The sequence below is a fragment of the Xenorhabdus bakwenae genome (assembly GCF_030272115.1).
Classification (GTDB): Bacteria; Pseudomonadota; Gammaproteobacteria; order Enterobacterales; family Enterobacteriaceae; genus Xenorhabdus; species Xenorhabdus bakwenae.
Genome location: NZ_CP119194.1, coordinates 1729154 through 1786824 on the forward strand (window position 1 = coordinate 1729154; position 57671 = coordinate 1786824).

The 57671-nt window shown below is 45.1% G+C and carries 39 protein-coding genes, 6 tRNA genes and 3 pseudogenes (2 of these 48 running past the window's edge); 36 read left to right on the plus strand and 12 right to left on the minus strand.

The window, feature by feature from the left end:
- From PXH59_RS08955 to rtxH, 4 genes and pseudogenes are all read right to left on the minus strand, one after another.
- Positions 1-1283 carry the beginning of an alpha/beta fold hydrolase gene (locus PXH59_RS08955; RefSeq protein WP_434223354.1) on the minus strand. Its footprint begins 5056 nt before the window's first position, so the window shows 1283 of its 6339 coding nt (coding positions 1-1283); its start codon is at positions 1281-1283; its stop codon lies beyond the left edge, outside the window.
- A 280-nt stretch (positions 1284-1563) separates the two neighbouring features.
- Positions 1564-9045 (minus strand): annotated as a pseudogene (rtxA, locus tag PXH59_RS08965) (MARTX multifunctional-autoprocessing repeats-in-toxin holotoxin RtxA); the annotation flags it as partial.
- Positions 9046-9198: 153 nt separating this feature from the next.
- Entirely contained in the window at positions 9199-9534 is a 336-nt protein-coding gene (locus PXH59_RS08970; protein WP_285811378.1) for a toxin-activating lysine-acyltransferase, read from the minus strand.
- Positions 9535-9565: 31 nt separating this feature from the next.
- On the minus strand, positions 9566-9931 hold the full coding sequence (rtxH, locus tag PXH59_RS08975; protein ID WP_285811379.1) for a protein RtxH: 366 nt from the start codon (positions 9929-9931) through the stop codon (positions 9566-9568).
- A 509-nt stretch (positions 9932-10440) separates the two neighbouring features.
- Here rtxH and PXH59_RS08980 point away from each other — a divergent pair.
- The 6 genes from PXH59_RS08980 to fur all read left to right on the plus strand — a co-directional run bounded on the left by PXH59_RS08980 (position 10441) and on the right by fur (position 17997).
- Entirely contained in the window at positions 10441-12558 is a 2118-nt protein-coding gene (locus PXH59_RS08980; protein ID WP_434223355.1) for a peptidase domain-containing ABC transporter, read from the plus strand.
- The gene (locus PXH59_RS08985) at positions 12551-13906 is read left to right on the plus strand and encodes an HlyD family type I secretion periplasmic adaptor subunit (RefSeq protein WP_285811381.1); all 1356 of its coding nucleotides are present in this window, start codon (positions 12551-12553) and stop codon (positions 13904-13906) included. Before PXH59_RS08980 ends, PXH59_RS08985 begins: the two co-directional genes overlap by 8 nt.
- Positions 13907-13908: 2 nt before the next feature.
- A complete protein-coding gene (locus tag PXH59_RS08990) occupies positions 13909-16104 on the plus strand; it encodes a type I secretion system permease/ATPase (RefSeq protein ID WP_285811382.1) in 2196 nt (731 codons plus the stop codon).
- A 258-nt stretch (positions 16105-16362) separates the two neighbouring features.
- On the plus strand, positions 16363-16653 hold the full coding sequence (ybfE, locus tag PXH59_RS08995) for a LexA regulated protein (RefSeq protein ID WP_047770781.1): 291 nt from the start codon (positions 16363-16365) through the stop codon (positions 16651-16653).
- Between the two features lie 174 nt (positions 16654-16827).
- Entirely contained in the window at positions 16828-17361 is a 534-nt protein-coding gene (gene fldA / locus PXH59_RS09000; protein ID WP_047770782.1) for a flavodoxin FldA, read from the plus strand.
- Positions 17362-17547: 186 nt separating this feature from the next.
- Positions 17548-17997 carry a ferric iron uptake transcriptional regulator gene (gene fur / locus PXH59_RS09005; RefSeq protein WP_285811383.1) on the plus strand — a complete coding sequence of 150 codons (450 nt, stop codon included), beginning with the start codon at positions 17548-17550 and terminating at the stop codon, positions 17995-17997.
- A 148-nt stretch (positions 17998-18145) separates the two neighbouring features.
- Here the strand turns inward: fur and PXH59_RS09010 are convergent, their stop codons facing one another.
- From PXH59_RS09010 to nagE, 6 genes are all read right to left on the minus strand, one after another.
- Positions 18146-20851, minus strand: a complete 2706-nt coding sequence (locus PXH59_RS09010) for a beta-N-acetylhexosaminidase (RefSeq protein ID WP_285811384.1) — start codon at positions 20849-20851, stop codon at positions 18146-18148.
- Positions 20852-21057: 206 nt separating this feature from the next.
- Positions 21058-22725, minus strand: coding sequence for a glutamine--tRNA ligase (gene glnS, locus PXH59_RS09015; protein WP_285811385.1), 1668 nt, complete (start codon positions 22723-22725; stop codon positions 21058-21060).
- 151 nt (positions 22726-22876) lie between these two features.
- Positions 22877-24106, minus strand: a complete 1230-nt coding sequence (locus PXH59_RS09020; RefSeq protein WP_047770786.1) for a DegT/DnrJ/EryC1/StrS family aminotransferase — start codon at positions 24104-24106, stop codon at positions 22877-22879.
- A 273-nt stretch (positions 24107-24379) separates the two neighbouring features.
- On the minus strand, positions 24380-25126 hold the full coding sequence (locus tag PXH59_RS09025) for a glycosyltransferase (RefSeq protein ID WP_047770787.1): 747 nt from the start codon (positions 25124-25126) through the stop codon (positions 24380-24382).
- 36 nt (positions 25127-25162) lie between these two features.
- Complete coding sequence (locus PXH59_RS09030) at positions 25163-26014, minus strand: phytanoyl-CoA dioxygenase family protein (protein WP_285811386.1); 852 nt, start codon at positions 26012-26014, stop codon at positions 25163-25165.
- A 432-nt stretch (positions 26015-26446) separates the two neighbouring features.
- Positions 26447-28459, minus strand: a complete 2013-nt coding sequence (gene nagE, locus PXH59_RS09035; protein ID WP_285811387.1) for an N-acetylglucosamine-specific PTS transporter subunit IIBC — start codon at positions 28457-28459, stop codon at positions 26447-26449.
- Positions 28460-28831: 372 nt separating this feature from the next.
- On the opposite strand from nagE, the gene nagB reads away from it, so the two are divergent.
- The 9 genes and pseudogenes from nagB (at position 28832) to PXH59_RS09080 (ending at position 32889) form a co-directional block, all read left to right on the plus strand.
- Complete coding sequence (nagB, locus tag PXH59_RS09040; RefSeq protein ID WP_285811388.1) at positions 28832-29638, plus strand: glucosamine-6-phosphate deaminase; 807 nt, start codon at positions 28832-28834, stop codon at positions 29636-29638.
- 24 nt (positions 29639-29662) lie between these two features.
- Positions 29663-30821 (plus strand): annotated as a pseudogene (nagA, locus tag PXH59_RS09045) (N-acetylglucosamine-6-phosphate deacetylase).
- A 12-nt stretch (positions 30822-30833) separates the two neighbouring features.
- Positions 30834-32057, plus strand: coding sequence for a DNA-binding transcriptional regulator NagC (nagC, locus tag PXH59_RS09050; RefSeq protein ID WP_047770792.1), 1224 nt, complete (start codon positions 30834-30836; stop codon positions 32055-32057).
- 156 nt (positions 32058-32213) lie between these two features.
- Positions 32214-32290, plus strand: a tRNA-Met gene (locus PXH59_RS09055).
- Positions 32291-32295: 5 nt separating this feature from the next.
- Positions 32296-32380, plus strand: a tRNA-Leu gene (locus PXH59_RS09060).
- A gap of 69 nt (positions 32381-32449) precedes the next feature.
- Positions 32450-32524: transfer RNA gene (locus PXH59_RS09065), tRNA-Gln, on the plus strand.
- An 83-nt stretch (positions 32525-32607) separates the two neighbouring features.
- Positions 32608-32682: transfer RNA gene (locus PXH59_RS09070), tRNA-Gln, on the plus strand.
- A gap of 41 nt (positions 32683-32723) precedes the next feature.
- Positions 32724-32800 (plus strand) — tRNA-Met (locus PXH59_RS09075).
- 14 nt (positions 32801-32814) lie between these two features.
- A tRNA-Gln gene (locus PXH59_RS09080) sits at positions 32815-32889 on the plus strand.
- Positions 32890-33260: 371 nt separating this feature from the next.
- Here PXH59_RS09080 and ubiF read toward each other — a convergent pair.
- On the minus strand, positions 33261-34448 hold the full coding sequence (gene ubiF / locus PXH59_RS09085; RefSeq protein ID WP_285811389.1) for a 3-demethoxyubiquinol 3-hydroxylase: 1188 nt from the start codon (positions 34446-34448) through the stop codon (positions 33261-33263).
- 203 nt (positions 34449-34651) lie between these two features.
- Between ubiF and miaB the strand changes: the two genes are divergently transcribed.
- The 20 genes and pseudogenes from miaB (at position 34652) to ybeD (ending at position 55508) form a co-directional block, all read left to right on the plus strand.
- A complete protein-coding gene (gene miaB / locus PXH59_RS09090) occupies positions 34652-36082 on the plus strand; it encodes a tRNA (N6-isopentenyl adenosine(37)-C2)-methylthiotransferase MiaB (RefSeq protein WP_285811391.1) in 1431 nt (476 codons plus the stop codon).
- A gap of 93 nt (positions 36083-36175) precedes the next feature.
- Positions 36176-37153, plus strand: a complete 978-nt coding sequence (locus tag PXH59_RS09095; protein ID WP_369813298.1) for a PhoH family protein — start codon at positions 36176-36178, stop codon at positions 37151-37153.
- The gene (ybeY, locus tag PXH59_RS09100; protein ID WP_285811393.1) at positions 37150-37617 is read left to right on the plus strand and encodes an rRNA maturation RNase YbeY; all 468 of its coding nucleotides are present in this window, start codon (positions 37150-37152) and stop codon (positions 37615-37617) included. Before PXH59_RS09095 ends, ybeY begins: the two co-directional genes overlap by 4 nt.
- A gap of 70 nt (positions 37618-37687) precedes the next feature.
- Positions 37688-38566 carry a CNNM family magnesium/cobalt transport protein CorC gene (gene corC, locus PXH59_RS09105; protein ID WP_285811394.1) on the plus strand — a complete coding sequence of 293 codons (879 nt, stop codon included), beginning with the start codon at positions 37688-37690 and terminating at the stop codon, positions 38564-38566.
- 11 nt (positions 38567-38577) lie between these two features.
- The gene (lnt, locus tag PXH59_RS09110) at positions 38578-40107 is read left to right on the plus strand and encodes an apolipoprotein N-acyltransferase (protein WP_285811395.1); all 1530 of its coding nucleotides are present in this window, start codon (positions 38578-38580) and stop codon (positions 40105-40107) included.
- Between the two features lie 417 nt (positions 40108-40524).
- A complete protein-coding gene (locus PXH59_RS09115) occupies positions 40525-41412 on the plus strand; it encodes a glutamate/aspartate ABC transporter substrate-binding protein (RefSeq protein WP_434223356.1) in 888 nt (295 codons plus the stop codon).
- A 119-nt stretch (positions 41413-41531) separates the two neighbouring features.
- Positions 41532-42272 (plus strand): amino acid ABC transporter permease, encoded by a 741-nt coding sequence (locus PXH59_RS09120; RefSeq protein WP_285811396.1) that lies wholly within the window; start codon positions 41532-41534, stop codon positions 42270-42272.
- On the plus strand, positions 42273-42947 hold the full coding sequence (gene gltK, locus PXH59_RS09125; RefSeq protein ID WP_047769178.1) for a glutamate/aspartate ABC transporter permease GltK: 675 nt from the start codon (positions 42273-42275) through the stop codon (positions 42945-42947).
- Entirely contained in the window at positions 42947-43672 is a 726-nt protein-coding gene (locus PXH59_RS09130; RefSeq protein ID WP_047769175.1) for an amino acid ABC transporter ATP-binding protein, read from the plus strand. The genes gltK and PXH59_RS09130 overlap by 1 nt, the downstream gene beginning before the upstream one ends.
- A gap of 200 nt (positions 43673-43872) precedes the next feature.
- The gene (leuS, locus tag PXH59_RS09135) at positions 43873-46455 is read left to right on the plus strand and encodes a leucine--tRNA ligase (protein ID WP_285811397.1); all 2583 of its coding nucleotides are present in this window, start codon (positions 43873-43875) and stop codon (positions 46453-46455) included.
- An 18-nt stretch (positions 46456-46473) separates the two neighbouring features.
- Entirely contained in the window at positions 46474-47034 is a 561-nt protein-coding gene (gene lptE, locus PXH59_RS09140) for an LPS assembly lipoprotein LptE (protein ID WP_047769171.1), read from the plus strand.
- Complete coding sequence (gene holA / locus PXH59_RS09145; protein ID WP_285811399.1) at positions 47031-48062, plus strand: DNA polymerase III subunit delta; 1032 nt, start codon at positions 47031-47033, stop codon at positions 48060-48062. Before lptE ends, holA begins: the two co-directional genes overlap by 4 nt.
- A gap of 79 nt (positions 48063-48141) precedes the next feature.
- Positions 48142-48811, plus strand: a pseudogene (gene nadD / locus PXH59_RS09150) (nicotinate-nucleotide adenylyltransferase).
- 95 nt (positions 48812-48906) lie between these two features.
- On the plus strand, positions 48907-49233 hold the full coding sequence (gene rsfS / locus PXH59_RS09155; protein ID WP_072161183.1) for a ribosome silencing factor: 327 nt from the start codon (positions 48907-48909) through the stop codon (positions 49231-49233).
- Between the two features lie 2 nt (positions 49234-49235).
- Positions 49236-49706, plus strand: a complete 471-nt coding sequence (gene rlmH, locus PXH59_RS09160) for a 23S rRNA (pseudouridine(1915)-N(3))-methyltransferase RlmH (RefSeq protein WP_047769160.1) — start codon at positions 49236-49238, stop codon at positions 49704-49706.
- A 36-nt stretch (positions 49707-49742) separates the two neighbouring features.
- Positions 49743-51665, plus strand: coding sequence for a peptidoglycan DD-transpeptidase MrdA (mrdA, locus tag PXH59_RS09165; RefSeq protein WP_285811403.1), 1923 nt, complete (start codon positions 49743-49745; stop codon positions 51663-51665).
- Between the two features lie 12 nt (positions 51666-51677).
- The gene (gene mrdB / locus PXH59_RS09170; RefSeq protein ID WP_285811405.1) at positions 51678-52790 is read left to right on the plus strand and encodes a peptidoglycan glycosyltransferase MrdB; all 1113 of its coding nucleotides are present in this window, start codon (positions 51678-51680) and stop codon (positions 52788-52790) included.
- A gap of 12 nt (positions 52791-52802) precedes the next feature.
- Positions 52803-53750 carry an endolytic peptidoglycan transglycosylase RlpA gene (gene rlpA / locus PXH59_RS09175; RefSeq protein WP_285811407.1) on the plus strand — a complete coding sequence of 316 codons (948 nt, stop codon included), beginning with the start codon at positions 52803-52805 and terminating at the stop codon, positions 53748-53750.
- Between the two features lie 176 nt (positions 53751-53926).
- Positions 53927-55135, plus strand: a complete 1209-nt coding sequence (gene dacA / locus PXH59_RS09180) for a D-alanyl-D-alanine carboxypeptidase DacA (RefSeq protein WP_285811409.1) — start codon at positions 53927-53929, stop codon at positions 55133-55135.
- 109 nt (positions 55136-55244) lie between these two features.
- Positions 55245-55508, plus strand: coding sequence for a DUF493 family protein YbeD (gene ybeD, locus PXH59_RS09185; RefSeq protein ID WP_047769148.1), 264 nt, complete (start codon positions 55245-55247; stop codon positions 55506-55508).
- 198 nt (positions 55509-55706) lie between these two features.
- Here the strand turns inward: ybeD and PXH59_RS09190 are convergent, their stop codons facing one another.
- Positions 55707-57167 (minus strand): TrkH family potassium uptake protein, encoded by a 1461-nt coding sequence (locus PXH59_RS09190; protein ID WP_285811410.1) that lies wholly within the window; start codon positions 57165-57167, stop codon positions 55707-55709.
- Between the two features lie 171 nt (positions 57168-57338).
- Between PXH59_RS09190 and lipB the strand changes: the two genes are divergently transcribed.
- Positions 57339-57671, plus strand: the 5' portion of a protein-coding gene (lipB, locus tag PXH59_RS09195; RefSeq protein WP_369813305.1) for a lipoyl(octanoyl) transferase LipB. Its footprint extends 315 nt past the window's final position; the window shows 333 of its 648 coding nt (coding positions 1-333); the start codon lies at positions 57339-57341; its stop codon lies off the right edge, out of view.

The window sequence follows — 57671 nt, forward strand, 5'->3', positions numbered from 1 at the left end:
TTATGGACAACAACGGCCATTGCGTGATCTTCAGACATAAAGGACATATAGGTCGTCTTATCCACATTACGCAACTGTTCCATAACAGACTCATAGCCAGCAACGTCATTGCTCATTGAACGGTCAATGCGATCTCCCGTCAGTCCATTGGCTTTTAGTTTGCCGCCATAAGCTTGGTTGGCTTTCTCGCGGTCTACCAAATTGGACAGATTTTGCGTCTGGCTATACTGCATTGATAGCAGATCCTGAATTGCCGGACCGATATGTTGGCGGCGATACTGATTAAGCAAAGAGGCTTCAATCGAATTGATATCACTCTTTTTATTCACCGTATTCTCATTGTAGGCGTTGACCGCATCGGTCAGCCACGACAAATACGCTTTACCACCACCCAGTCCATGAACCCGTTCTTCTATCAGGTAACGGCCAGACAAGGCAAAACAGATGCCTTCAAGAAATTCTTTTGACTCAACGTGATCCCCATTAGTCAGGAGGACATTGCCAATTTCGGGTACAAGTTTCTGAAGATTACTGAGCAGAGATGCACTCTGGAAGAAATGGAGTGAGTGTTCATCCAACTCTTTTCCACCTGATTTGCTATCAAACACGATACGAGATAATTTTTCCAGCAAGCCGGCCTTCACGCGACCCTGTTCACGCTGAGGTGCAGAAAGTGTCGAGACAATCAGATCAGCATATTGGCTCATCAGCCCACTGTCTTCATGACCATAGAAGGTTTGTTCACCCGATACCTGATAACCCGCCACAGCCAGTTTAGCCCGCAGTTTTTCCCCTTCCTTGCCCAATCCTTCATTATCGGTCAATAGCATGATTGGCGTCTGTTTCGAGATGCCTTGCAGATTTTTCTCCAACGAGAACTGACCATTAACAAATTTAGCCAGCCCCGCCGTGATCCCCGCAGGGTTCGGCACTTCATGGGCGGTAATCGCTTTGGTCATACTTGGCATTGGCCTGTCAAGCAGCAAACCAGAGACGGCTTGTCCATTGCGCTCGGCATAACGGGCAAGATCCGCCGCAACAGCGCCCCCCATAGAATAGCCATGAATAATGATATTTTCAGGCTTGATGCCACGGTCATTAACCAAATAGCTGAACATGGTACGGGCATCCTGATAAAGCCCTTTTTCACTTGGATGACCATCACTGGAGCCATAACCCCGCATGTTCACCGCCAGCATATCCACACCCTGTTTCTGGTATTGATTTTGGATAATGCTGGCTTGCTCTTCCGCAGATGAGCCGGAACCGTGGATGAAAAGCACGACTTTTTTTCGCCGGACTCTGTTCTTCCTGATCTTTTTGAGTACCGTTGTGGTAATAACCCGTTAGACGCCCAGCGTCACCCTGGAGCGTGATCTTATCCGCTGTACCCTGAGTGACTGCCGCATCCAATATTATTTGGGTGTGATTATCAATGTTACGGCGATCTTCTCTGGAGCCATAAAGCGCATCATTCAGGAAGCGAGTCACTGGATTGAATGGTTCTCTGTCACGCGGTGGCGTACCGTCGTTATTAATGGCAACTTTTTCACCACTTCTGGGTGTAATATCTGCCAATACCAGCGATTCCTCCAGACGTACACTCACTTGTGATAACAAATTTTGGAGCGCAGGAACACGTTCTGAATCTGGATGCCCCTGCAAATAGCTTTCAATCTGATGAAGCAGGTCGGTTAATTTATCCACTGCCTCAAAATCATAATCTTTGCTGGTTTGCAAGGTATTTTGGTAATTGCTGAGGGCATCTAATACATTGCGATAACTATCACCCAGGATCTTGCCTTTAACATAAGCCGCTTCCTGTAACTCTGCCGCAGACATCAAATCGGTTTTTGGTTTATAGCTCCAGCTACCGTCTGCTTTTTCAGCGATAATGCGGGTACGCCCGTGATCAAAGGAAACAATGCGATCTTTCACCAGATGCAGCTCATCCGGCAGTTGGTCGTAATTGTCATAATTGGCAAGAATAAAACGCTCAATAGATTTAATTTGAGCGGAATCTTTTGGATTTTCCAGCATGATAGTTTTGACGCTATCACTGTTATTACCCGGCCACGGGCGGACTTCAAAGCCTTCTCCATCAGCTTCACTCACCAGCAAATTGCGTTCTGTACGCAAACCATAGAATGGCAGGGCCTGATTCAGCAGGTTATCGATGGCGCTGGTTTTGATATCCAGATTAACCAATGTATATGGTTCATACTTTTCAGGGTTCAATGCAAGCAGCCTTTCCTGCTCTGCAAGGCTCAGGGAATCAAAACGTGCTCTTACAAAAACTCCCGCGTCAGTCAATCTGCGGCCAATGGATTCAGGGGACATCCCTTGATATTCTTTGGGCGCTTTATCCAGCAGGCGAATTTCCCCGACCAAACCTTCACGCTGCAATTGACGCAATACAGGTAATTCAACATTCCAGAAGTAGTTGCCAATAGGCAATCCGCCTTCCGAAATGACATAGACATCATCACGAGATCCGGTCGCATAGAGGGAACTCCAGAATCCGGTATTGCTGTATGCCGAAGCATTAATGGCCGATTGCAGGGCCTTCTGCTCACTAATGTCAGGATCGAGGCGTCTTGCGCCCCAGAGCATTAACTTCTTGTTCAGATCAATAGCAAAAGCGTTACCTTTTACATCAATATCGTAAACGACCTTCTTGCCATCAGTCTGTACTTCATCAAGAACTGCACGGTATTGTTTGAAGTTTTCGCCAGACCAGAATGAAACGATGCTCTTGTCACCATGTACAGGTTCGAAGCTATAACCATAGCTTTCCAGCCTTGAGACGAATTCGACGCGCTTATCCCAATCGTAATCTATTGTTGCATCGATAAATAGTTTCGATAATGAAGTATACTGTTCTCTCGGTACGCTATTTTCATTATCAGTAAGATGCAGATAGTTTTCAATATGGGTGACCATTTCTTGTCTGCGGTCATCCGGGATCTCTGCATCCACGCGGGTAAACCCCGGCACAGGAATATATTTTTCAGTGGCGAGAGGGTTGTCACTATCCAACCAACGGTAAACATTAGCCACTTTCTGTGCCCGGCTTGCGACAGAACCACCAGAAGTATTGACTGAATCTGGCGGAATCAGGTTTTCACTCAACGCTTTCAGGCCACTGAGATCCAGCCCCGAAATTCTTGGTGTGTCCCTGCCCCATTCAGTCACTACAGCCGAAGGTTGGCTAACTTCCTGATTGTCTGACGTTTCGTTATGAGCAGACGTTAGGCGAGATCCGCCAGACACTTTTTTAGCACGTATTCCTGCATTGATCTGCAAGCGGTTTAAGGCCTCTTTGGCATCGTCAAGTTCGTTCAGCGCTTTATCCAGCTCTTGCAGTTTCTTGCTGAATCTGCCATCTGCCGGAACAGTCAAATCAGCATTGATATGACTTTTGGATTTTTCTGCTTGTTCAATGTTTTCAGAGTAATTCGCTTCATAAGCTTTGCCGGACAGACCGCTACCTGTTGCGCCGGTACGAACCGGTTTATGGTTGTCATCCAGTTTTGAACCCTTGGCATCATGTTGTACTTGCGCGGTTTTACTGTCTGCCGCAGAGACTTCATGCTGACCATGCTGTTCTGCTCGCTGCACTGCCAGATGACCATCATGTTCTGCCCGCTTAGCTTTTAGCTCACGATCAAGGGCTTCTTTCTCCTTGCTTCTGGCTTGGATAAATGCCGTTTCTATATCCTGCTCGGCATGTTGTTGGTTTTGTTCAGCCTTAAGTGCGCCCACTTCTGATTTAGCAACGGCATCCTTGGTATCGCCCAAACGCGCTGCTATCGCTGCCTGGATATTATCCAATTGATTCTGCGCAGTTTCACCCGACCGATTCAATCCGGTTTGAATACGCTGCTGTAAACCAGCCGCGAACTGATCACGCCATTGTTGACCTGATTCACCCTGATAGGTGGCATGGATATCCAGTGTTTCCAGCCCCTTAATCTGCGCCAGCATCTCATCTGTCACCGCCTGCGCTTCTTCCTTGATGGCATTACGCTGGCTCTGTCCGTTAGCGTTCAGGGCATCCAGATCGGTGGCTTCCAGTTGTGACTGGGTGCCGGCAATCGCCGCCAGTTGTTTATCTTTTTCCTGAGCCAGACGTTGGCTATCAGCTTCTGCTTTTTCCTTGTCCTGCAAGGCGTTTTGTGCCGCTTTATCCTGTTTCACATGGTCAGCAACAGACAATTCAGAGGTGGCAACGACGTTATCCAGAACATAACTCGTGTCATCATATGTTCCGGTTCTAAAAAACATCAGTCGGTTATCGCCTGCCTTGGCGGTTAAGGTCAGCGTCTGGCTTTGCCACTCATTGCTGCCATTGGCAACCGAAAAAACAACCTTGCTATTCCACAATATGTTTAACCCACTATTCGCAGAACTGCCAGCACGTCTGGCAAAATCGAACTTAACGGTAATTTTTTCACCCGCTGTTAGGTTCTGAATCTTTTGGTAGATGAGGTTATTACGATTGCCGCCAAGCTCATTGACTCGCTCACCATGCCCTTCATCACTCAGTCCATATGCCTTAGCTGAAGAGCTGGTTTCAATGCTTTCGCGTTTGATGGATTGCCATCCTGTAGCACCCTGTTCAAAATCACCATTGACGATCAAATTACGTGTCGGATTCGAGTTCAGGCGTTTTTTATCGCCAAGTCTCTTCTCAATTCCGGTAATATCTGGGGTATCAACACCGGTCACAGAACCTTTCAGCTCTTTCGCCAAATCCGAACTGATTTCATCAATTTCTGTCAGTTTGAAACCATTCAGGGAAGCAACTTCCGGCAGGTCAATGGCGCCTCGCCCTTTATGGGTTCCTGAGGTATTGGCTTCATCGCCATTTACCAGATAATTGATGCCCTGACTGCCCGCGCTGCCCAGAACGGTCTGTTTGATATTGTCAAACAGTGCATTCAATTTATTGCTCTGGGTATTGCTTTCCGCCACCGCAAGGCTATAAAAATCACCATTACCGACCTGAATTGCCACGTTGTTGCGGGCATAAGAGGCGTTGATGTTCAGGCCATCACCCACACGGATATTGGCATTACCCGTGCCTTTCATGACGGAAACATTCAGGCCGTCACCCACACGGGTATTGACGTTGAGTTTACCCCAGGCCACATTGACGGCAACCCCATCACCGACTTTGGTATTGATATTCAGGTCGCCATGAACCGCTGTCACGCTAAGGCCATTCCCCACCGTGGTGGTGATATTGCCTTTCCCTTTGGCCGCCGTCACTTGCATACCATCACCCACTTTAGTGACGATATTGCCCTGGCTCCATAACGCATTGAAGCTATCCCCATTGCCGATTTGGGTCACGATGTTGGCTTCGCCCTTGGTGAGCACAACGTTACGGCCATCACCGATTTTGGTGATCACGTTCGCCTTGCCCCAGGCACCGGTATAGTCATTACCATTGCCGACATGGGTTACAATATTGGCTTGCCCCTGAACAACGGCAACTTCCTGACCATTGCCCACTTTGGTCATGATATTCGCATCACCTTTGGCAAAGTTATAGCGATCATCGTGACCAACCTGAGTCAGGATATTGGCTTTGCCCCAGGCAGCATTGACGCCCAATCCATCACCCACTTTGGTGATGATATTGCCTTCACCTTTGGCGAACCCGACCGTCGTGCCGTCACCAACATGGGTCATGATATTGCCGATTTTAGAAATCAACAGGCCAACCGCGGTTCCATCACCGACTTTGGTCAGAATATTGCCTTTGCCCGCTAACACGGCTGCCGTTGTGCTCTTGTCCTTATTAACATGGGTCACCACATTGGCTTCGGCAGCGGCCACAACGCCCATAAAATCATTGCCGACTTTCGTCACGATGTTGGCTTTGCCTAATGCCAATACCCCCGTTAAACCATCACCGACATGGGTCATGATATTGGCTTCACCAAACATGGCCGACAGCGTGGTGCCATCACCCTCTTTCGTCATGATGTTGGCTTTACCCGCAAACAACCCCATGCTGGTGCCGTTGCCGACATGGGTATAAATGTTGGCTTCACCCACCATCAAAGCTGCCGTCAGCTCATCACCCACTTTGGTCAGCACGTTTGCCCCGCCAATCATGGCCGCGAAAGTGGAACCATCACCAATCTGGGTAAAGATATTGCCTTTGCCAATCATGGCAGACAGGGCATCGCCATCGCCGACTTTGGTCGCAATATTGCCTTTGGCGATCATCAGGGCAACACTCTTGCCATCACCCACGTGCGTATATACGTTACCCAGTGCCAGCATCAATGCCAGTGCATCGCCATTGCCCACTTTGGTGAAGATATTGCCTTTACCGCCCATCAGCGCCCAGGCATTGCCATCACCGACATGGGTGAAAATATTGCCTGCACCAATCATCGCTGCAATGGTTGTGCCATCACCCACTTTGGTGAAAATATTACCCAGCGCACCCATCACGCCCAGCGTTTGCCCGTCACCAACATGGGTCAGAACGTTACCCAGCCCTAACATAATGCCAGTCGTATCACCGTGCCCGACTTTGGTCAGGATGTTGACTCCCCCCAGCATAACGCCGGTGGTTTTACCATCCCCCATATGCGTCAGGACATTACCGCCACCGCCCATAACGGCCTGAACATCACCCTTACCCTTTTTAGTCAGGATGTTGGCACCACCCAGCGCAATGGCCGATGTATTTGCCGAACCGGGATCCGCCGTTTCGTTATTGCTGATATGGGTAATAATATTGGCGCCGCCAAACATGGCTGATGACAAATCGCCTTCACCCACTTTGGTCAGAATATTGGTGCCACCCGCCAGTATGGATGAGACATTGCCGTTCCCCATTTGGGTCAGCACATTGGCACCGCCAATGCCGGTCCAGAACGCATCACCATGACCGATTTGGGTATGGGTATTGAAACCACCGCCCATTGCAATACGGCTGTTGCCATTGCCTTTATGAATGGAGATATTGCCAACAGCCAGAAGGTGAGCAAGATAACGGCCATCGCCAACGCGAACCAATACGTTTGCTGCGCCACCCGCCTTGACATTCAGATCACCACTTTGACTTTGGTGCAGTAAAACGTTGGCAATGCCGACACCATCGAAGTTCAGGTCACCTTTCTTGCCTTTTTTGATGATGACGTTTGCCCCACCACCACCGTCAAATGTAGTGTTACCGAATTCAGAGCTATGCTTAATCACATTCGCAATGCCCGCTCCTTTAAAGCTGACATTGCCACGGGTCACGTTGGATTTGATGATATTACCACCACCGGCTCCGGCATAATGAATATCACCGGAACTGTCACCGCCGCCAGTGGCTGACCTGAACAGCTCAAGATCACGATATTCATGCAGATCAGGCACACGACCGGAATTTGTGCGCACCGTATTCACACTGTAATGAAGATCACTGAGCGAATAACTGCCGGCTCCCATATCGTGGTAACCATTGGCATAAGAGATATCTGCGTTCGCCAGATTAGCTATATGGTTACCTTCTTTATACCAGGGGCGAGCGATATATTGCAGCGTTCCTGTTTTGGGATCGTTCCTCAGCTCCACCACCACAAACTTGGTGTGTTCGCCAAGTTGCTTAGCATAAATATAGGTGTTTGGCCCCCGGTGGGATTTGACCGCTTTTACGTCAACCGTGGTTCCATCACGGTAAATGGCATAACCGCCCATTTTGGCATCAGATAAAGTGATATCTGCTGCGTCAATCTGGACACCATTGCCATAATTTACCCACTGGTTTTCCGTCAGCTTTTTCTCAACCGCATGAACTGTTACCGGTTTCCGCTGTTCAACGGTCAGGTTTGACAGCGTGTATGCGCCATCTTCACCGACTGAACTGAAGCCACCCTGAGTCGAGATATCTCGTTTTTCCAGCCCGTTAAGATGTTTCCCTGCTTTATACCACGCGGTCGAGATGTATCTCAGCTTACCCGTTGCGGGATCATTGCGCAGCTGAACCTTGTTGATTTTAGTGTGAGTCCCATCCTCAAACGCAAACAGGTAAGTGTTTGGTTCCCGTACTGATTTAACCCCTGTCACCTGATGGGAACTACCAATCCATGAGCCACTCAGGGTTGCTGTTGTCAGCACAACCTCTTCGGCGCTGGTATATTCCATTCCTTCGCTGCCGAAGTCATTGGCGGTTCCCTTACGGGTAATTTCGTTATAAGCACCGGCACCCGTGAAATAGATATCACCCTGTGCAATATCAGAGTAAAGGCTGTTATAACCGCCTGCGCCTTCAAACCGGATATCTCCCTTGGTTTCAGAATAGATATCATCGACCTGACGGATACGTTCAATACGGTTAGATGCTCCTGCACCACGTAACGTTATGTCGCCACTTTTACCTTTACGGACAATAGTGTTGGCTACTCCCGCGCCCTCAAAATCAATGTTGCCACTCTCAACTCTGGAGCTAATGATATTTGCCGCGCCAGCGCCCTTGAATGTCAAACCACCAGTAGAACCTTGATAACGGTTAAACCAGGTACGATCGATCTTGTTTGCGCCACCCGCGCCGCCAAAATAGAAATTTCCCTGGTTAGTTTCATGCCATAATTTGTTGTATGCACCCGCCCCTTTAAAGCTAATATCACCCTCCAGGCCCTTACGGGTGATACTATTATATCCAGCGGCGCCAGAATAAGAGATGCCATGCTTGTCTCCGGTATGGTTGATTTTCACTCCACCGGAAACCCCCTCAAACGTTATCAACCCGCTCTGTGTCTTATTGATTGAGGTATAGCCAGTCCCGCCTTTAACCGTCAGGCTACCACTCGTATCATTGACATTCAGATATCCGGCAGCACCGACTACGGTGTCATGCCCCCATGTTGTATTGACGGTTGCACTAAAAGAGCCGACGACTATGTAGTCATTGCCACCATAGGCATTAATGACACCACCAACACCAATGGCGTGTATTGTGTTTCCGTCATTATCATCTTCATATTTACCGGTAAAGAAGTATTCTGTACTGCGGTTAGATGATTTTCCCATAAAATAATCCTGATATTGGGTAAAAATTAAACTATGAACCACTGTACCCGACGGATACAGCGGTTATTTGGCACATCCAGCGTTCCCCTGACGGTGCAGGCTTTTTGTCCTTTCCGGGCGGCAAAGACACGCCGGCGCAGATCGCAGGCAATGTCACGCGCATGTCCGAAAGGGGCAATCATCTCTGGAAAAAAAGATATGCTGGCCGGAGCGCCAATCTTCCGGTGAAATTTCCCGTTCACCGGCAAGAATGGCATCCCGACTGCTGTCAGACAAAAAAGCCCAATTACAAAAAGCAACTGGGCGTTGATGTTCATCTTCGTAATAGCAAAACTGATTAAGCCGGAATGACGGCAAGATACGTTGTTGCCATTCAGCAACGGAGTAACGTCGGTGCAAGGGGGAGTGCTGACAAAGCAACATCACCCCACCCATCATTGCCTGTATTTCATGCGCACTCAGTGTTGCCAAGTGATGTGTGATCACCATAAGTTAGCAACTACCTGATAGGATGCTGATATTATTTCGATGTTCCGGCGTTACGTGCTGAACGTTTTTTAGGCTCAGAAGATTCTGGCGCTGTAGCCGTAACTTCCGCAGGTTGTTCACTTTCGCTGCTCTCAGGCACCGGTAAGAAACCAGCCGCAATCAGTTTATTGATTTCAGCGGCCATTCTGGGATCTTCAAGCATATTTTTAACCATGGAAACCATATACATAAAACCGGAAGCAGGCATATGGATCACTTGTTTTAACTGCAATTCCTGATCATTTTCCGCCAGCATGCCACTCGCCATTTGATTAGGCTCCTGACCGACAAAATAAAGAGAGAATACGCCTTTGTTATAATTAACACTTGAGATGGTTTGTACAAATTTTTCAGACATAGCATTATCCATTAAATAAATATTAATTTAATGTTAAGATTGCATTAAATTAAAATGATTAAATCATAAATAAAACCATAGTGTATATGGGTTCATTTATGATTAAACCTGATAACTCCAACTTATCGGAGTAAGCTAAAGTCATTTATATTTCCCTTATTGTTCAAGCGTTATTATCTTGAAAGAGCTATCATTTTTAAATAATTCTCATTTTTAAATAACTATCCAAAATACAAAATAGCCAGTAAAGTATACCATCAGGCTTTAATGTCAGCTTCGGATAAAGATATCTCTATTTATTGGCTAAGATCAACATATAAATAGTAAATTATCTGTTTATACCCTATATTTTGTCCCAATGATTCACATTCACAGGCTTTTGATAACAGATAATATTACTTAATGGATTTGTTAAAATTCTTCAACAAAGATAACATTTCACTGGTTTTCAGGTTATCTCTTTATATCGAAAGTGTAATTTTTTATTTAAAACAGATTTGACTTAATGAATGAATGAAATAGAAAAAACAATAATATCATTAATTAAATTAATAATAATGATATCTAATAGGGATCATGCAATCATAGCAAATAAAAACGTAAATGATGGTGATGATTATATTTCCACTCTGAATAAGATCCAAAAAGAATGTAATATTAAAATCAAAAATAAATACTCTATAAATAAGCAGTTAGGGGCCATATCTCTGCCAGCCATTTTATTTAGCCATGATGGGCAACCTTTCATTCTGGCAAAATATGATGAGCAACGGGTATTAATCCAAAAACCTTATCAGGAAACACCGGAGATATTAGGTAAAGAAGAATTTATCAATCTATGGAGCGGCAAGTGGATAAAAATAAAACAAAAAAGCAATCAATTTAATATCCGCTGGTTTATTCCTGAATTTATCAGACAAAAAAAGAACCTGAAGGAGATTCTCCTGTTCTCCTTCATTCTACAAATCCTGGCACTTATCTCTCCTCTGGTGGTGCAAGTTGTCATGGACAAAGTGCTTGTGCATCAGGCATTTTCCACATTAGATGTACTGATTTTTGGGCTGGTAACGGCGGGCCTGGTTGAAATCATTCTGCGGGGATTGCGGGAATACCAGTATGCCCATACCGCCAACCGGATTGATATCAAACTGGGCTTGAAATTGGTCAGGCATCTGTTTGGTCTGCCATTGCTGTTTTTTAAATCCCGCCAGATAGGTGCAATTGTGACACGAGTGCGGGAGCTGGAAACGATCCGCGAGTTTTTAACCGGCTCCATGTTCACTCTGTGTATCGACGTTTTGTTCATGTTTGTCTTTATTTATGTCATGAGCCTGCTGTCCGGTACGCTGACCTTGCTCTTCCTGCTTACTCTACCCTGCTATGCCCTGCTGGCCTGGTGGGTGACACCAAAAATTGAAAAGGCAGTGGAAAAACAGTTCACCCATGCCGCCATGAATACCTCTTTCCTGACCGAAACCGTGGCCGGTGCCGAGACGCTGAAAAGCCTCGCCGCTGAACCCCGCTTTATCCGCCGCTGGGACAGCCAGACGGAAAAGATGGTCAGCACCAGTTATGAGGTACAGCAGTGGGATAATCGTTCCGGTCATCTGGTGATGATGCTACAAAAAGTCACCAGTGCCGTCATTATCTGGCTGGGTGCGTCGGAAGTGCTTTCCCTGCACATGACCATTGGTCAACTGATCGCCTTTAATATGATGGTCAGCCACACCCAGCAACCCCTGGCTAAGCTGGTGCAACTCTGGGGGCAATTTATCCGTTCACGCATTGCCATTGAGAAGCTGGGAGATATGCTGAACCTGCCAACCGAGCAGCAATCAGGCAATGAACAGGTTACGTTACACGGGGCAATTTCATTCTCGGATATTGTCTTTCGCTATCAACCCGATCTCCCCCCCACCATTAACCATTTCACGCTGGCTATCCGGGCGGGAGAAACCGTCGGCGTTGTTGGCACCTCGGGTTCAGGGAAAAGCACCCTGGCACGTTTGCTGTTGCGGCTTTATACCCCGGAAAGTGGGGCTATCACGCTGGATGGCATTCCCTTGCAAAACGTCAATATTGAATCCCTCAGGCAGCAGATCGGCATCGTTTTGCAGGAAAACTTTCTATTTAATAAAACGGTGTATGAGAATTTGTCCCAATCCTGCCCTGATGCCCCGTTATCTGCGGTCATCGAAGCGGCAACGCTGGCTGGGGCACACGATTTTATCCTCAGATTGCCGATGGGATATGACACCGTGATCGCGGAAGGCGGGCAATCGCTATCAGGCGGCCAGCGACAACGTTTGGCGATTGCCAGAACCCTGTTGTCAGAACCCAAAATCCTGATCCTTGATGAAGCCACCAGTGCGCTGGATGATGAATCACAAGCCATTATTCAATCTAATATGGCTAAGATTGCCCAAGGCAGAACGGTCATCACCATCGCCCACCGGCTTTCCACGGTACGCCAATGTGACCGGATCATCGTATTACACCAGGGCCAAATCATCGAACAGGGTAGCCATGAACAGCTTCTGCAACAAGGCAAACACTATCGGAAACTTTGGCAGTTACAACAAGAACTAAAACAGGAAATACAACAGGAGGAGCCGGCCTATGTTTAAGGCTATCTTGCGCAAAGGGATCAAGCGGTTACGTCCTGCCAAAGCGCATTATGATTTTTTACCAACCCACCTGGCGTTGTCACAACGCCCACCTTCGCCGTTCGCCCGTTATACGGCCATCACCTTAAGCATTAGCGTTCTGGTCGCCCTGTTATGGGCTTGTCTGGGGAAACTGGATGTGCAGGCAACCGCAACCGGCCGTTTGATCGCGTCGGGTCGTTCCCAAATCATTCAGGCTTATGAGCAGAGCCGCCTGATGGCCATCCATGTCAAAAATGGTCAGCACGTTGAGAAGGATACGCCACTGCTGACGCTCAATACGCTCGGCGTCAATCAGGATATTGCCCGTTTGAGCGAGAATCTCGACTATCTGATGGAAGAGGAAATCCGTTACCGGGCACTGCTTGAAAAACAAAACCCTGAATTCCTGCCGCTTTTCCAGCAGCAATCCGCCGATAAACAGGAAAGCATTCTGGCGCATTACGCTCACGAAAAGCAGGAATTTGAATCCATTATTTCCACTATCCACGCGGAAATGGCAGAGAACCAGACTTCCCAACAAGCACGAAACAGTGATATACGCTCATTAACCAACCTGCGCACCAATATCAATCAGCGCTTGCAGGCCAGAAAAACATTGAGCCAAAAGCAGGTCATCAGCAAGGTGGAATATCTGGAACAAGAAAAGGAACTTCTGGAAACAGACAGGCTGATCGCTCAACAAAAATCGGAACTCGATATTCTGATGTCCAAGTATAAAAGTCTGGAACAACGTTTACAGGGCACCAAAATAACCAAAGAGCGGGAATGGTTTGAGAAAAGAAAGCAGGCAGAGATACAGCGGGCATTAACACAACAAGAAATGTCGAAAATGCAGGAACGGGAAGACCTTGAAGTGGTGCGCTCCCCCGTCACTGGCACAGTTCAACAATTAACTGTCCATACTCTCGGCGCTGTCCTGCAACCTGCGCAGAATTTGATGGTGATTGTTCCTGATGAACATGTACAACTCGCTGAGATCCAGATCTTAAATAAAGATGTCGGTTTTGTCCGGCCCGGTCAACCTGTCACAGTCAAAGTCGATGCTTTCCCCTATACCCGCTATGGCACGATTGAAGGCGAGTTACTGAGTATTTCACGGGACTCCACCACCGATGAACAGCTAGGGCTGGTTTTTCCTGCACAAATCAGCCTCAAACAGAACAATATTATGGTCGATGGGAAACCTGTCGAAATCACGGCTGGGATGTCCATCGTTGCGGAAATCAAAACCGATCAGCGAAGCGTGATTGATTATCTGCTCAGTCCCATTCAGGAATATCAATCTGAAGCGTTAAGGGAAAAATAATCATGTCTGACACTTTTTCCTTCACCTGTAGCTCAGATACAGACCCAAAATCCGGCAACCCAATCGGTGCAAATAGCAATATCAATGCAAACAATTATGCGCTGGATTGTATCGCCCATTTGGGGAAACAGTTTCACAAAGTGGCTTCTGTCGGGCAATTACACCTTATTCTTGGGGTAGACTCGCTAGCACTGACCGATCCGCAGCTACGTGAAGCAGCGGATGCCATTGGGCTACGCAGCAAGTTTGAACGCCTGACACCGGATACTGCCGCCACATTACCTTTACCTGCATTAGTTGAATTGGAGCAGCGCTGGTGGGTATTGTCAGAAATTCATCCTGACACATTTACGCTGTTCGATCCTGTCACCGAAAAATATGAAGTGCGTGCATTATTGCACGATGAACAAACGAGTGGCAGCCAATCTAACGAATACAAGGTGCTACTGGTGGCGGATAAATCCCTGACCAGGCAACAGGTAAAATTTGGCTTAAGCTGGTTTTATCCCTCTATTTTCAGGCAGAAAAACCAGTTACGGGATATTTTCCTGTTTGCCATTGTATTGCAACTTTTTGCACTGGCAGCCCCCTTGTTATTTGAAAATGTCATTGACAAGGTGTTGGTTGGGCGGAGTATTTCCAGCCTGCATGTGCTGGGTATGGCGATGCTGGCACTGGCATTGGCAGAACCCCTGTATGGGTTCCTGCGCAATACCGTGTTTGGGCATACGGCCAGCCAAATCAATGCTGAACTCTCCGGCAAGCTATATCGTCATCTTGTAGGATTACCCCTGCCCTATTTCAAACAACGGCAAACAGGGCAAATTATCGCCAGAGTTCGGGAAATGGCGCAGATCCGCCAGTTTTTGACCGGTTCTACCCTGATGCTGTTGCTTGACCTGATTTTCATCATTCTGTTTCTGGGCGTGATGTTTCATTATTCTTCCCAGCTGACATGCCTTGTCATCAGTTCTCTGGTGCTCTATTTCTTGCTCTGGATCGCCGTCGGTCCCATTATTCGGCGCAAGGTAGAAAAAGAGTATGAAGCCGATGCCAATGCCACCAGCTTCCTGACAGAAGCGGTCACGGGGATTGAAACCATCAAAACGACTGCCACTGAAAAGCGCTTTTTGCACCAATGGCAAAAGGTACTGAGCCAGCAGTTAATCCAGCGCTTTACCGCCCAAAAAAGCGGGCTGGCAGCGGGACAAGGGATTGAGCTGATCCAAAAAGTGGTTGCTGCTTTGCTGTTGTGGTGGGGAGTCCGGAGCGTACTTGATGGAGATTTGTCCCCGGGTGAATTAATTGCTTTTAATATGCTGGCGGGGCACGTTACCCAACCCATCCTGAGACTGGCGCAAGTCTGGCAAGACTTCCAGCATACCCTGATCGCTCTGCGGCGGGTGGGTGATATTCTTGATGAGCCAATGGAAAGCAGTAGACAAGGGCTGGCATCAGCACCCGAACTGGCAGGCCAGATTGAATTTCGCAATATCCGCTTCCGTTACCATGCAGATACGCCGGAAGTGCTGGCAAATTTGTCACTGGAAATTAAAGCCGGAGAATTTATTGGTATTACAGGGCCATCAGGTTCCGGCAAAAGTACATTGACCCGCTTGTTGCAGCGCTTATATGTGCCACAACACGGTCAGGTTTTGGTGGATGGCATGGATTTAGCCATTGCCGACCCAGTATCATTGCGCCGTAATATGAGTGTGGTCTTGCAGGAGAGTATTCTGTTTTCCGGCAGCATTGCGGATAATATCCGCCTGTGCAAGCCCAATGCCAGTGATGAAGAAGTTTATCGGGCAGCAGCCTTAGCGGGCGCGGTTGATTTCATTAATGCGTTTCCCCGTAAATTTGCGCATCCGGTTGGTGAAAAAGGGGGGAATCTTTCTGGTGGACAACGGCAGCGTATCGCCTTAGCAAGGGCGTTACTGAGTGATCCCAAGATCTTAATCCTCGATGAAGCCACTTCCGCGCTGGATTATGAATCCGAAGCGGCCATCATGAGCAATATGGCTGAGATATGCCGCAACCGAACGGTGATCAGCATTGCTCACCGACTAAATACTCTCCGCCATGCCGATAAGATTTTCGTTTTAGATTTGGGAAACATCGCTGAATCAGGTTCACATGATGCTCTGGTGCAGCAAAATGGCTTATATGCACAACTTTGGTATCAACAAACGAAGTGATGACTGAAAAAGAAATGTATTGAAAATAGGAGACTTGTTTCGCTTGAGAATGCCTTTCATCATGAAGCAAGTCTCTCTCACCACTCGACTAAGAACAGTCACCCGATATCATTCGGGTCAGGGATATCCTCGATCCTAAATGTAAATGTCGTTTGAGCCATTCCAACAATCTCTCTCATCAACTAGTAGCGACACGCGTCCAGCTAAGGTATTATTGCCCGCTATATTATTGGTACACGCCCATTATCAATTGAATTTATGGCAAAAGAACAAACTGATCGCACCACACTGGATTTGTTCGCAGATGAACGCAGGCCCGGGCGACCTAAAACAAATCCGCTGTCCAGGGATGAACAGCTTAGGATCAATAAACGCAACCAGTTGCGACGAGATAAAGTCAGAGGATTGCGTCGAGTGGAACTCAAACTTAATGAAGATGCCGTTGATGCACTAAACCATCTGGCAAAACAGCGCAACATTAGCCGCAGTGAATTGATTGAACAAATGTTATTAGCCCAACTGACAGAAAAAAATCACCTTGCCGATTAACGGCTTTTATTAAACACAATGAAGCGGTGTCACCACACAAATCTGACAGATTTGTCATGGATGTTTGGTCAGAATAACGCTTTTCATGTTACTGAAACTGACATTTTTCCAGCTGATTTCAGCGTGATGTGTATAGACTTAATACACAAATAAAACAAGAGGTTAACCCATTTTATGGCAATAATAGGTATATTCTTCGGCAGCGATACAGGCAACACAGAGAACATCGCCAAAATGATCCAAGAAAAATTGGGCGGTGCTGATGTTGCTGAAGTCCACGATATTGCCAAAAGCAGCAAAGAAGACATTGAAGCCCTCGATATCTTGCTGCTTGGCATCCCAACCTGGTATTACGGCGAAGCTCAGTGTGACTGGGATGATTTCTTCCCAACACTGGAAGAGATCAATTTCGAAGGAAAACTGGTTGCCTTGTTCGGCTGTGGTGATCAGGAAGATTATGCAGAATACTTCTGTGATGCTATGGGCACCATTCGTGATATTATTGAACCTCGTGGTGCCATTATTGTAGGCCACTGGTCAACCGAAGGATATCACTTTGAAGCCTCTAAGGGCATGGCCGATGATAACCACTTTATTGGCCTGGCCATTGATGAAGATCGTCAACCAGAATTGACGGATGAGCGCGTTGAAGCCTGGGTACAACAGATCAAGACTGAAATGAGCCTGTCAGAGATCCTCGGCGTTTAATAAGAAGAGAAAAGCCCTTTCAGGCAGGATTATTCTTGCATAATGTGTCATGATATATGAATAGGCATGGTTTTCATTTTTAATATCCATGCCTATAATCAGCAACGTGAAACAGAATCATGATTCCCTCACGATACCCCCAAGTATCATAAGTTCACTTAACTCAAGTTACAGGATTGAATCCGCATGACCGACAACAATAAAGCATTGAAAAATGCTGGACTTAAAGTAACGCTTCCACGACTGAAAATTCTGGAAGTGTTACAGGACCCAGAATGCCATCATGTCAGTGCGGAAGATCTCTACAAAAAGCTGATTGATATCGGTGAAGAGATTGGCCTCGCCACTGTCTATCGCGTGTTGAACCAGTTTGATGACGCCGGCATTGTGACACGTCACAATTTTGAAGGCGGCAAATCGGTTTTTGAACTCACCCAGCAACATCATCATGACCATCTGATTTGTCTCGACTGCGGAAAGGTCATTGAATTTAGTGATGAATTCATTGAAGAGCGTCAGAAAAACATCGCTGAACGCTATGGAATTAAGCTCTCAAACCACAGTCTTTATTTATATGGTCACTGTGCTGATGGTGATTGCCGCAAAGATAACTCGCTTCATGATGCAAAAGCATGATAAACAAGCGCTGACAATAAAGTCATTCGCTTCCGCTATTTATTCATCTGAATAAGTTGTTTGTCTGAATAAGCAACCTGCCGATTAATTATCACGCTAATCGGCAGGTTGCTTTATCAATTTATTGCCCTCATACCTCAAAAAATCGTTAGAATTTAACTTCATCTATGCGGCTAAAACGGTTTCCATCAGTACTGACAGAACGAATTTTCACATTGCCGCTGACATGAGGCCGCTGTCTGTCATGATAAGCCTGCCATGTTTTTCCATTATCCAATGAGTATTGAATAACCACCCCCGGTAATGCGATATTCGCTTCCAGTGTTCCAGAAACAATTCTGCCGCCAGGTACAGGCAAACGATAGAAAATTTTCGCGCTATCCAGTTTAGCCAGTTCACGCTGCCCTAGCAGATTGGCAAAGCGTTCCCAGTCTTGTTGCAGGAGAGCCGTATCAACATAATGCGTTATTCCGCCTTTATATTCCCTGCCCTGCTGATAATTCTGCTCCCACTCCGCCTGATGCCATGCCCGTTCCGCCAGCGACAGTAAGCGTGGATAGATCATATATTCCATTTGTTCATCGGTACGCACGGTTTCACTCCACGATTGCCCCGACATACCATAAGCCCCGGGCCAGCGTTTATTGCTATGGGTATTAAAGTCATTGCCATCACGATCCATCGAGGTTTCAGCATTTTGTGGCAGATTGTTCGGGGCAAAGCTGAAAATTTTCGCCTCATCATTAAAGCGGGTCGCCCAATAATAGCCTCGCTCTTTCGGATGGATTTCATATGGCATATCCAGATAGAGATAATCGGGGCTGGAAACCACAACTTGATAGCCCTTATTCGCCCAGTCACTGGCAGAATCATAACCTCCCCAATACAGGGTATCCCAGAAGTTCACCGCAACCTGTTTAGTGGCGAAATCTTTTGCCGATTTGGCATGTTTCAGGCCATCCTGCCATGCCTGCATGGTGTTGATACCACGGTTATTGACGATTTTGCTGACTTCAATGGCAAAATAGCTGGCAAGTTCATCAACCTCTTTAATGACACCTTGCGCTATCATTTTCTGACAAGCCTGAGATTTTGCCCACGGCTTGTTTTCAATTTTCCGGTTGATAATCCCCTTATCTGGCACAATCAGTCCATCTTTATCCTGATATCCAGCGCCCAAACGAATATTTTTCGCCTCATCCCCACCAAAATGCCATGTATTCAACGGCAGACCGACCTCGTTATGCATGGCAACAATTTCGCTAATCACTTTATCGACAAACCGCGTTGAAGAGTCCATACACGGGTTAAGATAACTGTGGCGATCATAGAATTGCACGGAGGTTGTCTTCGAGGTATCTGTCGGATCAAGCAGACGATATTCATTGGCTTCCCGCTCTTTGCCCTGTGCCATAAGCTGCTTATAACGCGCTTCCATTGACATCACCGCGGCACGAGCATGGGCGGGCATATCAATTTCTGGGATAACTTCTATCTGGCGCGCTTTGGCATAGTTCAGAATATCAAGGTAATCCTGACGGCTAAAATAACCACTTCCCATATTGTTGCTGTCTGGCCCTGATCCTAATTGTGGTAATAAGCACCGGGTCTCACTCAAATCATGGCAACGTTGACTGCCGATTTCTGTCAATTCCGGTAAGCCCGGGATTTCCAAACGCCAGCCTTCATCATCACTCAAATGAAAATGGAACTTGTTCAGCTTATAGTGGGACATTTGATCAAGCAGACGCAAAACGGCTTCTTTACTATGAAAATTTCGTCCAACATCAAGGAACACGCCACGATATTCAAACCGTGGGGCATCTTTTGCCGTCAGTGTCGCAATCTTTGGCGTTCCATTGGCGGGAAGCAAGGAAAACAGTGATTGCAGGCCATAAAATACGCCAGACTGGTCAAATGCGACAATTTGTGTCCCTTTAGTGGTAATTTCCAGTGAATATGCGCCTTTTGCTCGCCAAGGTTTAGTCAATTGGTCTGCGTTGATTTGGGTCGCTATTTGATAACCGTTATCGGTTAAATGAATATCATGAGCGTTGAAACGCTCCCTGATCACCTTAATAGATTCACCGCTCAATCCACCCAACTCTAATTTCACGCCACGGGATAAATCCACATCCTGAGAATAAATGGAAAGTTCTTTCGGTGTCGGAATAATCTGCCCCCGCAGCTTATCTTCACTGATTGTTGCCACCTGCTGGTTGTTGGCAAAGCGGTTTTCTGGCGTCATCAGGATATTGTTATCCGTTGTGGTCCGTTTCCACTGTTCACCTTCCAGATCAGATAAAAATTGGCTGATGTTTTCAGTATCGGTATTTACCAATACTTTGGGCGCAGCATCACCGGAAATCGCATACCAACGCGGCATAAAATCTGTACTGTAAATCTGCCAATATTCACCAATAATCGGTAGCACAACCTTTTCATTGGCTTTGATGCCCGTAAATTTTTTCGTCGGTTCCAGTTTATGTAAATCACCCGTAATAGGAGTGATTTTGTATTGATCATGGTCCAGTTTCAGTATTTGGCGAATACTGTGAAAATAGAGCGCCCAATCAGAAGCGTTGATTGCCTGATCACCATTGCTCAAGATGATGTTGACCCGATTACAGGCCGCCGAATCAGCACCAAGAATGGCACAATCTGTACCATGTGAACCCGCCTGATTATCAATGACGTTGAAATTGACTTTTAACTGGCTCAGTAAATCCACGATCTGTTGTGATGACATTGAGTCCTGCGGCGACATTGCCGATGTCATTTCTGTATGGGCGCTGCCGATAAATCCAACTGCCGTGATGAAGGCTGCCAAGGTACGTAATTTAATGGGTTTCATAAATTACCTCGTCCGAACTTATTATTTTTTCGATGGGTAAATTCTGGGATAAATAATGTACAAGTTTGATCAGGCAATAACCCTATATAATATGTGACTATAAGGCAATTTTTAATCTTAGCGGAAGGAGTTAATTTTCATTACGCGGCTATTAAGTAAAAAAAGCGTGAAAATAATCACGCTTTTTTGTGTACGGAGTGAGGTTATTACTCTTGTGAGATTTTTGCCCAAGTATCACGCAGGCCAACTGTGCGGTTAAAAACCAGATGTTCAGCACTTGAGAGGCCGCTATCAGCACAGAAATAACCTTCACGCTCAAACTGATAGGTTATTTCCGGCAATGCATTTACCAACCCTGATTCTACAAATCCCTTACGGATCACCAGAGATCCTGAATTGATCGTAGACAAGAAATCATCTTCTGCCCCTGGGTTCGCCACGCTGAACAGACGGTCATACAGATAGAATTCCGCTGGTACGCCGTGTGCAGCGCTTACCCAGTGAATGACGCCCTTAACTTTGCGTCCATCGGCGGGATCTTTATTCAGGGTTTGCTCGTCATACTGGCAATAAATCGTGGTGATATTGCCTTCTGCATCTTTCTCAACACGTTCTGCTTTAATCACATACGCATTGCGCAGGCGTACTTCTTTACCCAGAACCAAGCGCTTATATTGGCGGTTTGCTTCTTCGCGGAAATCTGCACGGTCAATGTACAGTTCACGGCTGAACGGCACTTCACGGCTGCCCATTTCTGGTTTATTCGGATGGTTAGGCATTGTCAGAATAACTTCACCTTCCGGCATGTTCTCAATCACCAGTTTCACCGGATCAAGCACCGCCATCGCACGTGGTGCATGTTCGTTCAGGTCGTCACGGATACAGGATTCTAAAGCTGCCATTTCAACGTTGTTATCCTGCTTAGTCACACCAATACGGCAGCAGAACTCACGGATAGAAGCCGCAGTATAACCACGACGACGTAATCCAGAGATAGTTGGCATACGTGGGTCATCCCAACCATCAACAATCTTTTCTGTCACCAACTGGTTAAGCTTACGCTTGGACATCACCGTATATTCCAGATTCAGGCGAGAAAACTCGTACTGGCGTGGATGGCAATCAATCGTAATGTTATCCAATACCCAATCGTACAAACGGCGGTTATCCTGGAATTCCAGTGTACAGATGGAATGGGTGATCCCTTCCAGCGCATCGGAAATACAGTGCGTGAAATCATACATCGGGTAGATGCACCATTTATTACCTGACTGATGATGCTCTGCGAATTTGATACGGTAGATGACCGGATCACGCATAACCATAAACGGGGATGCCATATCAATTTTGGCACGCAAACATGCCTTGCCTTCGGCAAATTCACCAGCACGCATTTTTTCAAACAGGGCCAGGTTTTCTTCTACGCTGCGATCACGATACGGACTGTTTTTGCCCGGCTCTTTTAAAGTACCGCGATATTCGCGGATCTCTTCAGGACTCAGTTCATCGACATACGCCAGACCTTTATTGATTAATTCAATGGCGTATTGATACAGGGTATCAAAATAGTCAGACGAGTAGCGAATATCCCCACTCCACTGGAATCCCAGCCACTGAACGTCAGCTTTAATCGATTCAACGTACTCAATATCTTCCTTGACGGGATTTGTATCGTCAAAACGTAGGTTGCATTGTCCCTGATAGTCTTGAGCGATGCCGAAATTCAGGCAGATCGATTTGGCATGGCCAATATGCAGATAACCATTAGGTTCAGGTGGGAAACGGGTATGTACGGATGTATGTTTACCTGTTGCCAGATCTTCGTCAATAATCTGACGAATAAAGTTTGTCGGGCGGGCATCTGCCTCACTCATCGTTTTTTCCTCAATGCAAAAAGCGCTTTAACATAACCTTCTATAATCTAATAAGCTGAACCGAGAAACAATACTTTGTTCGTGGGAAATGGCGGAATGGGTGAAGTTAGAGTGTAAAAGCGGGAAGCAACTGCGTCTTCCCGCTACAAAATCAACCAATTCGATGATTATTCAATACCGCAATTAATTGATCTGCACAATAAACAATATGTTTTTCATCCCAGCTAGGATGCAAATACAGGCTGATCGTTCTGGGTAATAAAGAACGTGCGGTTTCACACACCACATCGAGATAATTGACCGATTCCGGTGAGGTGTATTCTGTCGAATGGAAAGGGAAATTCACTGAGCCAAAGCCACGCAATTCTTTGAATACTTTTTCCCCATAAGCCTCTGGCCATTGGATCTTAAATGCAGGAACACCTATCTTTTTCAAGTCACTTAAAATGACCTCAGCCGTACAATCCAATTTGTGCAAATCAAACACTATCGGATATAACCAGTAAGCATTGCATCTATCTTCGGAATTCAACGGCAAACTACCGATCAAATCGATATTGGCGAATTTTTCATCGTAAATCTTGGCATATTGCTGACGATTTTTCATATTCCAATTATCGAATCGCTCCAATTCATTAATTCCAATGATCGATTGGATTTCAGTCATCCGATAGTTGTAACCAATGCGATTATGTACATGCCATGAAACTTCTTCCAAGGCGAGAAGATCAAATTTTCTTCTCACATCAAAGCCATGATCGCGATAGGCTCGGCATTCCCAACCAATTTCGGTATTATTGGTGACGACCATGCCCCCTTCTCCGCCCGTCGTAAAATGTTTTGACTGGCAGAAGCTAAAGGTTCCAAGATCACCCATTGTGCCAACCGATTTTCCTTTATATTTTCCACCTAAGCATTGAGCGCTATCCTCTATCACCTTAAGATTATGCTTACGGGCAATAGCCATAATCGGATCCATATCGCATACCACCCCATAAAGGTGAACAACGATAATCGCTTTGGTGCGGGACGTAATCAGTGCCTCAATTTTGTTAGGATCAATCGTGTGTTCTTCTGTCGTATCACAAAAAATAGGAATAGCCCCACATTGTAAAACCGCAAAAGAGGTGGCAATAAAGGTGTAAGAAGGAACAATTACTTCATCGCCTGGGCCAATATTTAATGCACCCACTGCAATATTAACGGCGGAAGTACCTGAATTACAGGAAATCGCCATTTCTGCGCCAATCCAATCAGCAAATTTATTTTCAAACTCCATACCTTTCTTTCCGGTCCAATAATTAACCTGACCAGATAAAAGTGGCATTTGAATATCGTTAAGTGTTTTTTCTGCAAAGCAAGGCCATTGAGGGAAATTCATAATAATACTCCTTAATTTTTATAGTAAATAAATTTTCATTAAATCAATGTGTTCTTATTAAACTGGCATTTAACAGCATAATTAATGCACCAACAGATAATATATAAAACGCGACTTACAAATCAAAATCATACGCAATAAATCCGATTAAAGCAGATCCAATCATAATTCCGAAATATCCACATGTTACAATAGATGCAACTGCATGGCTGGGAAGCATTATTTTTGTGTGCCTGATAATGTTTAAATCAGAAAACACTGACTAAATACCCATTATAGTATTTTAGGATCATTGACAATCCAATAAATTTTAATGGAAAAAACACTTAAAATCATAACACTATAATTAGCCAATGTTTTCACCAAACTCCAATTCTCCCTTGTATCCTCCCAGGAAACAGGAATTTGATATAGTTTCTTAGAAAGCCTGTTTGCCAGGTAAATAATTTCAGCGTCGAATGCATATCCTTTGATTTTTTGCTTAGAAAATAATTCTTTTGCCAGATCTGACCTTATCATTTTGAATGGACATTGTGAATCAGAAACCTCACACTTTAATAAGGAATTAACCAATTTCAAAAATAATTTACTTGTTATTTTACGATACAAATTAGCCCTTGATTTATTTTTTGAGAACCTCTCTCCAATAACTAAATCAATATTAGATGTTTCAATGTTTTGGTATGCATTGAAAAAGTCATTCTCTTTTATTGGAAAATCAATGTCAGTGTAAAAGATATATTTCCCAATGGCCAGATCAACTCCCCGCCTAATGCTATACCCTTTACCATAATTACCACAATTGGAGATAACTATAACGTCAGAATACTGCTTCTTTATTTTAACAATATCGGGATCATGGAAGTTATTTTTATTTGAATCGTTGACAATGATAACTTGTACATTCAATATCTCTTGGAGCTTCCTGATACGCTGTATCGTTTTTTCAATAATGAAAAAATTTTCATTATACCTAGGCAAAACAATTGAAACATCAATATTATTCTCTACATGATGCATTTTATTCTCCATTATAACATCTTAGAGTTAATATGATTAAAGCCCCAGCAATAATTTACCTAATGTTGTTAAGTTAATATCAGATGTACTTTGCTGTTCTACTTTCTTAGTGGGGAAAGGCTTACCTGTTATAGAGGTAGTCGGTAATCCTTTCTGATAGGCCGAAATTCTCTCTGAAATTTGTTGTTCAGTAAGTTCAGTGCGTGGAAAACAACAAAAGTATTGAGCCAACCGAGGTTTATTAGAAAGGTTGGGTTTATTTCCATGAGGTAATGCACCATGAAAAATAACATAATCACCCGCCTTTAATGGAATCGACTCAATTTTCATTCCTGTCGTATCTGGAAACCTGCTATTATATCCTTCAGGTTGTTTGGATAACCATTCATATATCACTTTATGAAACCCAGGGACACATTGGAACCCACCCGCGTTTCCATCATCATCCGTCAAACTTAATAAACCTTGTATTTTCCTTTCCAATGGCCGCGTTGAAACATCAATATCCCAATGAATAAATCCTTCATATTTCCAATCCTCATTAACGGGAGGATTCATGTTGACTCTATCAATGCTTACCAATAGATCTTTTGTCCCGAATATTTTTTCATAAACCGAATAAATTATTTGATTTTGCCGATTATCCCATAACGTTTGATGATGGTAAAAAGGAATTCGTCCCATTTCATCAATTCCTGAGCGAGAACGAATATTTTTATCATAAAAATCAATATGCTTATTTTCATCCATTTCAAGAAAATCAAATATAGCATCGACTGTTTTCTGTACCTGTTCTCTATCTATAGCTGACTCTATAACTATATAGCCATTATTATTCCAACTTTTTAAGTATTCGTTCATTTTTTCTTCAGAAAGGATTTTAAACATTTTATTTACCTTACTTAGTTTTTATATACGATATGTTACTATTTCATAAAATGATTTTATTTTTAGTTTATGTTTTATTAAACTCACTTTCGTATTTCAACTAAATATTATTTAGGCTTGCTACCCGTTATGCTCTAACTGTAATTATTACCATCAGACATAATTGGATAAGTTTAAAAACAAAAAACCAACAATAAACATACATGAATTTATCAAAAAAAATCGACTTAAACAAAGTAAAATTTCAATAAAAATAAAATTTAACCTAATTTAGATTAAGAACACCTTTTTAGCCTTGCTATAATAACTATTTTTATTACATATAAAACACATAATAACCCACATTAAAAAGCAACTTACACTTTCATATGGTGATCGCCTAAACGATCACCTATATAAACCAGGGAGTTAACTTTCATTACCTAATATTTATTATATTACTTGAAATAAAATCTCTTTGTTAGCTGTTACATTATTCTTAGAAATAATATTAATCCCTTTATAGTCATCAATATTACTAATAACAACCGGGCTTATCAAAGAGCCAGCATTAGCGTTCAGGTAATCAAGATCCAACCTCAATATTGCATCTCCTGCTTTTACTTTTACGCCTTCTTCAATTAAACGTTCAAATCCCTTTCCATTTAATGCGACAGTATCAATACCTATATGGACAATGACTTCAACACCATTATCTGCGGCAATACAAAACGCATGATTAGTATCAAAAATTTTCACAACCATACCATCAATAGGAGCAAAAACGGTATCCGACGTGGGTTTAATGGCAATACCTTCCCCCACTATCTTGCGAGAAAATGCTTCATCTGGTACATCCTCTAAATCAACTAATTCACCGCTCATCGGGGCCATTAACGTCAAAATAGGCCTGCCTGCCGGCGGGTTACTCTTTTTTCCTAAAGTTTGAGACTCAGATGGCAACATTTCTGTTGATGCAGCAATGAAACCTTTCGCTAACAAGTTACGCATAGCATCAGCTATCAATTCTGCACGGGGTCCAACAATGACTTGGGCACTCTGTTTATTCAGGCGAATAACCCCTGAAGCACCGAGGTGTTTCACCAATTGATTATTGACTAAACCTGAATCTTTAACTGACAAACGCAATCGGCTGATACACGCATCAATACTTGTCAAATTATCTGTCCCTCCCACAGCCGCAATATATTGACGCGCTTCCTCCTCAATATTGGATACAGTACGGCCTTTCTTCACCATAGCAACTTCATCGCCACTCGTTGACAACTCACGCCCGGGGGTCATTAAATTGAATTTTCTGATGGTGAAACGGAAAACCACATAATAAAGGCAGAAAAATACCAAACCCTGTGGGATCAACATGTACCAATGAACCGCCAGCGGATTACGTGAGGAAAGTAACATATCAACAAACCCGGCACTAAAGCCAAAACCGGCAATCCAATGCATGGCAGCCGCAATGTAAACCGAAATCCCAGTCAAGATGGCATGCAACACATAAAGTACGGGTGCAACAAACATGAAAGAGAATTCAAGTGGCTCAGTTACGCCTGTAAAGAAGGCCGCAAATGCACCTGCCATCATAATACCGGCAACTTTGGCTCTATTTTCCGGACGAGCACAGTGGTAAATCGCCAATGCCGCCCCTGGCAAGCCAAACATCATAATCGGGAAAAAACCAGCCTGATAGCGGCCAGTGATACCCATAACCGCAGTGCCTGCTTCAATGGATTTTTGTCCACCGAGGAAGTTAGGAATATCATTGATACCCGCGACATCAAACCAAAATACTGAGTTCAGTGCATGATGCAAACCAATTGGTATCAATAAACGATTGAAGAAGGCATACAAACCCGCCCCAACGGAGCCAAGATTGGTAATACTCTCACCGAATGCTACCAGCCAGTCATAAACGATTGGCCAAACAAACATTAAGATAAACGACACAATAATCATCAGGAAAGAGTTCAAGATGGGGACTAAACGACGACCACTAAAGAAAGACAATGCTTGTGGTAGCTCTACATTACTGTAGCGGTTATACAGTTCAGCAGAAAAGGTTCCCACCAAAATCCCGACAAATTGGTTATTAATCTTGTCAAATGCTTTTGGGACTTCCTCAAGCGGAATTCCCTTAATCATTGCCACCGCTGCCGGAGAACATAGTTTCATGACGACAATAAATCCGATAAGTCCTGCCAGTGCAGCAGCCCCATCTTTATCTTTCGACATTCCATAGGCAATCCCTATCGCAAACAACATCCCCATGTTGTCGAGAATGGCATTGCCTGACGTAATAAGCAGTGCCGCCAACGCATTATCGGTCCCCCATCCCGTTGGATCAATCCAATAGCCTATACCCACTAATATTGCCGCTGCAGGCAATGTTGCCACAGGCACCATTAATGCCCGTCCAATCCGTTGTAAGTAGCTCAGAATATTCACTTATGCCCCCTTGAAGCTCCGTTAATAGCATCTTTTCGTTAATCAATGACGTTATGCGATCACTTATGTATTTATTGTTAAAACACTTTTAGTCTAAAAAAATTATTTTTCATCGCAAATTAAATCCATCTGATATGTGATTAAAGTCACCTGATTTGATAAATTTTTAATCAAAAATCTAGCTAGCACGCAAAACTTATTTTATTATTGAAAATATCTATATTGCATTGGATGCGACAAAACCCCATTTAGAACCAGTATGATGTGTGGTTTTGTCACCCAGCTATCACGCACCACATTGATATCCCAAAATCAGGTGTATCGTGCATAGCTCTTGTCATTAACTATTGAATGCTTTTTTAAGGGGTCATCATGAGGCTTATCCCTCTAACTACGGCAAGTGATGTTGGTCGATGGTCTGCTCACTACATTGCCAGTAAAATCAATGAATTCAATCCAACTTCTGAGCGTCCTTTTGTTCTTGGGCTTCCCACTGGCAGCACGCCATTGACAACTTACAAGGCACTGATTTCCCTGTATCAAGCGGGAAAAGTGAGCTTCAAGCATGTTGTGACATTTAATATGGATGAATACGTGGATCTGCCGGAAGATCATCCTCAAAGCTACCATTCATTCATGTACCAAAATTTCTTTAATCACATTGATATTCCAAAAGAGAACATCAATTTGTTAAACGGAAATACAGAAGATATTGAGATTGAGTGCCAACGTTACGAAAATAAAATTCAGGCTTATGGCAAGATACATTTATTTATGGGCGGTGTGGGTAATGATGGGCATATTGCCTTTAATGAACCGGCATCTTCTCTTTCTTCACGCACACGTATTAAGACACTGACTATTGAGACGCGGACGGCCAATTCCCGTTTTTTCAATAATGAAATAGCGCAAGTTCCCAAATATGCATTAACCGTTGGTGTGGGTACTTTAATGGATGCTGAAGAAATTATGATCCTGGCAACCGGAATGAATAAAGCGCAAGCCTTGCAAGCCGCAGTAGAAGGGAATATTAACCATATGTGGACAATCAGTTGCCTCCAGATGCATCCAAAATCACTGATTGTCTGTGATGAACCCGCCACTATGGAACTGAAAGTAAAGACAGTGAAGTATTTTCACCAGTTAGAGGCCGATATCGTTAATGAATTCGCCAGCTAAACTGATTCAGGAGTTAAGATATCAATGTATGCATTAACCAATGGCATTATTTATACCGGATATGACAGGCTCGATAACCATGCCGTCATTATTGCAGATGGTTTGATTAAACAAGTCTGCCCGCTAAACGCGCTGCCAGAAGAGATTGAAAAACACGATTTACATGGCGCAAATCTCGCACCAGGATTTATTGACCTACAAGTGAACGGTTGTGGTGGAGTCCAGTTTAATGAACGGTTGGAAGATATTTCAGAAGAAACTCTGCATACTATGCAGAAAACCAATCAGCGCTACGGTTGTACCAGTTTCTTACCTACCCTCATCACCAGCCCCGATGAATTAATGATAAAAGCCATTGAAGTGATGCGCCGCTATCTGCAAAAAAATCCTAATCAGGCATTAGGGTTGCATCTGGAAGGGCCTTATATTAATCCAATAAAAAAAAGGAACGCACAATACCGCCTATATCCGCAAGCCTACCGCTGAAATGGTTAATTACCTGTGCCGGAATGCTGATGTTATTACCAAGATCACGCTCGCGCCTGAAAGGGTAGAAAGCCAATATATTCAGCAATTGGCCGATGCGGGGATTACGGTTTCTGCGGGCCATTCTAATGCGACTTATGAAGAAGCTCGTTATGGCTTCCAACATGGCATGACTTTCTCTACCCATTTATATAATGCCATGCCTGCGATTTCTGGCCGCCTGCCTGGGCTGGTGAGTGCCATTTATGATTCCCCAGAAGTCTATGCCGGCATAATCTGTGATGGAATGCATGTATCATGGCCAAATGTCCGCAATTCCAAGAGATTAAAAAATGAAAAGCTTATCCTGGTAACAGATGCCATTCTTCCTGCCGGGCTTGCTCCCGATGCCATAGAACAATTTACCTTTGCCAATAAAACAATATATTATCGAAATGGCCTATGCGTTGATGAAAATGGAACACTGAGCGGCTCATCAATCACAATGATTGATTGTGTCAAAAATAGTGTGGAGCATGTTGGTATTGCTTTGGATGAAACGTTGCGAATGGTGACGCTTTACCCTGCCCGCGCAATCGGTATCGATAAACACCTCGGTACGATTGAATCCGGCAAGGTAGCGAACCTGACCGCATTTACTCACGATTTCAAAATCTGCAAAACCATTGTTAACGGAAACGAAATCAAACTACCGTGAGTATAAAGACTGATGAGTAATGAAAATGCACAGAAGCAAATTGGTAATATCGATCTCGTCAAACAGCTAAATAGTGCGGTGGTCTATCGCCTGATTGATCAGCATGGGCCAATATCACGCATCCAAATTGCAGAAGAGAGCCAACTTGCTCCTGCCAGCGTAACTAAAATTACTCGTCAGTTGTTAGAGCGCGGCCTGATAAAAGAAGTCGAACATCAGGCTTCCACCGGCGGAAGACGCGCAATCTCCATTATCAGCGAAACACGCCATTTCCATACGATCGGAGTCCGGCTTGGGCGCCATGATGCAACGGTGGCGCTATTTGATATGAGCGGCAAAACGTTAGTAGAAACACATTATCCTGTGCGGGAAAAGAGTCAGCAAGAAGTCGAGAGACGAATTATTTACGCCATTGAAAGTTTCATCGACAAAAACCAGCGCCGGATCCGTGAATTGATCGCCATTTCGATTATTCTTCCCGGCCTGGTTGATCCTGAACAAGGTATCATCCGCTATATGCCACACATTACGGTAGATAACTGGTCTCTGGTTAAGAATCTCAAAGAACATTTCAATACCCCCTGCTTTATTGGTCATGATATTCGCAGCCTTGCATTGGCAGAAAATTATTTCGGGGCAACACGCGATTGTGAAGATTCCATTCTGGTACGCATCCATCGCGGTACAGGGGCTGGTGTCATTGTTAACAACAATATTTTGCTCAACAAACGCGGCAATCTGGGTGAAATAGGCCATATCCAAATCGATCCTCTTGGTGAACGCTGCCATTGCGGTAATTTTGGTTGTCTGGAGACTATCGCTTCCAATTCAGCAATCGAGGCTAAAGTACAACAACAATTACACCAAGGGTTCCCAAGCCAGCTTGCCTTGAATAATTGCAATATCCATGCAATTTGTCTTGCCGCCAATGCGGGTGATCCTCTGGCAACCGAAGTCATCAAGCAAGTAGGGCTTTATCTTGGCAAGGCTATCTCAATCGCAATTAACCTCTTTAACCCTCAGAAGGTGGTAATTGCCGGAGAAATCACACAAGCAAAACAGGTATTGCTGCCGACTATCAAAAGCAGTATCAATACCCAGGTACTAAAAGCATTCCGCGAAGACCTCCCTGTGGTGATTTCTGAACTAAATCACTGTTCAGCAATTGGTGCATTCGCACTAACAAAACGGGCAATGCTTAATGGTGTACTGTTGCAACAGCTTCTTGGCGGATAATTTCAACCGTTTTAGCCGGCTTTGTCGACAAAACGCTTATAAGACAAACAAACAAACGATTTTGCGCATATTTCTTAAAAAAAGCAGTTGACGCATCTGTCTGATATACGCATAATGCGCCCCGCACCGCCGGTGAAGGCAAAGCAAAAAAAAGATGGCTACGTAGCTCAGCTGGTTAGAGCACAGCACTCATAATGCTGGGGTCACAGGTTCGATTCCCGTCGTAGCCACCATCTTTGCGGGAGTGGCGAAATTGGTAGACGCACCAGATTTAGGTTCTGGCGCCGCAAGGTGTGCGAGTTCAAGTCTCGCCTCCCGCACCATTTTCTTTATCGGGTTGTACTTAGCATGTGTTTTGATAACGATTTTAAGTTTTAGCGTGTTATTTCAGGTGGGGTATCGCCAAGCGGTAAGGCACCAGGTTTTGATCCTGGCATGCCCTGGTTCGAATCCAGGTACCCCAGCCATTTAACTGGAATAATAAGTTAAAACGATATAAGGTTAACTGCACATTCTGGGGATAACAGAGGCTGCATTGATAACACTCAGTTGGGGTATCGCCAAGCGGTAAGGCACCAGGTTTTGATCCTGGCATGCCCTGGTTCGAATCCAGGTACCCCAGCCATCTTACTGAGATTTATCAAAAATATTACGTTTATCGTAAATGGCTACGTAGCTCAGCTGGTTAGAGCACAGCACTCATAATGCTGGGGTCACAGGTTCGATTCCCGTCGTAGCCACCATTTTAAAATTCAGTTGGGGTATCGCCAAGCGGTAAGGCACCGGATTCTGATTCCGGCATTCCCAGGTTCGAATCCTGGTACCCCAGCCAGATTTATCAATATGTCAGCTAAAATGACATATTAAAAAAGAATATACAGGTAGAATATTCTTTGATGTACCCGCCACCATTAAGGGTGGTTTTTTTTGTTTTACAGCCGTCAAAATCCTCCATGCAAGCCTCTTCAATCATCGCAAATAAATCATTCTCTAATTCAATAGCATTGGCTGGGTGAAAATAATACGCTTACTGGCGACTGGCATAAGTCCCAAAGCGGGACTGGTATGCGTTTATGAAAATAATACCCGTTGCATCATTAAACCCGTTTTGGGAAAAATACCCCGATGCCGAACCTGGCATTACCTGCGATCCGTGACCTGCACTGATTAGCCCCATAAGGGGCTAATAGGAAGCAATATCCATCACAACCCCAATGCATATTTCAGAGCAAGATTTTTCATGACTCCTGAACGCTGTGCTGCCATCAATGCCAGATTTCGTACCGTTTTCAATCCCGGCAAATCATGACTGAATGTGGTATGGAAAAAATCCATTCCCGCTTGCATTATCAAATTATCCGGCATTCTGCGATGCTGATAACGCATCAAAACGCTCAAAGAATCCCACTCTTCCAACAATTCTTTAGCATTAGTCAGCACCTTGAGTAAAACATCAACATCCCGATAGCCTAAATTCACGCCCTGCCCTGCCAACGGGTTGATGGTATGAGCCGCATCTCCCAGCAAAACCAACCCTTCTTGTACGTAATGGCTGGCATGATGACGGGTCAGTGGAAATGAACCCGCAGCAATCGGGATAACTTTACCTAAGCGGGCAGGAAATGCCTGAAAAATTTCTCGTTCAAGTTGTATCATCGTCATCGACTGCAATTGACGAATACGTGCGGGTGAATCGTACCAAACTAACGAAGCCCATGATTCAAACAACGGCAGAAAGGCCCTGGGACCAGAAGGAAAAAATTGTTGCCAGGTTATATCTTGTTGAGGCTGGTCAGTCTTGACCGTTATCAGCATACATGACTGGCGATATTGCCACCCGTTACTGCCAATACCCGCCAATTGACGGACTTGAGAACGGGCACCATCGGCACCAATAATCAGCCGCGTATCAATTTCCATGCCATCTTCCAACGTTACCAGCCACGTTTTATTCTCATGCTGACGCTGCATAGATTGCAAAACAGCGGGACAAAACAATGTCAGGTTCGGATAACGCTCAAATTCCTGCCACAATGCCAGTTGTAAGACACGATTTTCAACCATGTGCCCTAGCTCTGGCAGCCCCAAACTTTCAGCATCGAAAATGACGTTCGAGTCACTTTGCTCCCACGTTTCCAGCTTTCGATAAGGAGCGCTGCGCATTCTCAGTACGTTTTCCCATGCTCCCAATTGTTTCAATAAATCCACCGAAGCACAGCTAATCGCAGATATACGAACATCAGGTTCACTCTCTGCATCATAAGGCGCTGGGGGCTGATGCTCCAACAATGCAACACGCCAACCTGCCTGCACCAATCCTAATGCTGTCGCCGCACCAATCATACCGGCACCAACGACAACGATATCGCATTTTTGTTGTGGATTATTCATATTCATCACGTCATTAACTTATTGATTAAAATAGTCTACCGGAATTTTCCCTTTTCGACTGTGAATATCCGCTGTTACAGTCTGGTCACTGGTGCCTCAAATGACTACAATAGCCAACAATATTATGCTAAATACACTACGTGCAATATATTGCGCTTTTCAGTGTTGAAGCATCATTCCACTGGAAACACCGGATACACAAAATGTCGACAATAAAAAAACTGTATATCAAAACCTGGGGCTGTCAGATGAACGAATACGATTCATCCAAGATGGCCGACTTACTGGAAACCACTCACGGTTATCAGTTAACCGATGTCGCCGAAGACGCAGATATCTTACTCCTGAATACTTGTTCAATCCGTGAAAAGGCTCAGGAAAAAGTCTTTCACCAGCTTGGCCGCTGGAAGGGCCTGAAAGATAAAAACCCTGAAATCATTATCGGTGTGGGGGGTTGTGTTGCTTCTCAGGAAGGGGATTACATTCGCCAGCGTTCACCTAGCGTCGATATTATTTTCGGGCCACAAACCCTGCATCGCCTGCCCGAGATGATTAACCATGTCAAAGGCACCCGCAGCCCGGTTGTTGACATCAGTTTCCCTGAAATTGAAAAATTTGACCGGATGCCAGAGCCTAAAGCAGAAGGCCCAACCGCATTCGTTTCCATCATGGAAGGCTGTAATAAATACTGCACATTCTGCGTTGTACCTTACACCCGTGGGGAAGAAGTCAGTCGTCCTTGTGATGATATTTTATTCGAAATTGCCCAGCTTGCTGCGCAAGGTGTACGTGAAGTTAATCTGCTTGGTCAAAACGTTAATGCCTATCGTGGTGCAACGTTTGATAGCGGCATCTGCACATTTGCAGAACTGTTGCGTCTGGTTGCGGCTATTGATGGTATCGACCGCATCCGCTTTACCACCAGCCATCCCATTGAATTTACTGACGACATTATTGCAGTCTACGAAGATACCCCTGAGTTAGTGAGCTTCCTGCATTTGCCAGTCCAGAGCGGTTCTGATCGCATTCTTACCCTGATGAAACGCGCCCATACTGCGCTAGAATACAAAGGCATTATTCGCCGTTTGCGTAAAGCACGCCCTGACATACAGATAAGCTCTGACTTCATCATCGGTTTCCCTGGTGAAACACAGGATGATTTTGAAAAAACCATGAAACTGATTGCTGATGTTAACTTCGACATGAGTTTTAGCTTCATCTATTCAGCGCGCCCGGGAACACCCGCAGCTGATTTGCCAGATGACGTCAGTGAAGAAGAGAAAAAGCAGCGCTTATACCTGCTCCAGCAGCGCATTAACCAACAAGCCATGAGCTACAGCCGCGCAATGATTGGCAGCACGCAGCGCATTCTGGTTGAAGGCCCATCCCGCAAAAATATCATGGAACTCTCTGGCCGTACCGAAAATAACCGCGTGGTTAATTTTGAGGGAGCACCTGACATGATTGGCAAATTTGTTGATGTCGAAATTGTTGACGTATACGCCAACTCCCTGCGTGGTAAAGTCATCCGTACTGAAGATGAGATGGATCTGCGCATCCATGAGTCACCTGAATCAGTCATTGCCCGTACTCGCAAGGAAGATGAACTCGGCGTTGGCTTTTATCAGCCTTAACAGGCTCTAACATAGAGATAATCAGTGACACAAATAAACCCACAAGTAGCAACCCAAGAAATCTTTCTGGAACCCGCTGACAATCAACGTCTGATGAGTCTGTGTGGACCACTTGATGATAATCTGAAACAACTTGAGCGTCGTTTGGGTATTGAAATTAATCGCCGTGATAACCGTTTCAAACTGGCAGGTAAACCATTGTCTGTCAGTGCGGCCGCAGGGATCCTGCGTCACCTTTATGTCGAAACCGCGCCGGTACGCGGCGTAATACCTGATCTTGAGCCGGAACAGGTTCACCTCGCTATTACTGAAAGCCGGGTGCTGGAACAAGCAGCGGAAAGCGTTCCTGAATATGGCAACGCCGTCAATATCAAGACTAAACGGGGTGTTGTAAAACCCCGTACTCCCAATCAGGCACAGTATATTGCTAATATCCTTGATCACGATATCACGTTCGGGGTTGGGCCTGCGGGTACAGGGAAAACGTATTTAGCCGTCGCTGCGGCGGTTGATGCTCTGGAGCGTCAGGAAATCCGCCGTATCCTGCTGACTCGCCCTGCGGTTGAAGCCGGGGAAAAACTGGGCTTTCTGCCCGGTGATCTCAGCCAGAAAGTCGACCCTTATCTGCGTCCGCTTTATGATGCCCTGTTTGAGATGATGGGATTTGAAAAAGTTGAGAAGCTGATCGAAAGAAACGTAATTGAAGTGGCGCCACTGGCTTATATGCGTGGACGTACCCTCAATGATGCCTTTATTATTCTCGACGAAAGCCAGAATACGACTATTGAACAGATGAAAATGTTCCTGACCCGCATTGGTTTTAATTCCAAGGCAGTCATTACCGGTGACGTAACCCAGATTGACCTGCCAAGAGGCCAAAAATCAGGCCTGAGTCATGCAATAGAAGTTTTATCTGATGTTGATGACCTAAGTTTTAACTTCTTACATAGTGAAGACGTTGTTCGCCATCCGGTGGTGGCAAAAGTGGTTATCGCCTATGAAGCATGGGAAGCGGCGGAACAGGAACGCAAAAAAGCGTTCAATGAGAAACGCAAACAGGAAGCACAATGAGTTCAGTCATATTAGATTTGCAAATTGCATGTGAAAACCCCGGAGGGCTTCCTGAGGAAGCCCTTTTCCAACGCTGGCTGGAAAGTGTTTTGCCACAATTTCAGGCCGAAAGTGAAGTGACTATTCGCCTGGTCGATGAGGCAGAAAGCCACGATTTAAACCTCACTTATCGTGGGAAAGATAAACCAACTAATGTGTTATCTTTCCCATTTGAAGCTCCACCTGAAGTTGAATTACCCTTACTCGGTGATTTAATTATCTGTCGTCAAGTTGTTGAAAAAGAGGCAGAGGAGCAACAAAAAACTGTCGAAGAACACTGGGCACATATGGTGATTCACGGCAGCCTTCATCTTCTGGGATATGATCATATAGAAGACGAAGAAGCGGAAGAAATGGAAGCTCTGGAAACAGAGATCCTAAAAAAAATGGGTTATACTGATCCCTATCTCTCGGAAAAAGAATAACCACTGTCAACATTTTTATGTTAAACATAATAATCTACGATTTTATATGGGGAATTTTCATTAAAACGCCATGAGCGACGACCATCCTTCAAGTAACGATAACCCTGGCCCTAAGAAAGGCTTTTTTGCACTTCTGAATCAGCTTTTTCACGGTGAACCGAAAAACCGTGATGATTTGGTTGAACTGATCCGTGATTCTGAACAGAACGACCTAATCGATCCCGATACCCGCGAGATGCTCGAAGGTGTCATAGATATTGCTGATCAACGCGTGCGTGACATTATGATCCCACGCTCACAGATCGTTACCTTAAAACGCAACCAAACTCTGGACGAATGTCTGGATGTTATTATTGACTCAGCTCACTCACGCTTTCCAGTGATCAGCGAAGACAAAGATCACATCGAAGGAATATTAATGGCGAAAGATCTGCTACCCTTCATGCGTACAAATGCAGAACCTTTCAGTATTGGTAAAGTCCTTCGTCAGGCTGTTGTCGTGCCGGAAAGTAAACGTGTTGACCGCCTGCTGAAAGAATTCCGTTCCCAACGCTACCATATGGCGATTGTGATCGATGAATTTGGCGGCGTTTCGGGGCTGGCCACCATTGAGGATATTCTTGAACTGATCGTGGGTGAAATAGAAGACGAATACGATGATGATGATGATAACGATATTCGTGCCTTAAGTCGCCATTCCTATTCAGTGCGAGCATTGACTCAAATTGAGGATTTTAATGACGTTTTCGGCACCAATTTCAGCGATGAAGAGGTTGATACTATTGGTGGACTAGTCATGCAGGCATTTGGGCATCTGCCTTCACGTGGGGAATCCATCATCATTGACGGCTACCTTTTCAAAGTGGCAATGTCTGATAGCCGTAAAATCATTCAGGTTCATGTAAAAATACCGGATGATGCTGATGTTCCTGGCTTTGATAAACAATAAATAGGATCTGGATGAACAAAGCCTCATTAATCAGTTGCCAGCGGTTACGTGCCGTGCTGGCGCTTTTCTTCGGAGCCAGCGGAACGCTGGCTTTTTCACCTTTTGATTTCTGGCCTGCTGCACTTGTTTCCCTTTTTGGCCTGCAAATCCTTTCCTTGCACAGAACAACCCGCCAGGCTTGCTTTATTGGTTTATGCTGGGGCCTTGGCTTGTTTGGTAGTGGCGCAAACTGGGTTTATGTCAGTATCGCCGACTTTGGTGGCATGCCAACCGCGATCAATCTATTTTTGGTGATCCTGTTATCTGCCTATCTTGCCCTTTATCCTGCCTTATTTACCGGTTTGTTGAACCGCTTTTTTCCGGCCTCCAATAGCCTCAGGCTGGTTATAGCCAGCCCAGCGCTGTGGCAGTTGACCGAATTTTTGCGCGGCTGGGTGTTATCTGGGTTTCCGTGGTTACAATTTGGTTATAGCCAGATTGATGGCCCGATGAAGGCTATTGCACCTATTCTGGGTGTAGAAGGTATTACCTTCTTGCTTATGATGATCAGCGGATTGCTGGTTTTTGCTGTCACCCAGAAAAAAATTTCGGCGGCTATCTTCGCCATTATCCTGCTGCTGTTACCGTGGCCAATAAGGCACTCTGCGTGGTATACCCTACAGCCAGAAAAAGCCACTGAGATTGCTTTGGTTCAAGGTAATATTCCTCAAGCCATGAAATGGGACCCCGCCGTTCTTGGGAAAACACTGGATATCTATTTGGATAACAGCCGCCCTTTCATGGGTAAAGCGCCAATTATTATCTGGCCGGAATCTGCCATCCCCGATTACGAATACAACCAGAGTGATTTCCTGACCAAATTGGATACCGTATTAAGGAAACACGACACTAGTTTGATCACAGGTATCGTAGATGCCCGACCGACGTTGGAAGGTTATAAATTCTACAACAGCATTATCGTATTAGGGGATAAGATACCTTACCAGTACCCAGCGCCAACCCGTTACGACAAACATCACCTTGTACCGTTTGGTGAGTTTGTGCCATTGGCATCAATACTGCGGCCGTTAGCACCTTTATTCAATTTGCCGATGTCTTCTTTTAGCCAAGGTAATTACATTCAGCCTCAACTTTCTGTTGCCGGACACAATATTACTGCCGCTATCTGCTATGAAATTATTTTGGGTGAACAGGTACGTGATAATTTCAAACCTGACACAGAGTTCCTCCTGACCGTTTCTAATGATGCCTGGTTTGGACGTTCCATTGGCCCGTGGCAGCATTTCCAAATGGCACGGATGCGCGCTCTTGAACTAGGCCGTCCTCTGCTAAGAGGAACGAATAATGGCGTTACAGCGGTAATTAACCCGGATGGCTCCATTCAGGCTGAACTTCCACAATTTACCCGACAGGTATTGGCAACCAAAGTCATCCCAGCCACAGGAGTAACACCTTATTTTCGCTTCGGCAATTGGCCAATATGGGGAGCAAGCATTCTGTTTTTCATCTTTGCTTTGATAAAAAAACGCCGCAAAACTTAATTTTCTATTTTCCTGTCATTACGTTAATAGAGGCCAGGGCATATTACTTATGCCCTGATTTTATTTAATTATCGATTTCATCACCGAAATAGCCAAAATTCATCACATATTTCACCATAAAATGCCAGCTAAAACAGAATATTATTTCAAATGGCGCAAAGTGTGAACACCATTCAATATTATTCACTTTTTAACCACACATAAATGAAGTTGTTTATTTATAGTGCGATACGGGTCGCAAACAGAAACATTATGTTTTCAAAAAAGTAACATTATGAATTATTTTTTTACAGTGCATAAACAAAGAAACTAGAAAAATCGTTTCGGCAATCTTAGTTATGTAGAAACATGCAGAAACACAATTATCTGTAAGAAAATTCAATTTCACGAAAAAATGACCAGATAAAGGAGCTGTATATGCGTAAGTTGATGTTAACCATGATGTTGTTTAGCGCCGTCGGGGCTGCCCATGCTGAGGAATTGACAGGAACACTGAAAAAAATCAAAGATAATGGCATTATCGTTGTTGGACACCGAGAATCTTCTGTTCCATTCTCTTACTACGATAATCAACAAAACGTCGTTGGTTATTCCCAGGATTATTCCAACCTGATCGTTGATGCCGTTAAGAAAAAGCTGGCTATGCCTAATTTGCAAATTAAGCTGATCCCGATTACCTCCCAGAACCGCATTCCCCTGCTACAAAACGGGACTTTCGATTTTGAATGTGGTTCTACCACCAATAATTTTGAACGACAGAAACAAGCGGCATTCTCCAATACCATCTTTTCCGTTGGCACTCGCCTGTTGACCAAAAAAGAGTCAGGCATCAAAGGATTTGATGATCTGGCAGGAAAAAATGTCGTTGTGACTTCCGGCACCACTTCTGAAATCTTGTTGAATAAGCTCAATGATGAGAAGCAAATGAAAATGCGTATCATCAGTGCCAAAGACCACGGTGATTCATTCCGTACCCTGGAATCAGGCCGTGCTGTTGCCTTTATGATGGACGATGCCTTACTCGCCGGTGAACGCGCGAAAGCGAAAAAACCCGATCAGTGGATCATTGTTGGCAAACCACAATCGGAAGAAGCATACGGTTGTATGCTGCGCAAAGATGATCCTCAATTCAAGAAATTAATTGATGACGTGATTGTCAAAACACAAACCTCCGGTGAATCAGAAAAAATGTTTAATCGCTGGTTTAAAGAACCCATTCCACCTAATAACCTGAATTTAAACTTCTCGATGTCAGATGAAATGAGAGCTTTGTTTAAATCACCAAACGATAAGGCATTAAATTAATCAACCAAAATCCCGCATTTGATTGGCAAAACGGGTATGAGGTAGTCGTTCCCTACCTCATTTTTTTCCCGAGTTAAATTCGATGCATGACAGCTAACCCCATATCAGGGAGTTCGATTATGTCCGCTAATTGGGATTGGAGCATCTTTTTACAAGCTACCCCTTTTGGTAATACCACCTATTTGGGGTGGCTTATTTCTGGTTTTCAGGTAACGGTGGCACTGGCCGCCTGTGCCTGGATCATTGCATTCCTTGTCGGCTCATTGTTCGGTATTCTCCGTACAGTTCCGAATAAATTCCTTTCCGGGCTAGGGACCTGTTATGTGGAGTTATTTCGCAACGTTCCTCTTATTGTCCAATTTTTTACCTGGTATCTGGTGGTTCCTGAATTCCTGCCCAAAAACCTGAGCGATTGGTTCAAAATGGAGCTGGACCCCAATATCCAGTTTTTTATCTCCTCAGTCATCTGCTTAGGGTTATTCACCGCTGCCCGTGTATGCGAACAAGTGCGCGCGGCAATTCAGTCACTCCCACGAGGGCAGAAAGCCGCAGGTCTGGCAATGGGCTTAACCTTGCCACAAACCTACCGTTACGTTCTGCTGCCAAACGCCTACCGGGTGATCATCCCCCCAATGACCTCGGAAATGCTCAATTTGGTGAAGAATTCTGCCATTGCTTCCACAATCGGGTTGGTTGATATGGCTGCTCAGGCCAATAAATTGCTGGATTATTCCGCGCACGCCTATGAATCATTCACAGCGATCACATTGGCATATGTCGGTATCAACCTCGTGATTATGCTTGCCATGAGCATACTGGAGAAAAAAGTACGTTTACCCGGCACGATGGGAGGCAAATAAATGTATCAGTTTGACTGGAGTTCAATTGTACCAAGTTTGCCTTTCCTTCTGGATGGATTGTTGATAACGGCCAAAATTACCGTGACAGCCATTATCATAGGCATTGTCTGGGGAACCATCCTGGCGATGATGCGCCTCTCATCCATCAAGGTTTTGAGCTGGTTTGCTGCTCTGTACGTGAACCTGTTCCGCTCAGTCCCGCTGGTGATGGTATTACTGTGGTTTTATCTGATTGTGCCTAACTTATTACAAAATATTCTAGGCATATCACCAAAAACCGATATCCGTTTAATTTCTGCAATGGTAGCTTTTTCGCTCTTTGAAGCGGCTTACTATTCAGAAATCATTCGGGCAGGTATTCAGAGCATTTCCCGGGGGCAATCTTCTGCTGCACTGGCACTGGGTATGACTCAATTGCAAAGCATGCGGCTGGTCATACTGCCACAAGCATTTCGGGCAATGATCCCATTGCTGCTAACGCAAGGCATTGTATTATTCCAGGATACGTCTCTGGTTTATGTATTGAGTCTGGCGGATTTTTTCCGGACAGCAACGAATATTGGTGAGCGCGATGGAACCCAGATTGAAATGGTTCTGTTTGCCGGCTTTGTTTATTTTGTGATTAGTTTTTCCGCTTCCATGCTGGTTAACTATTTGAAAAAAAGGACTGTTTGATGATTTCCCTGAAAAATGTATCCAAGTGGTATGGCCAATTTCAGGTTCTTACTGACTGCTCAACTGAGGTCAAAAAAGGTGAAGTAGTCGTGGTCTGCGGGCCTTCTGGTTCTGGTAAATCCACACTGATAAAAACGGTCAATGGCCTTGAACCTGTCCAGCAAGGTGAAATTCGAGTAAACGACACAAAAGTCAATGACAAGAACACCAATCTGGCACAATTGCGCGCCAGGGTGGGAATGGTGTTTCAGCACTTTGAACTGTTTCCTCACCTATCGATTATTGAAAACCTGACACTGGCTCAGGTTAAAGTGTTAAAGCGCGGCAAGAAAGAAGCGACTGAAAAAGGCTTAAAACTGCTGGAGCGAGTTGGATTAACCAGCCATGCGGATAAATTACCTGCACAACTCTCCGGAGGTCAGCAACAACGGGTTGCCATTGCCCGAGCACTCTGCATGGACCCGATTGCCATGCTATTTGATGAACCTACTTCGGCCCTTGATCCTGAAATGATTAATGAAGTCCTGGATGTCATGGTGGAATTGGCGAACGAAGGCATGACCATGATGGTGGTCACCCATGAAATGGGATTTGCCAAGAAAGTGGCACATCGCGTTATCTTCATGGATGAAGGTAAAATTGTCGAAGACAGTAAGAAAGAGGATTTCTTTGCCAACCCGAAATCAGAGCGTGCCCGCGATTTTCTGGCGAAAATTCTGCATTGATTTTTCCTCGTCGGCGGAGGGCTGAACGGCCGCCGACCTTAAATTCCCCCTAAAGATAAGTAATTTTCCGCATTCCGCCTTTAACAAGAGTTGTTGCCCCTATCCCTTATCAGCTATGCTATGGGATCTTAGATTTCCCATAAACAAACCAAACGCGCTAAAGGCGCAGCTTTATTACTCACCATAGGATTATCGGTGCCATGCAAGAACAATACCGTCCAGAAGACATAGAACAACAAGTCCAGCTTCATTGGCAAGAGAAGCAAACGTTCAAAGTGACAGAAGACAACAACAAAGAAAAATATTATTGCCTGTCTATGCTACCTTATCCTTCTGGCCGACTACATATGGGCCATGTCCGTAACTACACCATCGGTGATGTGATTTCCCGTTATCAGCGCATGCTGGGCAAAAACGTACTGCAACCTATTGGTTGGGATGCGTTTGGTTTGCCAGCAGAAGGTGCCGCAGTCAAGAATAATACCGCCCCCGCTCCGTGGACGTATTCCAACATTGATTATATGAAAAACCAGATAAAACAACTGGGTTTCGGCTATGATTGGGATCGTGAAATCGCAACGTGTACGCCAGAGTACTATCGCTGGGAACAGTGGTTCTTCACTAAATTGTACGAAAAGGGTCTGGTATACAAAAAAACTTCCGCCGTTAACTGGTGTCCGCATGACCTGACCGTTCTCGCTAATGAGCAGGTGATTGATGGCTGTTGCTGGCGTTGTGATACCCAGGTTGAGCGTAAAGAAATCCCACAATGGTTCATCAAGATCACCGCTTACGCAGAAGAGCTGCTAAACGATCTGGATAAACTGGAAGATTGGCCGGAACAGGTCAAAACCATGCAGCGCAACTGGATTGGCCGTTCTGAAGGCGTTGAAATCACGTTCAATGTTGCTGACAGCCAGGAAAAACTCACGGTTTATACCACTCGCCCAGATACCTTCATGGGCGCAACCTACGTCGCGGTAGCGGCCGGTCATCCTCTGGCAAAACAGGCGACGGAAAATAATCCTGAACTGATGAAGTTTATCGACGAATGCCGTAATACCAAAATTGCTGAAGCTGATATGGCAACGATGGAGAAAAAAGGCATGCCAACAGGCCTGTTTGTCATTCATCCATTGACCAACGAAAAACTCGCTATCTGGGTTGCCAACTTTGTCCTGATGGAATATGGCACCGGTGCGGTGATGGCTGTTCCAGGACACGATCAACGCGATTGGGAATTTGCTACTAAGTACAAGCTGCCAATAAAAGCCGTTATTCTTGACAACAATGGTAATGTACCAAACGTTCAGGAAGCGGCTGTTACTGATAAAAATGCCCTAGTCAATTCCGGTGAATTCAGCGGCCTGACCCATGAAGAAGGCTTCAATGCTATCGCTGACAAGCTGGTTGCAATGGGCGTCGGACAGCGTAAAGTCAATTACCGCTTGCGCGATTGGGGCGTTTCTCGTCAACGTTATTGGGGTGCTCCGATTCCAATGGCAACACTGGAAGATGGTACTGTTGTCTCTGTTCCAGAAGATCAGTTGCCGGTAATTTTGCCAGAAGATGTCGTGATGGATGGGATCACCAGCCCAATTAAAGCGGATCCTGAATGGGCAAAAACCACCATTAACGGCCAGCCTGCACTGTTTGAAACCGATACCTTTGATACCTTTATGGAATCCTCATGGTATTACGCTCGCTATACCTGCCCAGATTATGATAAAGGGATGTTGGATCCGGCGGCGGCTAATTATTGGTTGCCAGTGGATCAATACATTGGTGGTATTGAACACGCTATCATGCACCTGATGTACTTCCGCTTCTTCCACAAATTGATGCGTGATGCTGGCATGGTCAACTCTGATGAACCTGCCAAACGCCTGCTGTGCCAGGGCATGGTTCTGGCCGAAGCCTTCTATTACACAGGCAACAGCGGCGAGAAAGTCTGGGTATCTCCAGCTGATGCCATTGTTAAGCGCGATGAGAAAGGCCGTATTGTCAAAGCAACGGATAAAGACGGTCATGAGCTGGTTTATACCGGTATGAGCAAAATGTCGAAATCCAAGAACAACGGTATCGATCCACAAGAAATGGTCGATAAATACGGTGCTGATACCGTTCGTCTGTTCATGATGTTCGCCGCACCACCAGAACTGACTCTGGAATGGCAAGAATCTGGCGTGGAAGGTGCTAACCGCTTCCTGAAACGTGTTTGGCGTCTGGTTTACGAGCACAGCAACAAAGGGCCAACTCAGCCACTGGATATCAGTAACCTGACAACAGAACAGCAAGATCTGCGCCGTGATTTGCACAAAACCATCTCGAAAGTCACCGATGATGTTGGTCGCCGTCAAGCGTTCAATACCGCCATTGCGGCCATCATGGAGCTGATGAATAAACTGACTCGCGCACCACAGGAAACAGAGCAAGATCGTGCTCTGATGCAAGAAGCAATCATTGCGATTGTACGAATGCTTTCACCTATTACCCCACACGCTTGCTTCGTCATGTGGAAAGCACTTGGCAATGAGGATGATATTGATTCTGCTGCATGGCCACAAGCTGATGAGCAGGCAATGGTAGACGATACTAAACTGGTCATTATTCAAATTAACGGTAAAGTTCGTGGTCGCATTACTGTACCGGCAGATGCAACAAAAGAGTATGTTCAGGAGATGGCGACACAAGAATACAGTGTGAAAAAGTATCTTGAGGGCGTCAGTATCCGCAAAGTCATCTATGTTCCGGGTAAATTACTGAATCTGGTTGTAGGCTGATAACAGGAGACCTTATTTGTGGTAGCAAATAATCTACGACATCATATTTGTACGTTTTTGCTCGGGTTAGCGGTGTTAATCACCGCTGGCTGCGGTTTTCATCTTCGCGGCACAACACAAGTACCAAAGGAGCTGCAAACATTGCAATTAAGTTCTGGTGACCCTTATGGCCCTCTGGCACGGGCAGTACGTCAGCAACTTCGGCTGAACGATGTCAAAATTGTGGAAAATGGTGATGCTTCATTACCTATTCTGAAACTGGTTGGCTCTAATGAAAACAAAGAGACAGTTTCTATCTTTCAGGATGGTAAAGCGGCTGAACGTCTGTTGGTACTGAATGTTGATGCACAAGTTCTGATGCCAAACGGTAGCATCTATCCATTACGGGCAAAGGTTGATCGTTCGTTTTTCGATAACCCTTTGGAAGCACTGGCAAAAGATGCAGAAGATGAACTGGTTAAACAGGAAATGCGCGAACAGGCTGCCCGTCAGCTTATGCGCCAATTGCTGACCGTTCATAGCGCAGAACTCCTGAAAGCCGAGGCAAAACAAAAAGCGGCGGCTACACAGAAGCAATGATCCGACTGTATCCTGAACAACTGTTCTCGCAGCTCAATGAAGCGCTGCGAGGCAGCTATCTGTTGTGGGGCAATGAGCCATTACTATTGCAGGAAAGCCAAGACAGCATCCGCAAAGTCGCTGAACAACATGGCTTTATGGAGCATTTCACCTTTACATTGGATAACCATACCGATTGGGATGAAATCTTTAGCCTGTGTCAGTCACTTAGCCTGTTTGCCAGCCGTCAGTCTCTTACCCTGCTGCTTCCAGAAAACGGTCCTAATACTACCATGGTAGAGCGGCTGACCACGCTATCAGGGTTGCTGCATTCAGATATCTTACTGATATTGCGCGGGCACAAACTGACTAAAGCGCAGGAAAATAGCCCGTGGTTCAAAGCGATTGGACAAAATGGGGTATATGTCAGTTGTTTGACACCCGAGCAAAATCGCTTGCCACAATGGGTGGCACAACGGGCCAAAAACATGGGGCTATTACTGGAAAATGAAGCCAATCAATTACTGTGCTATTGCTATGAAGGAAACCTATTGGCAATGGCCCAGGCTCTGGAACGTCTTTCCCTGATCTATCCCGATAATCGACTGACATTTCCTCGCGTAGAAGAAGCCGTCAACGATGCGGCCCATTTTTCTCCCTATCATTGGGTTGATGCTTTGCTGGCAGGAAAAATAAAGCGGGCATGGCATATACTGAAACAACTTCGGCAGGAAGATACCGAAACGATTATTTTACTCCGTACCATACAGAGGGAGCTAATGCTGCTGCTGGTACTTAAGCGTCAATGTACGACCGTCCCTTTGAAGACGTTGTTTGATCAACACAAGATTTGGCAAAACCGCAGAGCATTGCTGTCAACGGCACTACAGCGCCTGTCACAGCGAGAGATGCGATCTGCCATACATTTGTTGACCCAGATGGAACTGCGCGTCAAACAGGATTATAGCCAATCCATTTGGGCTGACCTGGAAACGCTTTCCATGTTGTTATGCGGAAAACCATTACCAGAGAGCTTTCTGAATGCTTGAATCTATTGATCCAATCAATATCGATCAAGATATTGACTTAACGAATACTGACTCAACGAATATTGCCCCAATCAATAACATTGATTCTGTAACCAATAGACATTCTCCGGTTATTCAGGCGTTATTCGGTGGCACATTCGATCCCATCCATTATGGTCATTTGCGTCCTGTGGAAGCCTTGGCCCAATTAGTGGGACTCAGGAAAGTTATCTTATTACCGAATCACGTTCCCCCGCACCGCCCTCAACCGGAGGCAACCGCCCGACAGCGACTGGAAATGGTTCGTCTGGCTGTGCGGGATAACCCTCTGTTTACTGTGGATACCCGTGAGCTAGAGCGACAAGCCCCCTCTTACACAATAGAAACACTGAAAGCCTTTCGTCAGGAAATCGGGGAGCAACATCCATTGGCATTCATTATTGGTCAGGATTCCTTACAAGCTATTCATACCTGGTATAAATGGGAAGAATTACTCGACATTTGTCATCTGTTGGTCTGCTCCCGTCCGGGGTATCAAAGCCAGCTTACGGCTCCAGGAATGCAATCATGGCTTGAAAAGCACCAAATTGGTTCTCCCCCCCCCTCTGAGCCAAAAACCTCACGGATACATTTATCTGGCAGCCACTCCGTTGTTGAACATTTCAGCTACGGATATTCGCCAACGTCACCAACAAGGAATAAGTTGTGATGATTTGCTTCCCCCATCGATACAAAATTATATCGATTCACAGGGGTTATATAAGAAATAACGAAACCATACGGTGATTTGCAGCTAACTCGCTTACTTTTATAGAGATTGGCATGCTATTATTCTGCGTTACTTAACCAATTTGATGAAATAAAGGTGATCCTTTTGCAAGGCACAGAACTACAACAATTTGTTATTGACAGACTTGAAGATTCCAAAGCACAAGATATTGTTTCTATAGATGTTCGTGGAAAATCCAGCATTACTGACTGCATGGTTATCTGCACCGGAACATCAAACCGCCACCTGATGTCTGTGGCCGAACATCTGGTGGATGACTGCCGCCAAGTCGGTATTATGCCTTTAGGTGTTGAAGGGCAAGGCATTTCAGATTGGATAGTCGTCGATCTCGGCGAGATCATGGTCCACGTGATGCAAGAAGACAGCCGCCGTATGTACGAACTGGAAAAACTCTGGAGCTGAGTTTGAAGTTACAACTGGTCGCTGTAGGAACAAAAATGCCGGACTGGGTACAGACCGGCTTTATGGATTATCTGAATCGTTTTCCCAAGGATATGCCTTTTGAGCTTATTGAAATTCCGGCGGGAAAACGGGGCAAAAATGCTGACATCAAACGCATTCTGGAAAAAGAAGGCGAGCAGATGCTGGCTGCCGTTGGTAAAGGTAATCGGATTGTGACTCTGGATATTCCCGGCTCTCGTTGGGATACCCCGCAATTGGCACAACAACTTGAACGCTGGAAGTTGGATGGCAGAAACGTCAGCCTGTTAATTGGTGGCCCTGAAGGTTTGGCCCCTGCCTGCAAAGCAGCTGCGGAACAAAGCTGGTCACTTTCTCCTTTAACCATGCCACATCCTCTTGTCCGCGTTTTGGTTGCGGAGAGCCTTTATCGGGCGTGGAGCATCACTACTAACCACCCTTATCATCGGGAATAAATTGGGTAATCTGACACCGTGAATTCTGGCAATGGGATGAAGAACCAACGAACCTCTTTTCGCGATCATTCTGCTGAATCGGCCTTATTCATACGCCGCGCACTCGTGGCGTTTATCGGCATTATTATTTTAACCGGTATCCTGTTTGCCAATCTCTATCATCTCCAGATTACCCGCCACGAAGATTACCAAACCCGATCGAATGGAAATCGTATTAAGCTCGTTCCCATAGCCCCAAGCAGGGGCATCATTTATGACCGTAATGGCACACCACTGGCAGCTAACCGGACTATTTATCAGTTAGAAATCGTGCCACAAAAAGTCGCTGACCTTGATAAGACATTACATGATCTGCGCTCCGTCGTTGGACTGACTGATGAAGATATTGAAACCTTCAAAAAAGAGCGCCAACGCGCACGCCGTTTTACCTCTATCCCGCTAAAAACATCGCTGACTCCCGTTCAGGTTGCTCGGTTCTCCGTTAATCAATACCGCTTTACGGGATTGGAAATCAAGGGCTACCAACGTCGCTATTACCCTTATGGCTCCGCTCTCACCCATGTAATCGGCTATGTTGCCAAAATCAACGACAAGGATGTAGAACGACTAGAAAAAGAAGACATTCTGGCAGACTACGCCGCCACCCATGATATCGGAAAATTGGGTATTGAACGTTATTATGAATCCGTTCTGCATGGCAAACCGGGTTATGAGGAAGTCGAAGTCAACAACCGCGGTAAAGTGATCCGCCAGCTACATGAACAACCGCCACAGGCTGGCAAAGATATTTACCTGTCAATCGACTTAGAGCTGCAAACCTATATTGAAGAGATACTGACGACCAGCCGGGCAGGCGTTGTTGTTACCGATCCCCGCACCGGGGAGGTTTTGGCTATGGTGTCCAACCCAAGCTACGATCCGAATCTGTTTGTCGATGGTATTTCGAGCCAGGACTATAAATCTCTGCTCAATGACCCCAATCGCCCCTTAATTAACCGTGCCACACAAGGCGCTTATCCACCCGCATCAACAGTGAAGCCTTTTATTGCCGTTGCCGCCCTGAGTAGTGATGTCATTACCAAGAACACCACCATCAATGATCCGGGATGGTGGCAACTGCCAGGCTCAGAGAAGCGTTACCGTGACTGGAAGCGTTGGGGACATGGTAAGCTGAATGTACATAAATCGATTGTCGAGTCGGCGGATACTTTTTTCTATCAACTCGCCTATGATATGGGTATCGATAAGATGTCCGAATGGATGACGAAATTCGGTTATGGTCAATTTACGGGTATTGATTTGAAAGAAGAAAATCCGGGTAATATGCCTACCCGTGAATGGAAACTCAAACGCTATAAAAAACCGTGGTATCAAGGCGATACAATTTCCGTTGGTATCGGCCAAGGATACTGGACTGCAACGCCTATGCAGATGGCAAAAGCCTTAATGACTTTAATTAACGATGGCGTAGTGAAAACACCCCATTTTTTGCTGAATACACGCGTAAATGGCGAAATGCAACCTTACCAGCCCCCGGTCAGCGAACCAATTGGGGATATTCATTCCGGATATTGGGAAATTGCTAAAGATGGTATGTATGGCGTTGCCAATGCCCCAAATGGCACAGCTCGCAGAGCTTTTGCCGGTACGCCATATAAGGCCGCCGTTAAATCAGGTACAGCCCAGGTTTTCAGTTACGAAACCTACAATGCAAGTAAGCTTGCTGAACATCTGCGTGATCATAAGCTGATGATTGCCTTTGCGCCCTACGACAACCCGACGGTTGCCATTTCCATCATTCTTGAAAATGGGGGCGCTGGACCACCTGTTGGTTCTATTGTTCGTCAGATTCTGGATCATATTTTACTCAGGGATAGTAAAAACACCGCTCCTGCCAGCGCTTCTGCTGAGACAGGAGTCAATACGGCCACAACACAAGCTACCCAGAATAGAAACTAATTGAGTAACATCATGACAGATTCACCAAACAAGGTTCCTTTCTGGACCCGATTACATATCGATATTCCATTACTGCTATGCGTTCTGGCATTACTGGTCTACAGCCTTTTCATTATGTGGAGTGCCAGTGGGCAAGACATAGATATGATGGAGCGAAAAATAGGGCAGGTCATCATGGGTCTCATCGTGATGATCGCTTTAGCTCAGGTTCCTCCACGCATGTACGAAAACTGGGCACCTTATCTCTATATTGTCTGTGTCATTCTGCTCATCTTCGTTGATGTTTTTGGGCAGATTAGTAAGGGGGCGCAGCGTTGGCTGGATCTAGGTATTGTACGTTTCCAACCGTCAGAAATTGCCAAAATCGCCGTACCTTTGATGGTAGCTCGCTTTATGAATCGAGATCTCTGTCCACCTTCACTGAAAAATACGGGCATTGCACTGGTTTTGACCTTTGTCCCGACTCTACTGGTAGCAGCACAACCCGATTTAGGCACCTCTATTTTGATTGCTGCCTCTGGGATATTCATCCTATTTCTGGCAGGAATGAATTGGAAACTCATTGGCATTGCTGTTTTGCTGCTTGCCTGTTTCATCCCAATATTGTGGTTCTTCCTGATGCATGATTACCAACGCGCCCGCGTTATGATGCTATTGGATCCAGAAAGTGATCCATTGGGCAAAGGTTACCATATCATTCAGTCCAAAATTGCTATTGGCTCAGGGGGAATATTTGGAAAAGGCTGGTTACAAGGCACTCAATCGCAGTTGGAATTCCTGCCAGAGCGACATACCGATTTTATTTTCGCCGTTCTGTCTGAAGAGTTGGGGTTGATTGGCGTTCTGGTTTTGCTGGTGCTTTACTTACTGGTCATTATACGTGGTTTGTTTATTGCAACCAAAGCGCAGAATACTTTCGGCCGGGTCATGGTCGGAGGATTAATACTGATTTTCTTTGTCTATGTTTTTGTCAATATCGGCATGGTAAGCGGTATCCTGCCGGTAGTCGGTGTTCCCCTGCCGTTGATCAGTTATGGGGGATCAGCATTAATTGTCCTAATGGCGGGGTTCGGCATTATCATGTCGATACATACGCATCGTAAATTATTGTCCAAAAGCTTATGAGGAAGAAGTTTCATGCGTCAACAGTGGCTTATACTTAGCATCGTAGCTGTACTGATATCAGGCTGTAACATGACCGGTCACGATCGGACATCTTCCCTTCCGCCGATTCCAACGCGTGATGTTTTGGGGGCGGAGCCTCAATATGAGCCTTACCATCCAAGTGCCAACCAGGATTATCAGCGGGATGGGCAAACCTATCACATAGTGCAAGACCCGGCTCACTTTACCCAGACAGGCTATGCCAGTTGGTTCGGTGATGAATCCAATGGAAAACTGACAGCAATTGGTGAACGAGCGAGTCCCTATGCTTTAGCGGCAGCGCACCCGACACTGCCTATTCCAGGTTATGTTCGTGTCACCAACTTAAGCAATGGACGCATGATGATTGTTAGGGTCAATGATCGAGGCCCTTACAATAAGCCGGGGAAAATAATCGAATTATCTCATGCAGTAGCGGAGCGACTCAATTTGATGCCACAAAGCAAAGTGAAATTGGATGGTATTCTCGTTTCACCTGATGGCTCACTTTCCGGTTTGGGAACAAAAGGATCGACGATTGTTAAACAGAGCTTTGCATTACCTGAAAGACCTAATCTGAGTTCCCAATCATCAACGCCTTCTGCTATAGCAGCTCATTCGGCTGACGAAAATACCGTAACACAACCACCGACTGAGCAAAGTTTGGCTGAAAATACAACTAGCCAACCTGCGACGACATCCCCTGCACCTGAATCAACAAGCGGTTACATGGTGCAAGTGGGCGCAATCAGCGCTGAACAAAAAGCCAAAGAATGGCAACAGTTATTGAGCCAGCGCTTTAACGTTCAAGGGCGTATTTTCCAATTTGGTAACGTCTATCGCGTCCAGCTGGGACCATTCAATAACCGCCAGCAGGCTATGGAATTACAAAAGAAACTGACAGATCAGATGCAGCAATCCTCGTTTATTGTTGCTCCCTGATTCAGGCAACACCATCACGATAACGCGATAAATAGCATCACCGCCTGCTGATATTTTCCTGTCAGCAGGCAGATAAAATCGGCTGCAACCAGTTTTGTTTAATGTCAGCTTTTTTTCCATTTGTTATTATGTCACTTATTATCAATCCTTCTCTCACGGATGTTATCTAATCAATCATGAAATACATCGTTACTTCCCGTTTTATTAAAAGAGCCACGTTAGGCATTGCTCTGGCTGCCAGCGTTTCCGCATCTGCCTACGCGGATGATAATTTCAAAACCATGATCCCGGGTGTACCAGAACTGGATTCAGAAGCCTATATTCTGATTGATTACAATTCAGGAAAGGTATTAGCCGAAAAGCATGCAGATATCCGCCGCGATCCCGCCAGTCTGACCAAAATGATGACCAGTTACGTCATTGGTCAGGCCATTAAATCAGGAAAAATCAAACCGGAAGATATCGTTACTGTCGGTAAAGATGCCTGGGCAACGGGTAATCCGGTATTTAAAGGCTCATCCCTGATGTTTTTAAAGCCCGGTGACCAGGTTTCTGTCGCTATGCTTTCACGCGGTATCAACTTGCAATCTGGCAACGATGCCTGCGTTGCGATGGCGGACTATGTGGCAGGCAGCCAGGATGCATTCGTCAGTTTGATGAATCAATATGTGCAAAATTTGGGGCTGAAAAATACCCATTTTCAAACCGTTCATGGCCTGGATGCTCCCGGTCAATATAGCTCTGCTCATGATATGGCATTGATTGGTCAGGCCCTAATCCGTGATGTACCGGATGAATACGCTATCTACAAAGAAAAAGATTTTACTTACAACAACATTCGCCAGCCTAATCGTAATGGCTTGTTATGGGATAAGAGCCTGAATGTTGACGGTATTAAAACGGGCCATACCAACGGGGCGGGATATAATCTTGTTGCTTCTGCTACCGAAGGCAATATGCGCTTGATTTCTGCGGTGATGGGCAGCCCAACCTTCAAGGGACGTGAAACCGACAGCAAAAAATTATTGACGTGGGGTTTTCGTTTCTTCGAGACGGTTTCACCATTACAAGTCGGTAAAGAATTTGCGTCAGAGCCTATTTGGTTTGGTGATACTGACAAAGTCCAGCTGGGCGTTGACAAAAATGTTTACCTGACTATCCCCCGTGGCCGTTTGAAAGACCTGAAAGCCAGCTATGTACTGAACGATACCGAACTGCACGCGCCGCTCGCTAAAAATCAGATTGTTGGAACTATCAACTTCCAGCTTGACGGAAAAACCATTGAACAACGTCCATTAGTCGTAATGCAGGAAGTCAAAGAAGGTGGCTTTTTCAGCCGCATGATCGACTATATCCGACTGATGTTCCACCACTGGTTCGGTTGATCTCTTGAAAGCCAGATATTGAGCCTATATTAATGACATACCGTTAGAAAATTATCACGCCACGGCAAATCAACCACGATGCCGTGGCAAATATATTTTAGGAGTGCCCATGAAAACGAAATTAAATGAACTGCTTGAGTTCCCTTGTTCATTCACCTACAAAGTGATGGGTTTGGCTCAACCTGAGCTGGTGGATCAAGTTATTGAAGTCGTTCAACGCCATGCACCGGGCGATTATTCTCCGGTCGTGAAACCCAGCAGCAAAGGCAATTATCATTCCGTATCCATTACCATCAATGCGACACATATTGAGCAAGTTGAAACGCTGTATGAAGAGTTGGGTCAGTTGGAGTTGGTTCGCGTTGTGCTCTAATGGTACAACCACAATTCACTGAAATACGATCTATTAAAATACGATCTATTAAAACACGATCTATTAAAACACAATGCGCTGATTTACACGTCAGCGCATTGTCAGTAAAAACATTTAGTCAGACTCAGGAATGCTTATCTCGTAGAGATTTAGCCCAATACGCCATAAAATTAATTGATGTTCTATCTGACATTATGTTCAAAAACGCCAAAACGTTTTTGAACATAAAATCAATATTGGGTAAATTTCCAATCTTCCCAACAACATTGCTGCACACATCATCCATTTCGCTGTAGGATTAAGATCACCGAAGCCTTGCACTGTCGCGCCATATCCTATCCCCATGTTATTAATACAAGCAGCAACGGTGGCAAATGATGTCACTAAATCATAACCGAGCAAGTTCAACGCCCAGATAAAAAAACAGCTAAAAAAGATATAAAGAAAAAAGAATCCCCAGACAGAACGCAGTACCCTTTCCTGAACCACAGATTTGCCAATTTTGATCGTAGAGATGGCATTGGGATGAATGAGCTGGTTAACCTCACTAACACTCTGTTTTGCCAGGATCATAAAACGGAGGGCTTTAATACCGCCGCATGTTGACCCCACGCAGCCACCAAAAAAACTCACTGCCAGCAATAGCAATATCGTATGGGGAGGCCATTGAGCATAATCTGCGGTCGCCAAACCATTATCCGTCATCATGGAACTGGTCATGAAAAAGCCGTGAACAAAGGCTTCTGTCACGCCATACATGCCTGAGCGGTATAATTCTAACCAGATAATGCCAACGATCACTGCCAATACCAGTAAGAAAAATTGCAGTTCGGCATTTTTTAGCAGCGGTTTTAAGCTCCTGCGCGTCAGAGCAACAAAATAGAGCGTAAAGTTGACGGCTGACAGAACCGAAAAAATGCCGCCCACCATTTCAATGGCTGCACTGTCGTAATAACCAAGACTTTCATTGCGGGTGGAAAATCCGCCCAAAGACACCGTTGAAATCCCATGACAGACAGCATCAAACCACGACATTCCTGCGGCCCAAAAACTGACTGAACAGAGTCCGCCCAACAACAGATACACTACCCACAAACTCTTGGCACCGTCCGCAAGCCGTGGCGTCAACCGTTCTTCTTTGAAAGGGCCGGGCATTTCTGATTGATAGAGTTTGGCACCACCAATCCCCAGTAAAGGCAAGATAGCAACGGCAAGGACGATGACGCCCAAACCACCAATAAAATTGAGTTGAGCGCGATAATAGAGCACGGACTTGGGCAGGGCTGAGACATCATTCAATACCGTGGCTCCGGTAGTCGTAATGCCAGATATCCCTTCAAACATTGCATCCACCAGATTAATGTTTAAACTTTTATCAAGCACAAAAGGCAAGGCACTGAGCAATGAGAACAACAACCAGAAAAGTACAATGATAAGAAATCCATCTTGCGTACTGGGCTGTGCTTTGATTTTACGGGTAAAGTACCAGCCTATTCCACCTGTAACCAAGCCAATGACAAATGTCTCAAAAAAAGCAAAAACACTTTTTTCTTTATAAAACAGAGCCACAAAAGTAGGCAGCAACATTGAGAGGCTGTAAAGGAGCACCAGAAAACTACAAAGATGCCCAACAATCAGGAATTGGTTTTTTTTGACCATCTGCTAGCCCAAACAGGAGATTAAAGGGGAAATCATCAAAATATATAACCATGATAATATAAAATAAAAATATATTCGTCTAATGAACAATATTATTGCATTAAGGCACTCTCAAACTGGTGGGAATCAACTTACAGCGTTATACTGGCGGGCACTTTTTGTTAATGAATGATGAAATCTCCATTGCAACATAACACCGTTATTTTACGTCAGTTAGGTATTCAGCCCTACGAACCGGTTTCTGATGCTATGCACCAGTTCACCGAGCAACGTACAGCGGAAACAGCTGATGAAATTTGGCTTGTCCAGCACGAAAAAGTATTTACGCAAGGTCAGGCCGGTAAAGCTGAACATCTACTCGCACCGGGTGATATCCCTGTCGTCCAGTCAGACAGGGGGGGGCAGATTACTTATCATGGTCCCGGACAGCAGGTCATGTATGTTTTGATTGACTTGAAACGGTCAAAAATTGGGGTGCGTCAATTGGTCACCTCAATCGAAAAT

What these genes read in the sequence shown, in the direction of transcription:
- PXH59_RS09010 (WP_285811384.1), bottom strand. Translation starts at nt 20,851, where the DNA reads ATGAAACCCATTAAATTACGTACCTTGGCAGCCTTCATCACGGCAGTT.
- corC (WP_285811394.1), top strand. Translation starts at nt 37,688, where the DNA reads ATGAGCGACGACCATCCTTCAAGTAACGATAACCCTGGCCCTAAGAAA.
- PXH59_RS09020 (WP_047770786.1), bottom strand. Translation starts at nt 24,106, where the DNA reads ATGAATTTCCCTCAATGGCCTTGCTTTGCAGAAAAAACACTTAACGAT.
- PXH59_RS08985 (WP_285811381.1), top strand. Translation starts at nt 12,551, where the DNA reads ATGTTTAAGGCTATCTTGCGCAAAGGGATCAAGCGGTTACGTCCTGCC.
- PXH59_RS09120 (WP_285811396.1), top strand. Translation starts at nt 41,532, where the DNA reads ATGTCCGCTAATTGGGATTGGAGCATCTTTTTACAAGCTACCCCTTTT.
- mrdA (WP_285811403.1), top strand. Translation starts at nt 49,743, where the DNA reads ATGAAGAACCAACGAACCTCTTTTCGCGATCATTCTGCTGAATCGGCC.
- nagB (WP_285811388.1), top strand. Translation starts at nt 28,832, where the DNA reads ATGAGGCTTATCCCTCTAACTACGGCAAGTGATGTTGGTCGATGGTCT.
- gltK (WP_047769178.1), top strand. Translation starts at nt 42,273, where the DNA reads ATGTATCAGTTTGACTGGAGTTCAATTGTACCAAGTTTGCCTTTCCTT.
- dacA (WP_285811409.1), top strand. Translation starts at nt 53,927, where the DNA reads ATGAAATACATCGTTACTTCCCGTTTTATTAAAAGAGCCACGTTAGGC.
- ybfE (WP_047770781.1), top strand. Translation starts at nt 16,363, where the DNA reads ATGGCAAAAGAACAAACTGATCGCACCACACTGGATTTGTTCGCAGAT.
- PXH59_RS09025 (WP_047770787.1), bottom strand. Translation starts at nt 25,126, where the DNA reads ATGCATCATGTAGAGAATAATATTGATGTTTCAATTGTTTTGCCTAGG.
- PXH59_RS09115 (WP_434223356.1), top strand. Translation starts at nt 40,525, where the DNA reads ATGCGTAAGTTGATGTTAACCATGATGTTGTTTAGCGCCGTCGGGGCT.
- PXH59_RS08990 (WP_285811382.1), top strand. Translation starts at nt 13,909, where the DNA reads ATGTCTGACACTTTTTCCTTCACCTGTAGCTCAGATACAGACCCAAAA.
- PXH59_RS08980 (WP_434223355.1), top strand. Translation starts at nt 10,441, where the DNA reads ATGAATGAAATAGAAAAAACAATAATATCATTAATTAAATTAATAATA.
- PXH59_RS09130 (WP_047769175.1), top strand. Translation starts at nt 42,947, where the DNA reads ATGATTTCCCTGAAAAATGTATCCAAGTGGTATGGCCAATTTCAGGTT.
- fur (WP_285811383.1), top strand. Translation starts at nt 17,548, where the DNA reads ATGACCGACAACAATAAAGCATTGAAAAATGCTGGACTTAAAGTAACG.
- glnS (WP_285811385.1), bottom strand. Translation starts at nt 22,725, where the DNA reads ATGAGTGAGGCAGATGCCCGCCCGACAAACTTTATTCGTCAGATTATT.
- PXH59_RS08970 (WP_285811378.1), bottom strand. Translation starts at nt 9,534, where the DNA reads ATGGTGATCACACATCACTTGGCAACACTGAGTGCGCATGAAATACAG.
- fldA (WP_047770782.1), top strand. Translation starts at nt 16,828, where the DNA reads ATGGCAATAATAGGTATATTCTTCGGCAGCGATACAGGCAACACAGAG.
- ybeD (WP_047769148.1), top strand. Translation starts at nt 55,245, where the DNA reads ATGAAAACGAAATTAAATGAACTGCTTGAGTTCCCTTGTTCATTCACC.
- mrdB (WP_285811405.1), top strand. Translation starts at nt 51,678, where the DNA reads ATGACAGATTCACCAAACAAGGTTCCTTTCTGGACCCGATTACATATC.
- holA (WP_285811399.1), top strand. Translation starts at nt 47,031, where the DNA reads ATGATCCGACTGTATCCTGAACAACTGTTCTCGCAGCTCAATGAAGCG.
- leuS (WP_285811397.1), top strand. Translation starts at nt 43,873, where the DNA reads ATGCAAGAACAATACCGTCCAGAAGACATAGAACAACAAGTCCAGCTT.
- rtxH (WP_285811379.1), bottom strand. Translation starts at nt 9,931, where the DNA reads ATGTCTGAAAAATTTGTACAAACCATCTCAAGTGTTAATTATAACAAA.
- lnt (WP_285811395.1), top strand. Translation starts at nt 38,578, where the DNA reads ATGAACAAAGCCTCATTAATCAGTTGCCAGCGGTTACGTGCCGTGCTG.
- rlpA (WP_285811407.1), top strand. Translation starts at nt 52,803, where the DNA reads ATGCGTCAACAGTGGCTTATACTTAGCATCGTAGCTGTACTGATATCA.
- ubiF (WP_285811389.1), bottom strand. Translation starts at nt 34,448, where the DNA reads ATGAATAATCCACAACAAAAATGCGATATCGTTGTCGTTGGTGCCGGT.
- PXH59_RS09190 (WP_285811410.1), bottom strand. Translation starts at nt 57,167, where the DNA reads ATGGTCAAAAAAAACCAATTCCTGATTGTTGGGCATCTTTGTAGTTTT.
- ybeY (WP_285811393.1), top strand. Translation starts at nt 37,150, where the DNA reads ATGAGTTCAGTCATATTAGATTTGCAAATTGCATGTGAAAACCCCGGA.
- PXH59_RS09030 (WP_285811386.1), bottom strand. Translation starts at nt 26,014, where the DNA reads ATGTTTAAAATCCTTTCTGAAGAAAAAATGAACGAATACTTAAAAAGT.
- PXH59_RS09095 (WP_369813298.1), top strand. Translation starts at nt 36,176, where the DNA reads ATGAGTCTGTGTGGACCACTTGATGATAATCTGAAACAACTTGAGCGT.
- nagC (WP_047770792.1), top strand. Translation starts at nt 30,834, where the DNA reads ATGAGTAATGAAAATGCACAGAAGCAAATTGGTAATATCGATCTCGTC.
- miaB (WP_285811391.1), top strand. Translation starts at nt 34,652, where the DNA reads ATGTCGACAATAAAAAAACTGTATATCAAAACCTGGGGCTGTCAGATG.